Origin of the sequence: Xenorhabdus sp. PB61.4 (assembly GCF_963894935.1) — a bacterium.
GTDB classification, from domain to species: Bacteria; Pseudomonadota; Gammaproteobacteria; order Enterobacterales; family Enterobacteriaceae; genus Xenorhabdus; species Xenorhabdus stockiae.
This window is the reverse complement of sequence record NZ_CAWQJR010000148.1, coordinates 1-46140: the sequence shown is the minus strand read 5'-3', so window position 1 is coordinate 46140 and position 46140 is coordinate 1. Positions and strand designations below refer to the sequence as shown.

At 42.1% G+C, this 46140-nt stretch carries 35 protein-coding genes and 1 other annotated feature; of the genes, 14 read left to right on the top strand and 21 right to left on the bottom strand.

What is annotated here, in order from left to right; translation table 11 throughout:
• Positions 1–220 precede the first annotated feature (220 nt).
• Positions 221–2818 carry a type I DNA topoisomerase gene (topA, locus tag AACX68_RS08505; protein WP_228858856.1) on the bottom strand — a complete coding sequence of 866 codons (2598 nt, stop codon included), beginning with the start codon at positions 2816–2818 and terminating at the stop codon, positions 221–223.
• Positions 2819–3382: 564 nt separating this feature from the next.
• On the bottom strand, positions 3383–4429 hold the full coding sequence (gene sohB / locus AACX68_RS08500) for a protease SohB (protein WP_228858855.1): 1047 nt from the start codon (positions 4427–4429) through the stop codon (positions 3383–3385).
• A gap of 267 nt (positions 4430–4696) precedes the next feature.
• Between sohB and AACX68_RS08495 the strand changes: the two genes are divergently transcribed.
• Together AACX68_RS08495 and cobO are read left to right on the top strand one after the other, a co-directional pair.
• Positions 4697–5461, top strand: coding sequence for a YciK family oxidoreductase (locus AACX68_RS08495; protein ID WP_228858854.1), 765 nt, complete (start codon positions 4697–4699; stop codon positions 5459–5461).
• Positions 5461–6057 (top strand): cob(I)yrinic acid a,c-diamide adenosyltransferase, encoded by a 597-nt coding sequence (gene cobO / locus AACX68_RS08490; protein WP_228858853.1) that lies wholly within the window; start codon positions 5461–5463, stop codon positions 6055–6057. The genes AACX68_RS08495 and cobO overlap by 1 nt, the downstream gene beginning before the upstream one ends.
• Positions 6058–6138: 81 nt before the next feature.
• Here cobO and rluB read toward each other — a convergent pair whose 3' ends face one another.
• The 5 genes from rluB to AACX68_RS08465 all read right to left on the bottom strand — a co-directional run bounded on the left by rluB (position 6139) and on the right by AACX68_RS08465 (position 16310).
• A complete protein-coding gene (gene rluB / locus AACX68_RS08485; RefSeq protein WP_099111897.1) occupies positions 6139–7062 on the bottom strand; it encodes a 23S rRNA pseudouridine(2605) synthase RluB in 924 nt (307 codons plus the stop codon).
• A 63-nt stretch (positions 7063–7125) separates the two neighbouring features.
• Entirely contained in the window at positions 7126–7746 is a 621-nt protein-coding gene (locus AACX68_RS08480) for an L-threonylcarbamoyladenylate synthase (RefSeq protein WP_228858852.1), read from the bottom strand.
• Between the two features lie 17 nt (positions 7747–7763).
• On the bottom strand, positions 7764–8636 hold the full coding sequence (gene rnm, locus AACX68_RS08475) for an RNase RNM (protein WP_228858851.1): 873 nt from the start codon (positions 8634–8636) through the stop codon (positions 7764–7766).
• Positions 8637–8892: 256 nt separating this feature from the next.
• The gene (locus AACX68_RS08470; protein ID WP_228858850.1) at positions 8893–13893 is read right to left on the bottom strand and encodes a S1 family peptidase; all 5001 of its coding nucleotides are present in this window, start codon (positions 13891–13893) and stop codon (positions 8893–8895) included.
• A gap of 29 nt (positions 13894–13922) precedes the next feature.
• Complete coding sequence (locus AACX68_RS08465) at positions 13923–16310, bottom strand: hypothetical protein (RefSeq protein ID WP_228858849.1); 2388 nt, start codon at positions 16308–16310, stop codon at positions 13923–13925.
• Between the two features lie 309 nt (positions 16311–16619).
• Positions 16620–16720: a sequence feature (Trp leader region), on the top strand.
• Positions 16721–16759: 39 nt separating this feature from the next.
• Here AACX68_RS08465 and AACX68_RS08460 point away from each other — a divergent pair.
• From AACX68_RS08460 to AACX68_RS08430, 7 genes are all read left to right on the top strand, one after another.
• Entirely contained in the window at positions 16760–18319 is a 1560-nt protein-coding gene (locus AACX68_RS08460) for an anthranilate synthase component 1 (RefSeq protein WP_228858848.1), read from the top strand.
• A complete protein-coding gene (locus AACX68_RS08455) occupies positions 18319–18915 on the top strand; it encodes a glutamine amidotransferase-related protein (protein WP_228858847.1) in 597 nt (198 codons plus the stop codon). The genes AACX68_RS08460 and AACX68_RS08455 overlap by 1 nt, the downstream gene beginning before the upstream one ends.
• A 16-nt stretch (positions 18916–18931) precedes the next feature.
• Entirely contained in the window at positions 18932–19930 is a 999-nt protein-coding gene (trpD, locus tag AACX68_RS08450; RefSeq protein ID WP_228858846.1) for an anthranilate phosphoribosyltransferase, read from the top strand.
• Between the two features lie 2 nt (positions 19931–19932).
• Entirely contained in the window at positions 19933–21297 is a 1365-nt protein-coding gene (trpCF, locus tag AACX68_RS08445) for a bifunctional indole-3-glycerol-phosphate synthase TrpC/phosphoribosylanthranilate isomerase TrpF (protein WP_228858845.1), read from the top strand.
• Positions 21298–21343: 46 nt separating this feature from the next.
• Positions 21344–22534 carry a tryptophan synthase subunit beta gene (gene trpB, locus AACX68_RS08440; protein ID WP_228858844.1) on the top strand — a complete coding sequence of 397 codons (1191 nt, stop codon included), beginning with the start codon at positions 21344–21346 and terminating at the stop codon, positions 22532–22534.
• Positions 22534–23340 carry a tryptophan synthase subunit alpha gene (trpA, locus tag AACX68_RS08435; protein ID WP_228858843.1) on the top strand — a complete coding sequence of 269 codons (807 nt, stop codon included), beginning with the start codon at positions 22534–22536 and terminating at the stop codon, positions 23338–23340. Before trpB ends, trpA begins: the two co-directional genes overlap by 1 nt.
• Positions 23341–23558: 218 nt before the next feature.
• A complete protein-coding gene (locus tag AACX68_RS08430; RefSeq protein WP_099123119.1) occupies positions 23559–23873 on the top strand; it encodes a BON domain-containing protein in 315 nt (104 codons plus the stop codon).
• A 107-nt stretch (positions 23874–23980) separates the two neighbouring features.
• Here AACX68_RS08430 and ompW read toward each other — a convergent pair whose 3' ends face one another.
• Positions 23981–24622 carry an outer membrane protein OmpW gene (gene ompW / locus AACX68_RS08425; protein ID WP_228858842.1) on the bottom strand — a complete coding sequence of 214 codons (642 nt, stop codon included), beginning with the start codon at positions 24620–24622 and terminating at the stop codon, positions 23981–23983.
• Between the two features lie 306 nt (positions 24623–24928).
• Here ompW and AACX68_RS08420 point away from each other — a divergent pair, with 306 nt between their 5' ends.
• Positions 24929–25666, top strand: a complete 738-nt coding sequence (locus tag AACX68_RS08420) for a YciC family protein (protein WP_228858841.1) — start codon at positions 24929–24931, stop codon at positions 25664–25666.
• A gap of 25 nt (positions 25667–25691) precedes the next feature.
• Here the strand turns inward: AACX68_RS08420 and AACX68_RS08415 are convergent, their stop codons facing one another.
• Positions 25692–27398 carry a SulP family inorganic anion transporter gene (locus AACX68_RS08415; protein ID WP_228858840.1) on the bottom strand — a complete coding sequence of 569 codons (1707 nt, stop codon included), beginning with the start codon at positions 27396–27398 and terminating at the stop codon, positions 25692–25694.
• Between the two features lie 263 nt (positions 27399–27661).
• Between AACX68_RS08415 and AACX68_RS08410 the strand changes: the two genes are divergently transcribed.
• Both AACX68_RS08410 and yciA read left to right on the top strand, forming a co-directional pair.
• Positions 27662–28198 (top strand): septation protein A, encoded by a 537-nt coding sequence (locus AACX68_RS08410; protein ID WP_228858839.1) that lies wholly within the window; start codon positions 27662–27664, stop codon positions 28196–28198.
• Between the two features lie 79 nt (positions 28199–28277).
• Positions 28278–28706 (top strand): acyl-CoA thioester hydrolase YciA, encoded by a 429-nt coding sequence (yciA, locus tag AACX68_RS08405; RefSeq protein ID WP_086953261.1) that lies wholly within the window; start codon positions 28278–28280, stop codon positions 28704–28706.
• 409 nt (positions 28707–29115) lie between these two features.
• Here the strand turns inward: yciA and tonB are convergent, their stop codons facing one another.
• The gene (gene tonB / locus AACX68_RS08400; protein WP_228858838.1) at positions 29116–29835 is read right to left on the bottom strand and encodes a TonB system transport protein TonB; all 720 of its coding nucleotides are present in this window, start codon (positions 29833–29835) and stop codon (positions 29116–29118) included.
• Positions 29836–29953: 118 nt separating this feature from the next.
• Positions 29954–30133 (bottom strand): YciY family protein, encoded by a 180-nt coding sequence (locus AACX68_RS08395; protein WP_099111766.1) that lies wholly within the window; start codon positions 30131–30133, stop codon positions 29954–29956.
• 322 nt (positions 30134–30455) lie between these two features.
• Here AACX68_RS08395 and cls point away from each other — a divergent pair, with 322 nt between their 5' ends.
• The gene (gene cls, locus AACX68_RS08390; RefSeq protein ID WP_228858837.1) at positions 30456–31916 is read left to right on the top strand and encodes a cardiolipin synthase; all 1461 of its coding nucleotides are present in this window, start codon (positions 30456–30458) and stop codon (positions 31914–31916) included.
• Positions 31917–32105: 189 nt separating this feature from the next.
• Positions 32106–32429, top strand: coding sequence for an HI1450 family dsDNA-mimic protein (locus AACX68_RS08385; protein ID WP_228858858.1), 324 nt, complete (start codon positions 32106–32108; stop codon positions 32427–32429).
• 409 nt (positions 32430–32838) lie between these two features.
• On the opposite strand, the gene AACX68_RS08380 is transcribed toward AACX68_RS08385, so the two are convergent.
• From AACX68_RS08380 to AACX68_RS08335, 10 genes are all read right to left on the bottom strand, one after another.
• On the bottom strand, positions 32839–34221 hold the full coding sequence (locus AACX68_RS08380; protein ID WP_228858836.1) for a VasL domain-containing protein: 1383 nt from the start codon (positions 34219–34221) through the stop codon (positions 32839–32841).
• 28 nt (positions 34222–34249) lie between these two features.
• Positions 34250–34693 (bottom strand): type VI secretion system baseplate subunit TssE, encoded by a 444-nt coding sequence (gene tssE / locus AACX68_RS08375; RefSeq protein ID WP_228858835.1) that lies wholly within the window; start codon positions 34691–34693, stop codon positions 34250–34252.
• Between the two features lie 4 nt (positions 34694–34697).
• Complete coding sequence (gene tssJ / locus AACX68_RS08370) at positions 34698–35285, bottom strand: type VI secretion system lipoprotein TssJ (RefSeq protein WP_255705420.1); 588 nt, start codon at positions 35283–35285, stop codon at positions 34698–34700.
• Positions 35266–36483, bottom strand: coding sequence for a type VI secretion system baseplate subunit TssG (gene tssG / locus AACX68_RS08365; protein WP_228858834.1), 1218 nt, complete (start codon positions 36481–36483; stop codon positions 35266–35268). The genes tssJ and tssG overlap by 20 nt, the downstream gene beginning before the upstream one ends.
• A complete protein-coding gene (gene tssF / locus AACX68_RS08360; protein ID WP_228858833.1) occupies positions 36447–38210 on the bottom strand; it encodes a type VI secretion system baseplate subunit TssF in 1764 nt (587 codons plus the stop codon). The genes tssG and tssF overlap by 37 nt, the downstream gene beginning before the upstream one ends.
• Before the next feature lie 32 nt (positions 38211–38242).
• Positions 38243–39862, bottom strand: a complete 1620-nt coding sequence (tssA, locus tag AACX68_RS08355) for a type VI secretion system protein TssA (protein ID WP_228858832.1) — start codon at positions 39860–39862, stop codon at positions 38243–38245.
• 716 nt (positions 39863–40578) lie between these two features.
• Positions 40579–43932 carry an ImcF-related family protein gene (locus AACX68_RS08350; protein WP_228858831.1) on the bottom strand — a complete coding sequence of 1118 codons (3354 nt, stop codon included), beginning with the start codon at positions 43930–43932 and terminating at the stop codon, positions 40579–40581.
• An 84-nt stretch (positions 43933–44016) separates the two neighbouring features.
• Positions 44017–45216 (bottom strand): hypothetical protein, encoded by a 1200-nt coding sequence (locus AACX68_RS08345; RefSeq protein ID WP_228858830.1) that lies wholly within the window; start codon positions 45214–45216, stop codon positions 44017–44019.
• A 2-nt stretch (positions 45217–45218) separates the two neighbouring features.
• Positions 45219–45482, bottom strand: a complete 264-nt coding sequence (locus tag AACX68_RS08340) for a PAAR domain-containing protein (protein WP_228858829.1) — start codon at positions 45480–45482, stop codon at positions 45219–45221.
• Positions 45483–45701: 219 nt separating this feature from the next.
• Positions 45702–46140, bottom strand: a 439-nt coding sequence (locus tag AACX68_RS08335) for a hypothetical protein (RefSeq protein WP_228858828.1), incomplete at its 5' end; no start/stop codon positions are given.

Here is a 46140-nt window from a genome sequence, read left to right as displayed (position 1 = left end):
CTATAACACTTGCTGTATATATATATAACAAATAATTAGAGTCAATAACGATTATTAATTACGTATTATAAAAATATTATGTTTAAATTCTTCATAAAAACAAAAAAAGCCAGTCCTGAGAACTGGCTTTACAGAAAAAAAAGTCATATTTTAATTCAAAAATAAAATATCTGTCTGATTATATTTCAATGGATTGGCTAGCAACCCATTATAATAACCATCACTTTTCTTTGACCGTCCATGTACCATCAACAAAAAATGCGGTCCAGCCCGTCGCTTTACCATTTTTCTCTGAAGAGACATATTGTTGTTTTGTCTTACGGCTAAAACGCACAATCGTTTTATTCCCTTCAGGGTCTTCAGTCGGTGCTTCCGCCAGATAACGCAATTTCTCAGGTAAACGGTCTTTAAACTGAGCGAGCTCTTCAACTAAAGGTGCACGTGTTTCCCGTGATTTCGGGAATGTGCTGGCAGCCAAAAATACACCGGCAGCCCCATCACGCAGAACGAAATAAGCATCTGACTTTTCACACGGCAACTCAGGTAATGGCACCGGATCTTCCTTCGGTGGTGCAACTTCTCCACTACGCAAGATCTTGCGGGTATTTTTGCACCCTTCGTTTGTACATCCCATATATTTGCCGAAACGCCCCATTTTCAGGTGCATTTCCGAGCCACATTTATCACATTCAACGATAGGACCGTCATAGCCTTTGATACGGAATTCGCCGTTCTCTACTTCGTAGCCATCACAAGCAGGATTATTACCGCAGACATGCAATTTACGCTGGGTATCAATCAAATAGCTGTCCATTGCTGTGCCACATTTAGTGCAGCGACGGCGAGCACGTAGCGCATTCGTTTCCGCATCATCGCCTTCAAGAATGTTCAGTATTTCATTTTCCGGGATCAGGTTAATGGTTTGCTTGCAACGCTCTTTTGGAGACAGTGCATAACCTGAACAACCTAAAAATACACCTGTCGTTGCGGTACGGATCCCCATCGGGCGACTACAGGTCGGGCATTCAATAGAAGTAATAACCATCGGATTCGGACGCATTCCGCCTTCTTCCGGATCTTTGCTGGCGATGTCCAGTTGCTCACTGAAATTGACGAAAAACTCATCCAGCACGCCTTTCCAGTTTGCTTCATTGTTTGCAACGTGATCGAGCTGATCTTCCATTCTTGCCGTAAAATCATAGCTCATCAGCTCGTTAAAGTTTTCTTCTAAACGATCGTTGACAATTTCACCCATTTTTTCCGCGTAGAAGCGGCGATTCTCAACCCGCACATAACCACGATCCTGAATGGTGGAAATGATTGAAGCATAAGTAGATGGGCGGCCAATACCCCGTTTTTCCAGCTCCTTAACCAGTGACGCCTCACTAAAGCGCGCCGGTGGCTTAGTAAAATGCTGGCTTGGGAGCAGTTTTTGTAAATCAAGGCCCGTCCCTACTTCCACGATAGGCAAAGTACGGTCATCATCTCCTTTACGCAAGGCAGGCATAACTTTTGTCCAGCCATCAAAACGTAAGGTACGGCCTTTTGCCCGCAATTCGAAATCGCCGGCCTGAACAGTCAGTGTGGTTGAATCGTATTTTGCCGGAGTCATCTGACAGGCAATAAACTGGCGCCAGATAAGCTGATACAATTTCTGGGCATCAGCTTCCATATCTTTCAGTGCTTCAGCCATAATCTCAACATTAGACGGCCGGATAGCTTCATGGGCTTCCTGCGAATTCTCTTTGCTGCTGTAAATATTGGCTTCTTTAGGCAGATATTTATCACCAAAGTTATCACTGATGTAACCGCGCACCATGCTCAAAGCATCCTGACTCAGATTGGTAGAATCAGTACGCATATAAGTAATGTGGCCTGCTTCATATAATTTCTGAGCCATCATCATGGTTTTCTTTACGCCAAAGCCTAACCGGGTACTAGCAGCCTGTTGCAGTGTAGAAGTAATAAACGGCGCACTTGGCTTACTTGACGTTGGACGATCTTCACGGTCGGTGATCTTATAACTGGCTTTTTCAAGTAAAGAGACGGCGGCCTGAGTCTGTTGAGCGTTAACTGGCTTAAATGGTTTACCCTCTTTATGGGTAACTTCCATATGGAGCTCAACGCCCCCTTTAGCCATGAGATCCGCATATATCTGCCAGTATTCTTCCGGAACGAAGGCTTTAATTTCCCGTTCACGATCAACAATAAGACGGACAGCTACGGATTGAACACGGCCAGCAGACAGCCCTCTGGCAACCTTTTTCCACAATAACGGTGAAACCATGTAACCAACCACGCGATCCATAAAACGGCGCGCCTGTTGTGCATTAACACGGTCAAGATTCAACTCACCCGGCTTATCAAAAGCCTGAGTAATCGCGTTTTTGGTAATTTCATTAAAAACAACACGGCTGAAACGTGTATCGTCTCCGCCAATGACTTCCCGCAAATGCCAGGCAATGGCTTCACCTTCGCGATCAAGGTCCGTTGCCAGATAAATATGCTGTGCTTTTTCAGCCAGTGTTTTCAGCTCTGCTACCACTTTTTCTTTGCCGGGCAAGATCTGATAATTCGCTTCCCAGCCATGGTAAGGGTCAACTCCCATTCGGTTAACCAGCGCTGTTTTCTCATCTTTTTTAGTTTTCTTTTTATTCTTATCGGTAGATGAGCTCGAACTCTTTTGACTCGTTGTACCACTGGTCGGCAAATCACGGATATGACCAACGCTGGATTTCACAACGTAGTCATTACCCAGATATTTATTGATTGTTTTGGCTTTTGCCGGGGACTCCACTATAACAAGAGCTTTACCCATAGTTACCTTTACCTAATTATCTTCTTTTCAGATGGCGAAAATTACGAAGTTATGTTGCGGTATATAAAATAGATCTCTTTTTATATTGCGATAGATTCGCAAGATATCAACTAATTTTTATCCCAGACTTTCGCTCAAACACCAAACCCTTTGAAATATATGAGATATTTTATACATAAACGCATACCATGCAATGACATGGCCTAACAGTTGTAAACAAAATCTTCCATCTGCATGACGAAAAGCCCACACTGTACCTGATAAAAAACGATGCGCAACAACTTATTTTTCTGGAAAGCAGAATAGGTGCAAACTAGAACACTTCCTGTCAAGCGGCAATTGCTGCTATAAAAACCAAATGAAATGATTAGGAAAATTATGATTTTTGTGCAAGGTAAACTATCTCTCAAGATAGTTCAGACAATATAAAGCAGGAAGAACTTTCTTAATTTATGGAGCGGATAATATGACAGTCATTCTGACCATGTCATACTATCCGCCATTAATGCAGATATATGTTATTGTTTAATCTATAGTTTACTGCATGTATCGCCAGATTTACTGTCAGAGCAGTGGCTTCTGGCCTCTTTGCCACCAGCGCATCAGCAATTTATCAGCACTTTCCATTGCGCTTCCCATAAAACGTTCCACTACACGCTTACGGCGGGAATAGCCGACTCCAATCACTTCACGGTGTTCAATTTGTGAAATCAGGAAATCATCACTGACACCAATTTCATCAATCAACCCAAGCTCTTTTGCCTGTGTGCCATACCAATACTCACCTGTCGCGACTTTATCGACTTCCAGTGCAGGACGATGATCATGAATGAACGATTTGAATAAGTTATGTGTTTCATTCAATTCTTCCCGGAATTTCTGCCGTCCCTGTTCGGTATTTTCTCCCAACATGGTCAGAGTACGTTTATATTCGCCTGCTGTATGCAATTCGATATCAACATCATTTTTCTTCAGTAACCGATGGATGTTTGGTAATTGCGCGACTACACCAATTGAGCCAATGATGGCAAAAGGCGCAGCAATAATACGATCAGCCACACATGCCATCATATAACCACCACTTGCTGCCACTTTATCTACCGCGATTGTCAGTCTGATACCTTTGTTTTTCAGACGAGCCAACTGAGATGCAGCAAGCCCGTAACCATGCACCACACCACCTGGGCTTTCCAGACGTACCAGAACTTCGTCATTTTTATCAGCGACAGCCAGAACCGCGCTGATCTCTTCACGCAGAGAATCGACTTCATGGGCATCCATACTGCCCTTGAAGTCAAGCACATAAAGGCTGCTTTTCGGTTCGCTCTTCAGGCCGCTTTTTGCCTCAGCCTTTTTCTGCTTGGCTTCACTTTTTTGCTGTTTTTTCTGCTCCTTCTGCCAGATTTTCAGCTCTGCCTCACTCATTCGAGCCTGCTGCATCTGACGTTGTTTTTCCTTATAAGTTTCACCAAGATTGGTCAGGCGCAATTCGCCTTTGTGCATTGTCTTACGCACACCAACTCCAATACAAAATACTACCAGAACGACGACTGCCAGGACGATAGTCACTACTTTTGCCAAGAACAGTCCGTATAGAGAAACATACTCCACAGATCCACCTTTCTTCATTAATGATGAACAATATATATTTCATTTTAACCAAAAACCTGAAACAGTGCTCTAACAGTTTATCTTGCTTCTGTTCCGTCAAATCTACTTCAGAAAAAATAATTAATGTAATTTATCTATTTTCACAAAAAAGAAAACAGATAAACTTTTGTCAATTTGACGAAAACACGAAGTTTTGTTCTGATAAGACGTAATGTGCTACACCTATCTACCCGCCAGATTTAAAAACTGTTTATAGAAGAGAATCAGATGTTAGATTACCAACCAAAGAATGACCTGCTGCAACAAAAAATCATTTTAGTCACTGGTGCCAGTGATGGTATTGGCCGTGAAGCTGCACTAACTTATGCCCGACATGGTGCACAGGTTATTTTGCTTGGACGCACAACGGCAAAACTGGAAGCGGTTAAACAGCAAATCGAAAATGAAGGCGGCTTACCTGCGGCTATTTATACGATGGATCTTTTAACTGTGACGGCTAATGAATGCCAGACTTTTGCTGACGAACTGGCACGGCATTATCCCCATCTGGATGGCGTATTACATAACGCAGGTTTATTGGGGGTTGTCGCGCCCATCACAGAACAGCCCGTCCAACTTTGGCATGATGTGATGCAGGTGAATGTCAATGCCACATTTATGCTGACTCAGGTACTGATCCCACTACTATTGAAATCCCCCCGGGGTTCTTTGGTATTTACCAGTTCCAGTGTGGGACGTGAAGGCAGAAGTGGCTGGGGAGTTTACTCTGTTTCCAAATTCGCTACAGAAGGTCTGATGCAGGTTTTAGCACAGGAATATCAGGGAACATCCCTGCGGGTTAATTGCATTAATCCGGGTGGAACCCGTACCAGTATGCGTGCCAGTGCATTCCCTGATGAAAATTCCGCCAAATTAAAAACACCTGCCGATATTATGCCCGTTTATCTTTACTTGATGGGAGATGACAGCCAGCATGATTCAGGTATCAGTTTTGATGCACAACCGGGCCGCAAAGCGGGACCAGCCGAATAATGACAAGAGATAACAGCCAGTACCAAAAAAGGCAGCAACGCCTGAAAGAAAAAGTCGATGCCCGCATCGCTGCCGCACAACAAGAGCGCGGTATCGTTATGGTTTTCACTGGCAATGGAAAAGGGAAAACCACGGCTGCATTCGGGACTGTCACCCGTACCGTTGGTCATGGCCAACGTGTTTGCGTTATCCAGTTCATCAAAGGGACATGGGAAAACGGAGAAAAAAATCTGCTGGAAAAAAACGGGGTCGAGTTTCATGTTATGGGAACTGGATTCACCTGGGAAACCCAAAATCGGGAAACAGATATTCACGCCTGTCATTCAGTATGGCAACATGCTTTAAGATTGTTATCCGATCCTTCAATCCAGCTTATTGTGCTTGATGAACTCACGTATATGGTCAGTTATGGGTATCTGGAACTTAGCGAAGTTCTGACAGCACTGAAACAGCGTCCTGCCAGCCAGTCAGTTATTATTACCGGACGAGGTTGTCACCGTGAGTTGCTTGAATTTGCCGATACCGTGACAGAAATGCGGCCGGTCAAACATGCTTTTGATGCGGGAATCAAAGCCCAGAGAGGCATCGATTGGTAAATAATATGGCTGGTAGAAATCATTGAGTGATAAGAGCCGCTGTTTGAAAGCGCAATAAGCGCTAACAGCGGCCTGCAAAGATTAACGGCCTTTAGGTGTCGTTTTTCTTCCTGTGTTCTGGCGGGAACTACTTGCAGGACGTTTTCCTGCCGGGCGAGAAGCTACCTGAGCATGTCGCCTTACTGCACGACGGATCTGATTGGCTTTGAGACGGCGCTGGTCGCGTTCAACCGCAACTTTGGATACAGTCTCTTCATTCAGCTCAACCAGCTGACGCAAATAGTTAGTCTGTTCCAGACCTAATTCAGTCCAGCCACCACGAGGTAAACCTTTCGGCAGATCAATATCACCATAACGAACGCGGATCAAACGGCTGACCTGCACGCCAACGGCTTCCCATAAACGTCTGACTTCGCGGTTACGCCCTTCCGTCAGAGTAACGTTATACCATTGGTTGATACCTTCCCCACCTTTAAACGAAATCGTCTTAAATGAAGCCGGGCCATCTTCCAACTGGACACCTTGTGTCAGTTGGCGCAGTTTTGCATTATCGACTTCACCAAAAACACGAACCGCATATTCACGTTCAACTTCACGGCTTGGGTGCATCAGACGGTTTGCCAGCTCGCCATCTGTTGTAAACAGCAACAGGCCACAAGTATTGATATCCAGACGCCCAACGGCAATCCAGCGCGCATCCTGCATTTTCGGCAAACGGTCAAAGACTGTCGGACGACCTTCCGGATCATGGCGGGTACACAACTCACCTTCAGGTTTATAGTAGGCCAGAACACGGCAAACTGTTTTTTGTGACTCTTTGATATTTAAGATCCGACCGTCAAAGCGAATTTTTGTGCCGGGCTTAACTTCAATACGATCACCCAACGTTGCGATCTTGCCATCAATGCTAATGCGACCCTGTTGAATATATCCTTCAATCTCACGGCGGGAGCCATGACCAGAACGCGCAAGAATTTTTTGTAACTTTTCTGTTTTATCGCTCATTGAGCAACCTCTGCTGTCGCCTTCACAGGCGTCGTATAATAAAAAAATAATAAAGTGGTTATCTTATAAAAAGGGCGTTACATCACCTTCGCCTTCGCGAAGAACCACTGGTGAATCCTCGGTTAAATCCACTACCGTTGTCGGTTGCTGCCCAAGATAGCCACCGTGAATGATTAAATCAACCTGTTTACCCAGCGCATCTTTAATCTCTTCCGGATCAGATTCCGCAAAATCATTTCCGGGTAAAATCAGACTACATGACATAAGAGGCTCACGCATTGCCTCTAACAGAGCTAATGCGATAGGGTTGGATGGAACACGCAGCCCTATCGTCTTACGTTTTTCATTCATTAAACGGCGCGGCACTTCTTTTGTCGCCTGCAGAATAAATGTGTAATTACCGGGTGTATTATTCTTAATTAGCCGGAATGCCTGATTACTCACATGGGCGTAAGTCGCAATTTCTGATAAATCACGACATACCAGCGTAAAATTGTGCCGTCCATCCAGTTGACGAATTCGGCATATACGGTTCATTGCGTCCTTGTTTTCGAGGCAGCAGCCAATAGCATAACCTGAATCAGTAGGATAAATGACAACTCCGCCCTTTTTTAGTACTTCCACACTCTGGTCAATAAGACGCGCCTGTGGATTATCAGGGTGGATATAAAAAAACTGGCTCATAACAATAACCTCTACTTCTATGCAGCTCCGCTCTGTGACCAATCGTGCCATATCGGTACAACATCACCGGGTAACCACAAATTACGACCAAGTTCTATCCATGAACAAGGCTGGTGAAAATCCGACCCTAATGATACTTTCAGCCCATATTCTCTTGCCAGTTGACCAAGTTGTTGCCTTTCATTAGGTGCTTGTTGGCATTGTGCAACTTCCATTGCATCACCACCATGTTGTTTAAACCAGATAATCAAGCGTTTCAGCCATTTCATTGACAAACCATATCTACCGGGATGAGCAATCACTGCCTGTCCTCCGGCCTGATGAATGGTTTCAACTGCCTGCTCGATTGTACACCATTGAGGCGGAACATAACCGATTTTTCCTTTCGCCAGATATTTTTTGAAAACCCGCTGAATTGTCGGCTCGATTCCCGCCTCAATCAGGTAACGGGCGAAATGACCACGAGTGACCTGCCCGCCATTGGCTAGCCGGGATGCACCTTCCCAAGCACCGGGAATACCTGCTTTAGCTAACCGATGCCCAATTTCAATGCCACGCTCTTTTCTTAAATTAACCTGATTAGACAGGAATGATTTTAAGGCAACGGAGTTAATATCAACATTTAACCCAACAATATGAATTTCCATATTTTGCCATAACGTTGAAATTTCAACGCCGGAGATTAACGTCATAGGCAACTGATTCTGCCTAATATGGTTTAAAGCCGCCGGAATACCTGCCGTTGTATCGTGATCCGTAATTGCCAGTACATGAATGCCCATGGAAATCGCTCTGTCCACGAGCTGCTCAGGTGATAAAACGCCGTCTGAAGCAGTCGTATGACTATGTAGATCATAGCGTTTTGTCATTTCACTGATGGCTTCAGTCATTGTTCTTTACCTGTGTGTTGGATGAAAAGCAGGCGCACTGTCTATCAGCTATCAGGCGATATGACGTACAAAGCGGGAATGATACCACAGTGATGGCAATTACAGGGGCTAAATACCGAATAGACTTCGTTATTTAGATGAAAAAGAGAAACCCTATCGAACTATGATAGTCGTATCAGATTCGATAGGGTCGAAATAACATGGCTATTCACTGTACCTATTTTTATCAAATCGTAGCAATAAAAAGATAAGGCATTTATCTCATATATCGACGATAACAAAACTTGCTTTCAGCCTGAATGGGTTTCCCACAAAATGTTCCAGAACTAGAAACTGTTAATTTGTACCAACCGAAATGTTCAAGGTTTACATCAAAACTCCAGTACCCCTTATCATCAGCACTTGTGCTACCTGAACTAACATTTCCTGATATCATTGTTTCGCTAGCTCTATGACACATATAACTCCTTCCATAATCAAGGATATCATATGACACTTCCATTTTCGGTTGTGAATACCCCCCTATAGGCACATCTATTGGAGAACGATATGCAGAAAAAATCCCCCCATCTACTGGTTGGGAGATACTCAAAATAGCCGCATTCACATTACCTACTTTCTTATTTTCATAGGTATGACCATTTACAGTAATAGTCTGCTTCGCTTTTACCTGATACATTCCCGGCGCTACATTCTCCAGAGTGCAGCTCCATGAACCATCCGTTGTTGAAACTTGTACAGGGCCGCATTTATAGGCATTGCCACCTACTGATAAAGAAATATCAGCACTCTTTGTTGCTGTTCCTGCAATTGGAATAGAAATAGTTTCATCCGGGGCTGTACATATAGGAGCTGCCGTAGGATTAATCGTAATATCGCGCATATAAATCACATCAAAATTGCGTATTACCGGCTTCCCTGATGCCACATTATCTACCCATTGCTGGGCCTTGAGCTTATATGAGCCCGGAATCGATTCCATTACCGGACAAGACCAACTCTGATATTCATCAACATAAACACTACAACTCAGCGTGTCTGCAACCAGTGTGTCTGAAATATGTACGGTGATAAGAGCACCGGCCTGTCCTTTACCGGTGATGGTATAGGTTGGCGTTGTGATTTGCTCCCCTTCTTCAGGTGTCAGTATGCGCATTTGCAAATTATCCCCATAGCGCACCTTAAAACTCCGATTCACATGGGAGCCGGCATCATCCACCACTGTCGCATGATAATCTCCCGGCACAGAACTATAAGGCCCGCATGTCCATGTATAGTTATGTTTATTGAGCTTCGCGGAGCACTCATCATGACCAGCGAATGCTTTGACTGTCACTGAGTTAACATTCTCCTGCATCGTGCCACTAAAAGTATATGAAGGGGCTTTTATAACTTCGTCTTCTTTAGGAGACTGTACTGTTAGTGCATCTTCTCCTACATAAAATGCCACTTTTGCTGTAGATTGCTTCACCTTATCCAAAAAGGCTGTTGCTACCAATTTTTTTTCTCCTTTGACGGAGGTATCTAACCCGCTAATTCCTTGCCAATGCCCCTTATCATCTACAGTGATGCCATGCTGACAAACCTGCGACAACTCTTTTGTATCCAGACATACTACTGTTCCCGGTACTCCGGTACCCGTTGGCAGGATATTTGCGAGGTACTTATATAAACCACCGTTATGTGGTCGCGTGATAGCGACTGATTTAGTCGTTTTAGTCTGGACTTCAAAAGAAACAGATGAATGTGAATTTTGTGTATCATCAATAAACTGCTGTGCGGATACAGTATATTTCCCCTCTTCCGGGTGATAAGGCCCACAAGACCATTTACCTGATTCATCAACAGTGGTAATACAATCTTTAGCATTACCAAACCCTTTGATGTATATATTCGCATTCTCTTCCCCCGTTCCTTCAATCATAAAAGGGAGAGTTGTTATTTTTGCGCCATGAGTAGGGTGAGTAATATCTATCTTTGTTTTAGCGACGACATATCTACGAGTAACCTCAGAAGTCCTTTCATAATTGCCCCCAAACTCCGTCGATTCTGTTTCTTTATACTGAGCCGCATATATATAAAACGTCCCTTCACTTGATGCTAATAATGCAGGTTTATTAGGACAAGCCCATTTCCCTTTTGAATCCACAGTAGCAGAACAGATCATTCCCTCATTAGACCTCGGGAGTGTCATGTTTTTGGGTGGTAGAAAATCTTTTGCCCCAGTAACGATAATTAATTGATTAGGGCTTCCCTGACCTTCGATGGATATCCCGTCATCTAGCCTATATTGAGCTCCCTTGGCAGGCGAGGTAATACGTATAGGGACAGTAAAATGCCAGGTAATAGGATCTCCGACATGTGCCTTATTGTGAGTTTCCTGCAATTTAATCGTATAAGTATCTCCACCTGAAATAGCATCAGGCTGAATAACCAAATTCCAAAAGAAGCCAAGACCAGTACTGAATGGAGAGTTAGCTAATGAAGACACACCGCCAAAAATTGCTCCGAATATATCACCGAGAAAACCACCAAAACCACCACCTCCTCCACCTCCTCCGGAACCACTTAATGAGCCAGAAAGGCGAATTGGATTATCCGGATCAACAGTTGAGTTATCTTTAGGATTCTCTACTTCAAATTTTTTCTTGTCCGGATCATCCGGGTCATCCGGATCATCATCTTCAATAATCAAGCGTGTAGTATCTTTAGCGACAACTTTACCTTCGTTCATTAGTTCAGCAATTATTTCATAAGTTCCTACAGGAAAAATGATTGGATCTCTACACTCCCAATTACCATTGTCACTTACAACAGCACCGGTACAAATAGTCGTCTCTGTAGCCAGTTTTTGGTTATTCCCCTCCGATTCAGATAAAGAAGGATCTATTTTACGCCTTTTAACATCAACCTCATCGCCGGGAACATTAGAACTCCCTGACACATAACTTGGCGTTCCTTCTGTAATCGTCTCTCCTTTGGAGGGTGTTTCAGTCTTAATGTCAGGTGTTTTTATTACAAAATAAGTTTTGTCAACAGATGAAATATTCCAATATTTCCTAAATTCCTTCAGCCCGACAGGATGATATTTATCTGCCACTTCGATATAGTAAGTCCCATCTTTTAATTGATAATCTGGTAATTTAATAACCCAAGTAGGTGGACTACCTTCTAGTGGAATAGGCAAAAATTTATGAGTTCCATCTAATGTTATCGGAGAGTATGTTTCTTTACCCTTATCTTTCATGTAGATAGAATATTCGGATGGTAAAAGAATATCACCATTTGGCCAGGTATATTCACTTCTATCACCTCCATCGCCTTTAAATTCCCGACTACTTTGATTTGAAGGATCTATCGGTACTGGGTTTTCATCCGTAAATTTATATCCTTCCCTAAACGCCGGGGATAAATAGCCTCCTTGTAATTGTTCTCTATTCCAGAAAACTTGATCAAGTGGATCAATATGGTCAATTTTCTGTGTTATATAAATATTAAAACGTCTCAGTTCATTACTTGGTTCATCTATTTTGTGGTTAAGCATATACTTTTTACCGGCATAATCATTACCACAATCAAAATATAAGTAATCAAAAAAACAAAAAGATTTAGCTAAATTATTCAATTCCAACTGAAAAGGAATCATTTTTCCATACTGTTTTCCCTGGCTAACTTTAATACTTGGTCTTTTTATTTCTTTAGGCTGAAATAATATATTAACTTGATCATAAAGATGCACTCCATCTGTTTCTTGCCTTGCTGTGATTTTATAATTCCATTTTATTTCCCCAACGGGATTTTCAATTTCTTCAAGATCCTTTCTTATAGTGCATGACCAAATCCCATAATCTGTCGTTTTTATTAGCTTATTTTTGGAAATACCATAACATAAATCATCTTGAGTATATTTAATATTATTTATATTAGATTGCAGTATAAGCCGCACTTCTGACTCAGGATCAGCATACCCACGTATTGTAAAACCCTTTGTAAATACAGTTGACTTATCTACTGGGTAAACAATACCAAATTCCTTTGAAATAGAAGATATTTTTGCTTGCACGTTATCTTCTCTCCATGGTGTAGTTTTAGACAAACTATCTGCTGATTCCTTAGCTATAATCGTTACATTTTTCTCTTCTTCTTTATTAATTCCCTCAGTGAAAAACTCACTATTCGGGATACTACATGTCCAATTACCTTCACGACTAGTAACATCGTTACATTTAAATGTTTTGCTGGGAGCGTTATTAATAGAATAAATAAGTTCTATTGAGCTTTTTGGCCTTCCCCATCCCTTAACAATAATATCTTTCCCTCTCTTTTTCAAATGACCATTCCAGTCTGGATTTTCAATCCAGATCTGTTTCATATTCTGAGAAAACCATTTTCCAGGAGAAAAGCCATCGATAAAACTTATCTTATTATGTTTTCCTGTCGCATCTGAAACTACAAAAAATGGATAATAACTATTATGAGCACCCTCCTCTTTTACACTAGCCACATCAAGCCCAAAGGAAGTAACACCAATAATAGAGTCATTCCAAATAATCGGACCGCCAGAATCACCAGTTTGTGCAACTCCAGAATTTAACCCTTCTTTTTCATTTGCCTTTGCAATTAATCCATTACCATTAAAATAATCAAAAGCAGGAGAGACAATGATAATATCAGCACGATATTGCTTGTTACCCTTATTTTCCTGTTGTTGCCCTGATGTTTTATCAATTCCCCTATTTCCATATCCATAGACATCAGCATAATAATATTTACTATTTATTTTTTCATAAGCTTCATCATAACTGAAAAAACGACGAACTCGACCATATTTCCCATCCAATGCTAATGGCTTATCCAGCTTTAAAATTGCCAAATCATGTTGAACAGTCCCAAATTGCCCAGTAATATCCATCGGTATAAAACCAGAGATAGATGCCGTCATTTTTTTACCATTTGGACTAACTACATAATAGCCTCTAGCTTTCTCTTCTTTACAATGTGCCGCAGTCAAAACATACTCTGGTGCAATCAATGAACCTGAACATATACTAGTTCCTTCATGATTTTTAATATTTTTATTAATATAGTAGATATCAACCACCCAAGGTTTACATTTGTCGCTGCTAATATCCTTACAACTTTCCTCTCCTCCTGCAATAGTTTTCAAGGGGGGAGATTTAAATTCACTTTCAGCAAGTGAATGATTAAAATGTAATAAAAACAATAATAATATAAATATAGTTCTGACACTAATCATTCCAATCTCCTTAAATATTAAGGCGATGATTAATTCTGAGCAATGCAATCCATCCCTCGATCGCTACCGGTGCATTTGAGCATTTTTTCTCCCCTACTTTTATAAACACGATCATCAGATATTTCTTCAAAGGTAAAAATATACTCTCCTCTATTTGCATAATTATTATATCCATATTTCCAGTCACCATTTTCATCAGATTCAACTGTTTTTAAATAGCCAAACACATCAAGTGATATTTCAACCTCCACATTTAAATATATTTCTTCATGATCAATAGTTGGCATCGCTGTTCCACTAAACTCCGTAAAAACACCGTCATATTTAGGTACTACAGAAAAAATTTTAGAGCTAAGTATGACCACTTCATCATTCTCATTGGTAAGAAGATTACCGGATGGATCTTTGCCAACAGCTTTAATGGTGATGAAGCCCATTGGTACATCCTGAGCTTCATAGCTCCAATTACCATTAGCAAAGCTGGCAGGCGACTGTGAAGACTCAGAAGCACCAGTACCATATGATACATAGACGGAGATCCCGTCATTTACCGTACCTGTAATTGGAATATTTTGTGTATTTTCAGTACCTGATGAAACTCGTTCCTCTTTTTCAGGCTTCGTTATTTTCACAGAACACGCTTGCGTAGAATAACTCACTTCTTTTTTACCCGGCATTCCTCCGGGTAAGAGAGATTGATGAGTAGCCTGCAATTCTGATGAAGGATCAGAGACCCGTACTTTATAATTAATAGAACAAACAGCCTCTAAACCTTCCAGACTCCATTCACCTGTATCTGTATCAACATTGGGCGTATAACTTTTTGCTGGTGAATAAATAGACCCATCACGGTTATACCCCGTAATTTGAACCTGCATATGTTTTTCATCATCAGCTGTATCGCTATTTATCCGACCCGATAAGCTGTATTTTCCGGGAGGAATAATTTGCCCATCCTGCATTGAGGTAATCGTTTCTCCACATATGGGACCATTAAACGTTACCCCTGAGTTTCCCATACCAGAAATACTCACAGTGCCGGTAATACCGCACGGCATCCAGAGATGTGCTGTCCAATTATCACCATCACCTGTAGGCTGGGTTGAATAACTGTTGCTATCGAAACTGGTAACAAGCTCAGGCCAGCTTCCATCTTCAGTACGGCCTGTTCCTGAAACAGTAATATAGTTATTGCCAACGGTGGAATTAGGTTTCGGGCTGGTTATCTTTGCCGGGCAACTTTGTACAGAATAATTGACTTCTGGTAGACCCGGCATTCCCGATGTATCAATATAGCCTGAAGACACAGATGAAGAAGCTTTATACTTAATGGAACAAACAGCCTCTATATCTTCCAGACTCCATCGACCTGTATTCGTATCAACAGTCGGCGTATAATTCTTTGTTGGTAAATAAATCGACCCATCACGGTTATAACCCGTAATTTTAACCTGCATACGTTTTGATTCATCAATCGTATCGCTATTCACCAGACCAGATAAACTGTATTTTCCAGCAGGAATAGTTTGCCCATCCTGCATTGAAGTAATTGTTGCACCACACCAAGGACCATATAACATTATAGTAGTATAAACTACGTCTTTAATTTGAATGTCACTCTTGATATAACAAGGCCACCAGATTTGCGCCATCCAATTATCACCATCACCTGTAGACCGAGTTGGATAAGTTTCACTCCAAACAAAGGCGTAAATCTCAGGTAAGCTTCCATCTTTATTGAGCCCTTTCCCTAAAATTGTAGTATAGTTGTTGCTTAACTGTGTTCCCGATTTAGGAGATGTAATTCTTGACGACTCCCAGTTTTTATCATCTTTTATAGTAATAGTGATGTTATAATCGTTTGTAATAGGTGTTCCATCGTTATTTAAACAATCATTCCCACCACAATCGACAGATACCTCTAACCCACATCCTCTTTTCGTATCAACATGGTAAAACCAACCCATCCCTGGGCCGAGGAGCGCGAACGGATTATAAGAAAAAGTCAAATCAACATAGCAACTTTTATATTCTTTATTATTAAAATAAGTTGTTGCTGTCCAACTAATGCTTTTTGCTACTTGAGAACATACAGGAAAAGAAAAAACGCTGTTTCTAATTTCAATTTGTTCTGTTTTTTCGTCCCCTGCCTGCAAATCAATACTTTTTTCTCCTGAGTTATACATACAATGATCGTCGTTTCGATAAAGATTTAATTTATCATATTTACTCGCGTTCTTAATTGTTAAATTGTAATAAGAAGAAGGAGGTACTAAAAATGGCTTTCCTTTCGGTTTATCTTGGTTATTTATCTTATAGGGAACAATAACATTTTTATCTAAATCAATTGCACTAGAGTTATGAAAAAAAGTTGTAATAATAAAAAACAACATGGCATATAAGTTTATTTTTTTCATAAGATAATAGCTCATTAAAAAATAATGCCGTTGATGAAAAACAACAGAAGTAATTCACAATAAATTCATAAAGAGCAAAATTCAATCAATTGTGTTTATAAAAAATGAGCCATCTGTTATAGATTTAAGCTACTGATCGATATAACCCATTCAATATACACCGAAGAAAAATACATCAAAAAAACGGTTGACAAGCAAACAAGGAACCAGTTTACTAGTACGCAAGATTTACTTGTTGAACACATATAACTAACACTCTACTTTAACAAGGCACTTACGATGATCACACTTATGAAAGCAGCTCAAAATATGCGTTGGTGGCCCAGCTTCCCATTCAGGGCGGTTGAGTAGCACACATAAGTCGAGATCCAAAGTGCCAATAACCCGCCCTGAAAAGCGGGTTTTTTTATACCAATTTTCTGTAGAAAATGATAACAAAAGAGGTGGGTATGATGGGTAAAGAATTTAATATTTCAGTAAATCAACGAGAGACAGTCTACCAGTCTGATCCAACGTTGCTTTTCAATGAGTTATGTAATAACCGGCCAGCAACATTATTGTTAGAATCAGCAGAAGTTAACAGTAAGAACGCTATCAAAAGCATGCTGATTATTGATAGCGCTATGCGTATTACCGCTAATGGCCGACAGGTTGATTTTGCAGCGTTAACTGAAAATGGCAAAAATCTGCTGCCCATCTTAGCCGGCCTACTATCAGACAAAGCTCAGATCACTCTCGAAGCACACATTCTTCAGGCTCAATTTCCTGCTATTAAGGAAAATTTAGATGAAGACAGCCGTTTAAAAGCCGATTCTGTTTTTGATGCATTACGTGCTCTGACTCAATTATCCACCCTAACTGAAGATTCTGATGCCATTTTTTCAGGCGGATTATTTTCCTATGATTTAGTAGCAGAATTTGAACAGCTTCCCATACTCAAAACCTCTCAGCGCTGCCCAGATTTCTGTTTTTATCTGGCAGAAACCATGATGGTGATCGACCATCCGCGCCAGCACGCCATGTTGCAAACAACACGATTTGGTGAATCAAAAGCAGAAGAACAGCGCCTTAACGAGCGTTTATCTGCACTGGAAAACATCATTGCTAAGCCTCGTCAACCCTTAACGCCCGTAACATTACCGGTTATACAAATTTCCTGTAACCGCAGTGATGAACAGTATGCCGATATCGTTCAGCAATTACAGGGTTTTATCCGGCGGGGTGATATATTTCAGGTCGTTCCATCCCGGCGTTTCACGTTGCCCTGCCCAGCACCACTGAATGCGTATCACACCCTGAAAAGACTCAATCCAAGCCCGTATATGTTTTTCATGCAGGATCAGGATTTTTGCCTGTTTGGTGCTTCCCCTGAAAGTGCCCTTAAATATGATGCCGACAGCCAGCAAATTGAAATTTATCCAATCGCGGGCACACGCCCCCGTGGACGCAATGCCAGTAGTGAACTAAATGCAGATCTGGATAGCCGGCTTGAACTAGAAATGCGTACCGATGCTAAGGAATTATCCGAACATATCATGCTGGTTGATTTAGCCCGTAATGACATAGCGCGTATTTGTGAACCAGGTAGCCGCTACGTTGCTGATTTAATGAACGTTGATCGCTATTCATTTGTTATGCATCTTGTTTCCCGGGTGGTCGGTACACTGCGCCACGATCTGGATATTTTCCATGCCTATCAGGCCTGTATGAATATGGGAACACTGACAGGTGCGCCGAAAGTCCGGGCAATGCAACTTATTGCGCAATATGAGAATGAACGTCGGGGCAGCTATGCCGGGGCAGTGGGTTATTTCACCGGTAAAGGGGATTTTGACACATGCATTGTGATTCGTTCTGCCTATGTAGAAAACGGAGAAGCAACGGTTCAGGTCGGAGCCGGTATCGTTCTGGATTCCGTTCCACAATCCGAAGTTCAGGAAACCCAGAGCAAATCCAGAGCTGTCATTCACGCTATCGCTCAGGCTCATAACACAGAGGTAACATTCTGATGGCAAATATTCTTCTGATCGATAATGTTGACTCTTTTACCTACAATCTTGTGGATCAACTACGCTGTGGGGGTCATCAGGTTGTTATCTACCGTAATACGGTATCCGTCGAGATAATCATGGCTCAACTGGAAAACATAGCATCACCATTACTGATGCTATCTCCGGGCCCCGGAAAACCTTCAGAAGCCGGGTGTATGCCACAATTACTTCAGCAGGTTATCGGTAAAATCCCCGTGATCGGTATCTGCCTCGGGCATCAGGCCATTATCGAAGCCTATGGTGGCAATATCTCAGCCGCCAGTGAAATTCTGCACGGTAAATCAACATTAGCGGCTCATGATGGGCTGGCTATGTTTTCCGGTTTACCTAACCCGCTTCCCGTTGCCCGTTATCACTCTCTGGTGGGTGTAAATATTCCGGCAACACTGATTGTTTCCGCTTATTGTCACGATACAGTAATGGCAGTTCGTCACGACGAGAACAGAGTTTGTGGATTCCAGTTTCACCCTGAATCCATCCTGACAACACAGGGAACCCGCTTACTTGAGCAAACACTGGCATGGGCACTGAATTCACAGGAATCGGGGCAATAAAAGGGAGGGTGGGAAAATGCAATTAATTTTAGAAAAACTATTTAGTGCCCAGGCACTGACCCAGCAAGAAAGCCAAAAACTTTTTACTGCTATTATTTGTGGCGAGCTGAGTGAGCCTCAACTCGCGGCCGTATTAATCAGTATGAAACTGCGCGGTGAACAGCCTCAGGAAATTGCCGGGGCTGCACAGGCACTATTAGCCAATGCATCTCCATTTCCACGCCCTGACTACCCTTTCTGCGACATCGTCGGAACAGGTGGTGACGGAACAAACAGCATCAATATCTCCACAACCAGCGCTTTTGTTGCCGCATCCTGCGGCCTTAAAGTGGCAAAGCATGGCAATCGCAGCATTTCCAGCCGTTCAGGGTCATCTGATTTACTGGCTGAGTTTGGTATCGCACTCAATGCCAGTGCTGAAGAATCCCGTCGGGCTCTGGATGAAATCAGTATCTGCTTTCTGTTTGCTCCGCAGTACCACAGCGGATTTCGCCATGCAGTTAATGTTCGCCAGCAACTGAAAACCCGTACTTTGTTCAATGTACTTGGTCCGTTAATCAATCCTGCTCGCCCTCCTCTTGCCCTGATTGGTGTTTACAGCCCGGAATTGGTGAACCCTATTGCTCAGACATTACAGGTATTGGGGTTTCAGCGTGCTGCGGTCGTACATAGCGGCGGCATGGATGAAGTCGCTTTACACGCTCCGATTCAGGTTGCTGAACTTAACTGTGGTGAAATTATCCAATATCAGTTAACAGCAGAAGATTTTGGGCTGCCAAATCACCCGATATCATCACTCAGCGGAGGAACACCGCAAGAAAATCGCCATATGACGAGCTTATTATTACAAGGGCAAGGTAAAAAAGCGCATGTCGATGCGGTGGCTGCCAATGTTGCTCTTTTAATGAAAATACATGGTCAGGAAGATTTACGGCAAAATACACAACAGGCATTGGACACGATTTACAGTGGCCGGGCCTATGAAAAAGTGATCGCACTAGCAGCAGGGATTTAATCATGAAAAGTAATGTATTACAGAAAATCGTTGAAGATAAGGCGTTATCTCTCATCACCCGCAAGGCTGAACAGCCGCTGGAGAGTTTTCTGGATGCTGTTGTACCGAGCCATCGCCGGTTTTATCAGGCACTGACTCACAAACAGACTGTTTTTATTTTGGAGTGTAAAAAGGCGTCTCCTTCAAAAGGTTTAATTCGGTCTGATTTTGACCCGGTACGCATTGCTAAAACTTACCAGCCTTATGCGGCTGCGATCTCAGTACTGACCGACGAAAAATATTTTCAGGGCAGTTATGATTTTCTCCGTATGGTTAGTGCAGCCGTACACCAACCTGTTCTGTGTAAAGACTTCATCATTGATCCCTATCAGGTTTATCTGGCCCGCTATTATCAGGCGGATGCTATCCTGTTGATGCTTTCCGTACTTGATGATGATACCTATCGCGAACTTTCCGCTCTGGCACATAGCCTTAATATGGGAGTATTAACGGAAGTCAGTAATGAAGCTGAACGCCACCGGGCAATTGCTCTGGGAGCAAAAGTCATTGGCATCAATAACCGTGACCTGCGCGATCTGTCCATCGATTTACAACGTACCCAAAAACTGGCCGCCGGTTTACCAAAAGAGACTATCGTTATTAGCGAATCAGGTATTCACAGCCACCAGCAGGTACGTGATTTAAGCCAGTTCGCTCACGGTTTTCTGATTGGCAGTGCTTTAATGGCTCAGTCCGATTTGGATCTGGCGTTACGACGATTGATTCTGGGTGACAACAAAATTTGTGGTTTGACCCGTCCACAGGATGCCAAAGCTGCATTGCAGGCGGGAGCTGTTTATGGTGGCCTGATTTTTGCTGAAAAATCGCCACGCAGAATTAGCCAGCAACAAGCGCAACAAATTATTAATGAAGTTCCTTTATTATATGTTGGCGTATTCCAGAATCAGCCCGTTGATTTTGTCTGCCAGACTGCCCGGGCGCTTTCACTGACAGCCGTTCAATTACATGGTAATGAAGATCAGCCCTATATTGATGAACTTCGTTCTTTATTGCCGGAAAATTGTGAAATCTGGAAATCTGTTGATATGTCGAAAACTGAGGTATTTTCCGGTCTCTCCAATATTGATCACTTATTACTGGATAATGGTTTCGGCGGTACAGGAAAAACGTTTGACTGGAAATTAATTAATAAAGACTTTCAACATAACAGTGTTCTCGCGGGTGGTTTAAATGCTGAGAACTGTCGGCAGGCCGCCGCATTGGGTTGTTATGGACTGGATTTTAATTCCGGTGTCGAAATCCAGCCTGGGATTAAAAGCAGCCAGAAAATAAAACAAGTCTTCCAACAATTACGCTGCTACCCGTAATCTTTCAGATAACTAATATTCAGACAGAAAGTGGAAAATGAAAATAATGAGTAAATTAAATCCGTATTTTGGTGATTTTGGCGGGCAGTTCGTCCCCCAAATTCTCGTCCCTGCCCTTGATCAATTAGAAGAAGCATTTATCGAGGCAAAAGATGATCCTGAATTTCAGCAAGAATTTCATAACTTACTGAAAAACTATGCTGGTCGCCCAACGGCTCTAACGTTATGCCAGAATTTAACCAAAGGCACAAAAACCCGTTTATATCTGAAACGTGAAGATTTACTTCATGGCGGTGCACACAAAACCAATCAGGTATTAGGGCAGGCATTGCTGGCAAAGCGAATGGGAAAAGAAGAAATCATTGCCGAAACCGGTGCAGGTCAGCATGGGGTTGCAACCGCACTGGCGTGCGCCCTTCTGGGCTTAAAATGCCGTGTCTATATGGGTGCAAAAGATATTGAACGTCAGTCCCCCAACGTATTCCGTATGCGTCTTATGGGAGCAGAAGTCATTCCCGTTCACAGCGGGTCTTCAACACTGAAAGATGCCTGTAACGAAGCCATGCGTGACTGGTCCGGCAGCTATGATAAAGCGCATTATTTGCTTGGCACTGCTGCGGGCCCCCATCCTTATCCAACAATGGTACGTGAATTCCAGCGCATGATTGGTGAAGAAGCCAAAGCTCAGATTCTGGAAAAAGAAGGACGCCTGCCCGATGCAGTTATTGCCTGCATTGGTGGTGGTTCAAATGCTATCGGCTTATTTGCAGAATTTATTCCGGAAACTCATGTGCGCCTGATAGGTGTTGAACCCGCAGGGCATGGCATCGAAACCGGAGAGCATGGCGCACCATTAAAACACGGGAAACTGGGCATCTACTTTGGTATGAAATCGCCGATTATGCAGACAGAAGATGGGCAAATAGAAGAGTCATACTCCATTTCTGCCGGGTTAGATTTTCCTTCCGTCGGTCCCCAGCATGCCTACCTGAACAGCATCGGGAGAGCAGATTATGTTTCCATCACAGATGATGAAGCGCTGGATGCATTCAAGGCACTGTCACTAAACGAGGGAATTATCCCGGCTTTAGAGTCTTCACATGCCCTCGCTTATGCCTTGAAAATGATCCAGCAGGAGCCGGATAAAGAACAATTACTCATCGTTAATTTATCCGGTCGCGGCGACAAAGATATTTTTACTGTTCACGATATTTTGAAATCCAGGGGGGAAATCTGATGGAACGTTATGAATTGCTTTTCAAGAAATTAGAAAAACAAAATCAGGGTGCTTTTGTTCCTTTTGTGACTCTCGGCGACCCTAATCCTGAATTATCCTTAGATATCATTGATGCTCTTATTTCTGGCGGCGCTGACGCACTGGAGATTGGTATTCCATTTTCCGACCCTCTGGCAGACGGCCCGACGATCCAGAATGCTAACCTGCGTGCTCTGTCTGCTCATGTTACGCCAACACGCTGTTTTGAATTACTGGCACAGATCCGGGCAAAGTATCCAGATATCCCCATCGGATTATTAATGTATGCAAATCTGGTATTTCACAGTGGAATCGATGAATTTTATGCTCGCTGTAAACATGCCGGGGTTGATTCCGTGTTAATTGCAGATGTGCCAGTATCTGAATCACGTCCTTTTTACTCGGCAGCCATAAAACATGATGTTGCCCCTATTTTTATCTGCCCACCCAATGCAGATGATAATTTATTGCGTGAAATTGCTTCATTCGGTCGCGGTTACACTTATCTGTTATCCAGAGCAGGAACAACTGGAGTACAGAATAGAATGAAAAACCCACTGACGGATCTGGTCAACAAACTCAAAGAATACCGGGCTGCCCCGGCCATACAGGGGTTTGGCATTTCCGAGCCAGCCCAGGTTACATCTGTCATTAATAGTGGAGCGGCAGGAGCTATTTCGGGATCTGCAGTGGTTAATATCATTGAGAATAATTTACACCAACCTCAGGTTATGTTAGAAAACCTCAGAGCATTTGTTCATTCAATGAAATCAGCTACCCTGCGATAATACCGTTTTCCCCCATAAGCCAATTCGTGGGGGAAATGACTCAAAACATAAATCCAGCTTATTTGTAAGTTCCCTTATATTCAACAATACTGTTTAATCACTGCTATTACATTATTCCCTGGTAAAAAGTCCTTGTCACATTAATGTGTTAAAAATCAACGCCAGAAAACAGGAAACATATTTCGCAAAATTATTCCTGACATCAACGGAGAACCATTATGAAAAAATTACAGTCCATTTCCACACTCCTTATCGCAGCGGTTATCACCGCCATGCTGTCAGCATGTGCTCCAACTGCAACGACCGAAAGCACAGGAAACTATATTGATGACACGGTAATCAGCACGAAAATAAAAACAGCTCTGTTTGAAGAAAAGAACCTTAAATCCAATGATATTAATGTAGAAACGTATAAAGGACGTGTTCAATTGAGTGGCTTTGCACGTTCACCTGAAGAAGTCAGGCAAGCCATTCAGATTGCAAGAAGTATTCCGGGGGTTAAAACTGTTATTAATTCGATAAAACTGCGCTGATCAAGCAGATATATTGTAAAAATGTAGAAAGTACATTGTAAAAAAAGGGGGCAAATAATGCCCCACTGGTTCTCATATCAAACACACAGGTTAACTGTATCAAATAATCAAAATTTATAACCAATACCAAACATAAATACCCAGGGATCAAGACGAGTTTTATATTTGTGTTCTTCATCACCTACTTTAAATTTCACATCGGTTTCGATATTAATCCACCAGAGCGAAGTATTTAACATCCAGTTTTTATCAAGTTGATAATCCAGACCAACCTGCCCTGCAACACCCCACGAGTCTTTCAAATCCAGACTATTTAAATTTGCGGATTTTACAGTCGTATTATTATTAAATTTCTCATCAAAAAATGTAGTGTAATTTATCCCTATACCAACATAAGGGCGTAAAGCGTTTTCTGTCTCACCAAAATAATATTGAGCCATTAATGTTGGCGGCAATTGTTTAACTCTCGCGATCTCACCTGCACCCGGCAAACTGACATTATGCTGAAATGGCGTTGCTGCCAGTAATTCAGCACCAATATTATCAGTGATCATATAACCGAAAGTTAAACCCAATTGGGTATTATTGTTTACATCAAACGAACCTAAAGTTAATACATTCTCAGAGCCGGTATGCGGTCTTACCGTTGCAGTACCCGCACGGAACAGAAAATCACCAGCTTCATGGGCAAAAGTCAATGATGGGGCCAACGTTGCCGCAGCCAGGACAAGCGCAGAAATCTTTTTCATTATCGATCCCATTTATATAGTTTTAGTGGTTACAAATTTATTATTTCACCTATGGGATATTTTGAATTGATCCAAGTCAAAGTTAACTGAATATATCTCTGTCAAAGCCTGGCCGGCTAATACGGGTTAATACGCCCCTCACATAAATGGAGAAGCTTTCGAACGTGCCCCATTTTTGATAACAAGCCAATTCTGATAAACAAAATTGTACAATAGTTATCAGCTTTATCTTTTCGCTATCCAATAATCCGTTGAACAAGGTACAATTGGATATCATTATTGTTTCATCTGATAGGAGCCATTTACATGCCCATCACGGCAAATACCCTGTATCGTGACAGCCTCAACTTTTTTAAACACCAATTGTTGAACATTGTCATACTCTCTGTTTTAGCCGCGTTGGTGACTACACTGCTCAATCACCTCCTCATTCCTGATGGTGAGCAACTTAAGTTATTGACTGATATGCAAGATACTCTAAGGGAGTCAGGAAATTCAGGGATTAAAAACGTTATTGAACAATTAACCCCAGAAGCACAACTGATGCTTATGCGCACCGCTGGCGGGATCTTATTTTCCAATATCTTTGGTGATACTCTGCTGACCGCCAGTGTCTTAATACTTATCAGTGCTATTTCAAACGGCCATCAGGCTAATGCGCTACAGGCCTGTCAACTATCGTTAACTCGGCTCCCTAAGATGTTTTTGCTGGTACTCATTTGTACCCTGTTAGTTCAGGTGGGTTACGCTTTGATGTTCGTCCCGGGGGTTCTGTTTTCAATCGGGTTTGCATTTGCTCCGATTCTGCTACTTGAGAAAAGCAAAGGCGTATTTGCATCCATGCAGGCGAGCTGGAGATTAGCATTCGATAATTTCCGCCTGTTAATTCCCGCGGTCTTGCTATTTCTTGCAATGAAACTGATTGTTGTATTCGGCTTATCCAAAATGCCGGAAATCGCCTTATTAACCGTGAATAATCTGCTGTCTGCCATATTGCTGATTTATCTATTCCGCTTGTATATGCTGGCTAAACCACAAAACTAATAAATATTAAACTGACAGCCTCGCACTATTCAGCGAGGCTTTCTTCCGCTTGCTTTTTACTCTGAATCAAACGAATAGCAAAATAAAGATCCGGGACAATAATTAAATCCTCATCACTACTCCTGAGTTTGTTCTGTTTTATCCAGTTCTTCAATTCAGTGCTGCGACCTGCAAGAACTAAAGTTATTCGTTTCCTTTTCAGTTCAGTAATCAGTTCATCCAACACAGCAAACACACTGACATCATCGTAAGTAAAACTGACTGTTGCATCCACCACCAGCCACTCAGGGCGTATGACAGCACTGTTTACATGTTGTAAAACCCGTTTTTTGAAATAGCCAGCATTGAAGTAAGTTAGAGGTGAGTTAAAGCGATACATAACGATGCCATCGACAGGCCCAATATCGTTACCCTGATTGATGGAACGGATCATTCCCTGTTCATTTACCCCCAACAACTGATCAGAAGGCCGAAAGATAATACGCAAAAATTGCAATAAGCCCAATAACACCGCAAAACCAATCCCATCAATCACACCAACCAACAAAACAGCAACAAGGGTAAAAATGGATAATATGAAAGCCTGACGATTACGTTTCCGGTATGCCCAGATATTCCTCAACCCGAGTAGTGACCATGTAGAAAATATCAGGACAATGCCCAATGACGATAATGGGATATATGACAGAAATTCCGTCATAAAAAACAATACCAGCAATATCGCGATTGCAGAAATTATCGATACCATCTGCGTTTTGCCACCGACCGCATCATTGACTGCGGTGCGACTGCTCGCCGCGCTGACGGCAAACCCCTGTGATAATGACGAGGCAATATTGGCAATACCCAATGCCCGTAATTCTGAATCTGCATCTACCTGATAGCCGTTTTTGCTGGCAAAACTACGCGCTGTTATCATAAAACTAACAAAGCTGATAACTGCAAGGTTAATAGAAGGTACGACTAAATCACGGATACTACCGAACTCGAATTCAGGCATTGGCACAATCGGCAGTCCATCTTTCATGTGGCCCACAATCTGAATGTCATACTGATTTAACTGAAATTGCCAGCTTACATAGGTGGATATTATCATCGCTAACAGTGGCGCCGGCCAGCCCGGACGCAGGAAACGAACACTTAGCAGAACAAATAAGGTCATCGCTGACATGCCCATTGTCGGCCAGTGAGACTCCAGTAATTTATGCGGTAATGCAATCAACTGTTCAATCAGTTCCGAAGGCAAACCAGAAATCCCGAATACTTTAGTAATCTGCCCCGCCATGATGGTGATGGCAACTCCATTGATAAAACCTTTTAAAATGGGGCGCGACAGAAAATCTGCAAATGCTCCCAGCCGAAAATGGCTTGCCAGTATGCACCAGATTCCTGTCATTAATGTCATGATAATGGCAAGCTGCCAGCGAACATCTGCATTTCCAAATGCCAGAGGAGTGACTGCCGCAGCAATAACGGCACACGTTGCCGCATCGGGACCGATGATCAACTGGCGTGATGTCCCGAACAAAGCATAAATAAACATAGGTAAAATACAGGCATACAGACCAATAATTGCACTTATGCCCATTAATTCCGCATAAGCAATGGCAACAGGTAAAGCGACTGCGGTAACCGATAATCCTGCTCGTATATCATGACTAAAATACTCTTTCCGATAATTACAAAGACTCTCCAAGCCCGGCATCCAGCGATATAACCTTTTCCCCAGCATAGTTTTCCTCAACATGGCCTTACGCAACGGTTTTCACGATTCATCACCTAGCAATCAATGAGTTATATAATCAATGTTCTTATACAATGTAGAAATACAGACCTGTCATAAAAGAGATACATTATAATGCTAGGTCAAATCAAAGCCCACAATCCTCCCCCTTCCCTGACAATCTTTTTCTTTAAACCATTTTATTAAGATCTGATACACTCTGGCATTAATTCAGAAACCTGCCATCATAGGTATTACAGTGAGCTAATTTTATGAAACAACTTCTAGATTTTTTACCATTAGTCGTTTTTTTTGTCGTCTACAAGATGTATGACATTTTCTATGCTTCTGGCGCATTGATCGCTGCTACGGGATTAGCTGTTGTTGTCACCTATGCGGTGTATCGCAAAGTTGAAAAATCATCTTTAATTACATTTGCAATAACAGCTGTCTTCGGCACACTGACTTTAACCTTCCATAGCGATTTATTCATTAAATGGAAAGTAACCGTCATTTATGCCATTTTTGCACTGGCTCTGCTTATCAGTCAGTGGGTGATGAAAAAACCATTAATCCAAAAAATGTTAGGTAAAGAACTAGAGTTACCTGATGCAATCTGGAACAAACTGAATACAGCCTGGGCAATTTTCTTTATCGTCTGCGCATTAGCAAATATTTATATCGCTTTCTGGCTCTCGATGGATGTCTGGATGAACTTTAAAGTATTCGGGCTAACGGCATTAACACTGGTCTTTACCGTATTGAGTGTGATATATATCTACCGCCATCTGCCCCGCAAACAAGAATAATAACAATGATTTTCATATGGATACCTGCCGGATTATTGGCAGGTATTGTTGTCTTCACCAAATAAAGCAAGTTTTTCTAATGACACAACAACAATGCTTACCAAACGGAGAATTGGTTCTCCGTACACTGGCTATGCCAGCTGACACTAACGCCAACGGGGATATCTTCGGCGGCTGGCTAATGTCCCAAATGGATATTGGCGGCGCCATTCTGGCAAAAGAAATTGCAATGGGACGCGTAGTCACTGTCAGCGTTAATGGCATCAGTTTTCTAAAACCGGTCGCGGTAGGTGACGTCGTTTGCTGTTATGCCCGTTGTCTGAAAACGGGGAATTCATCCATTACCATTCATATTGAAGTCTGGGTGAAAAAAGTAGCGTCTGAACCCGTCGGGCAACGTTATCGAGCCACTGATGCTGTTTTCACCTACGTTGCCGTTAATGAAAATAATACTTCCCGCCCGTTACCGGAAGGGAAAAGAAATTTCAAACTGGAAAGCAGTAATTAAAAATAGCTACTCTCTGGGAAAATAACCCATAATAAATTAAAGGAGTGCATTGAATGCGCTCCTTTTTGTTATTTAGATTTAAATATAGTTGAATCACTAATTATAAACAATGAACTTATCATTCGAGATTTAACCGGTCGTATTTTTAAAAATCTTTTTATTATCTTTATAAGAAAAAAACTATTTATTTTTTAAATTTAACTATTCCAAATCATGACCAGCTGTTTTATTTACTAAACGATACATCAGTTTTTCATCCTAAAATTATCATCCAATTTCGACTCAAAATGATGTACCAACAAAATGTAGTAATAAACCTTAATAAAAAAACCTTGATAAAAATGGTATTATTATAAATGTGTTAATACGTAACAGGAGACGCTTTAGCGCCTCCTGTTATGATAAGAAACTACGATACTGAAACTCCAGTCAGCTTAAACTCTATGGTAGTCACGTATCCTGTGGCCGGTTTTTTTTCATACCGCCACTTTCTCATCGCGTTTCTCACTTCACGGTCAAAAAGGTTTTTAGGCTCAGCCGAAAGAATTTCAATATTTTTAACCCGACCATTTTCATCAATATCGTATTTTACCTGTACACTCCCTTCTATACCTAATTGCCTTGCCCTATCTGAATATACAGGATCTATTCTGCTCAGTGCTTTTGGCCCGCTCTGAACTTCAGATTTTTCACTGGTAACAGGATCAGTGGATTTTTTCCCATCCATATTATTTGTCAGCAAAGATTCCTGATCAGTAATAGGTTTCACTGCCTCTTCTGACATTTTCTCTGTCCTGATTTCTTTAGGCTTAGACTCCTTTTTAGCAATTTTCTTCTCTTCCCGTTTCTTTTCTACCGGTTTTTTTTCAGGCTTCGGCTCAGGCAGAGCTATTTTCGCAATAGATTCAGGTTCTGGCTCTGGGGCGGGCGGTTCAGGTTCAGGCTCGGAAATAGATGCAGGCATAGCGGGTTCAGAAACCGGAGCCTGCTCCGCTGCCAACTGGATCATCGCAACAGACATCGGGGGCGATTCTGGCGGATTACCGGATTTCAGCGTATGAAATAGCGCCGCAGCAATGGAAATATGTAAACAAACAGAAAGTAGTACTGGCCAATGTATCCAACGCATAAGAGAATTCTTGAGTAGCAGCATGATTGTCAATTTTAGGATAGACATTAGTTTAAATGCAAATGACTATCATATTCAATAAAGATTCAAAAACATCTGTATCATGCCACACATCATGTTAAAGCGATTCTGCGTTTTGAATGAACAAAATCGACCGGCGATGTTTGTAAGTCCCCATCTTACGTAGTGCATAAATACGTGAATAACGGCGAGACTGACTTTCCAGCCAACGACGACGACGTTGGATACTTTGGCGAAGGAGACGCCACCTTCCTACTTCATTTCTGCTTCTTTTCATAAAATACCCTGATAAATGTTTTCAAAACAAAATTTTTCTCACTATAAGTGAGTAATGTTATTCTTAATCGTCACTGCCGGAGATGTCAACCAATTACAGGTTTACCTTAATATTCATATTCAGCATGTTTCAGCAGTCGTAAATAATCTCAATAAATAACATTAGCCTGAACTCAATCTACTCATCATATTTAGTTGAGCATGGGTAATATTTGAATTATTTTCTGCCTAATGGAAGGTATTTCCTTGATAATTTCTTAAAATTTACAGAAACTTGCACTCACTACGGTATCAAAATACTTAAACAGGATTGATTGCCACTTATGACAACCATTTATTCTGTACTTTACTGGCTGGCTATTTTCTTATACTGGCTGATTATCGCTGGTATTACTATCCGGGTCCTGATGAAGCGCCGACCAGTGACATCAGCAATGACCTGGTTGCTTATTATTTATATTTTCCCTTTGGTCGGCATTGTTGCTTATCTGTCATTCGGTGAGTTACATCTGGGTAAGCGCAGAGTTGAACAGGCAAAACAAATGCGCTCTTCTGTGGCTGACTGGCTTTCCGATCTAAAAAAATCACAACATATTTTTGCCAATAAAAACAGCGAAGTCGCTGAGCCTTTGTTCCAGCTATGCGAGCGTCGGCAGAAAATCAAAGGTGTCAGAGGCAATCAGATGCAGTTGATAACATCTTATGAGCAGTCCCTAAAGTCTCTTATCAATGATATAGAAACTGCCGAACATAGTATTGAAATGGTGTTTTATATATGGCAGGCGGGTGGATTGGTTGATCAGGTGACTGATGCTTTAATGAGGGCAGCAAAACGTGGTGTCAGGTGTCGTATCATGGTGGATTCAGCAGGAAGCTGGCAATTTTTCCGTAGTCCCTACCCTGATATGATGCGCAAAACCGGTATTGAGTTTGTAGAATCGCTGAAAGTGAATATCTTTCGTCTTTTTTTGCGTCGCATGGACTTACGCCAGCATAGAAAAATTATTCTTATTGATAACTATATTTCATACACCGGCAGTATGAATATGGTCGATCCTCGTTTTTTCAAACAAAATGCCGGTGTAGGCCAATGGATTGACATCATGGTCAGAATGGAAGGCCCGGTCACAACGACACTGGGCATTATCTATGCCTTCGACTGGGAAATGGAAACGGGCCAGCGCCAGCTTCCCCCTCCTCCTGACACTAATATCATGCCCTTTGAGCAGGCATCCGGGCACACGGCGCAGGTTATTGCCTCTGGTCCCGGCTTTCCTGATGAGCTTATCCAACAATCACTGATGACAGCCATTTTCGCCGCCAGAGAACAACTCATTCTTACCACTCCCTATTTTGTTCCCAGTGATGATTTAATGCATGCAATCTGTACCGCTGCCATGCGAGGTGTTGATGTCAGCATTGTTGTACCGAGCCAGAACAACTCATTCCTTGTTCGCTGGGCAAGCCGGGCATTTTTTACCGAATTACTGGAAGCGGGTGTAAAAATCTATCAATTTGAAGGCGGGCTATTGCATACAAAAAGTGTTCTGGTGGATGGGCAGCTCAGTATGGTTGGCTCTGTTAATCTGGATATGCGTAGCTTATGGCTCAATTTTGAAATTACCGTTGTGATCGATGATGAACTCTTTGGCAGTGATTTAATGCTTGTCCAACAGGATTATATTACCCGTTCAGTGTTACTTGACAGTGACGAGTGGCAAAAGCGCCCTGTCCGGCAACGAGTGCTTGAGCGCCTGTGTTATTTTTTCAGTCCACTTTTGTGATTTTCGGCACAAAAAAAGAGCAAAACATAAATATCTGACTATTTTTCATAGCCTCGCCACCACTAACGGGGCTATGATTGCACTTTGATAGTATTCAATCACTACCATCCATGTTTTAATTCCCTTCTGTTATCAGTTTCGGACACTACCATTATGGAAAATCAACCAACATATCCACATTCTCTTCACTTGGATCTCAATAACCGAATGACCGAAGACGAAGCGCTGGAAAAAGCCTACGATATTTTTCTGGAACAAGCGGTTGAGAATCTCGATCCTGCGGATAGCTTACTATTCAGCCTACAGTTCGAAGAGCGCGGTGGCGCAGAGTTATCAGAACCCTCAGATATATGGCTTAAACATGTTGATTTTGAAATAGATCCTAATTTCTTTTCAGAAGTGATTATTGGATTAGCGGAATCTGATGAAGCCGAAATTGATGATATTTTTGCCCGTATACTGATTTGCCGGGAGAAAGCGCACCCGACTTGTCGGATATTGTGGAAAGAGTGATATTAATTAAATAGAAACATACAGCGATATCTCTTCCCACAAGATAATCATGTAATTATTTCTTATTGCGGCTGCATAGTGAAGTGCAGCCAACAAAGATGATAAAATTTATTAAGATTAAGAAAGGAGTTTTATCAGTGGGGAATTGTAACAGATTAACAAACACCATACGTATACAGCCAATGAAAACAAAGCGTAGCAGACAGCTCTGGCAATTAATATCCAACCAATGCCGATCATTACTATTTTTATAATTCCAATATACCATTTCCCTTTGATTGCTTTAAAAGAGCGTGCCCCACAGATAACCAAGCCCACTCCTATACTGAAAAATACAAAATGGAAAAGTGCAGTTTCATATGTTAATTCATACATTTATTCATATCACCCAAATATAGCCTTACAAAGATTAATGATTTTTTGCTGAAGAGTTTCTACTTTGCTTAATTAATGCATACCGATTGAGTAACTGGATAAAATGCATATCCGTTTGTTGGATCAGTGCTGGCGATAATTCTTCTTTTATTGCTGTTTCTTCAAGCTGTCTTAGTTTTTCTTCCAATGGAGGATTTTTATTGAACGTTTGAGTCAAAGAAAACACAACGGATTTCAATTCAGAGCCTGTTATATAACGTCCGCGTTTTTCATCCAACCAATTTAATCGGCGAGTGAGTTCTGCTAATTGATCCATACCGGAGTGCCAATGCCCTAAACTATCAATCGAAGCGGCATTCATGGTGACCTGTTTATTCCATTGCGCTGATAACTCAGCACTCAGTGGAGACTGTGGCCACAATACCTTAGACTGATGAACCAAAGAAAAACCATAATCCTGCTGCCAGACAGGCGATAAAGACTCCAACATTTTTAACTGTCGTTTTGTCTTATTCAAGATCACACTATTTTCTCCATGTTCTTTATCCGACTGAGCCCCCAAAGAAAAAAGAACATCCTCTGTTAATATTTCTGGTAATGAAGCCACTGTAGACTGTAGCCGAGGATCAACTTTATCCTGCGTCGCATACTGCCATATACCCATCCCGCCTCCGCTAAACACCAACGCGATTAGGACCCCTAACGCGAATCCCTTCCATTGAAACCCCGGCTTTTCTGGCGGTGGCATCACAATATTAGATTGAGATTCTTCTTCCGGTTTTGCGACATATACCCATGTTTGCTGAGCAGTATTAGGTGAAGGTATCGGTGGCGGTTCAAATTCTATCGCTGCCTCAGGTGGCTGTTCTAAGGAAGTATCGATATTTGCACCTTCCAGAGTCTCCAGACGAACCGCCGCATTGTGAATAAATGTTCCTAGTCTTTCCAGCTGACTGACATGTTTCAATTCCAACAGCTGTAATGTCTGGCAAAGTTGAGAGATATATTGCTCTGCCTGATAGAGTTGAGGTAGATCAGCATAGACAAAGGTCTGGATACGTAATGAATTAATCGAACGCTGGCTCAAACCTGCCAGAATCTCTATCCGGGCATGCACTTGCTGGGGCCAGATAGCCTGCCATTGATGAGTAACCAAACCATGAATAATCGCCAGCCCTTCATTTAACCCCGCTAACCCTGCACGAGTTGTGCGTATCAGCGTATACCATGCAGCAGTCTGCAATTCGACACCATTTTGACTAAATAACGATAAACAAAGGCGCTCAGCCTGTTCCCAGTTCACATCAGGGCGGGCTGGGTGGTGCAATTTATTCAATTCATCTCGTAATGCGGTAAAATCTGGAAAAGTACGGGGATCCTCCCCTGTTTTCAGATATTTTTCTGACGTTGTATTCATGGTATTCCTTTATCACGCTTTGAAACGGTTATGATTGATATTTCGATTCCAGAAAATTTTGTTTCTTCAAGTGCCTGATCAACACTCTACCCCCGGGAATAAATTCAGTACCGTAACGAACTAAACCAACTTCATGTAGTTCCGCTTCTAACGCATAACGAAGCGTTCCAAACTCATGTTCCGGTAACAAGGTCAGCGAAAGACGTTTAATACGTGGTTCATATTTCAGGAGCGTCGAGGAAAGAATATTGATCAAACTGTGGGCTGTTCCCGGTAATCCCTGCATGATTTTGCTCATATCCGGCAATCCATAATCCGGTAAATGCGCGAGAGTTCCGGCACGCGTATTGATAATCCTCTGGATATTATCCAGTACGGAAAGGACAACCTGATTTTCCTCAGAAACCTGATGCAAATCCAATCCTCCTGAGAAATTTCCTGTCAACATTTCATAAAGTGAAGGTTGTGACATTGCCTCAGTCCTTTTTCAGGGGTAATAAGTGAATCGTCTGATTTTTCAACTCAACCTGGCGGGCTTTATCCGGATCCAATGACGTTTTAGGGATAACAATCTGCCAGTTATTCTTTGTCAGATCAGGCGAGTGAAACATCGCAACAACCGCGACATATTGGGCTCCTTTTTCTAAAGACATATCAAGGGAATAACTTTCTCCCGGACGAAGCTGTAAATCCTTTTCACTCAATACATCTGACTGGATAGTATTAATGTCATCTGTAAATATGTTTTGATATTCAATTAAATCAAAGGCCCTGCGATCTTTTAACTGATAGATACGAACCATTGTAGACAATGCGATACCATTATCATTCAGATTAGATCCATCCCGAACCTGAAAATCCAGATGAACTTCTTTGATTTTTTTATAAAAAATTGATCTGGTTACTTCGGCTGAACCATCACCGATAGTCTGGGTTAATCCACAACCAGTCACACACATTGCAGCAGACAATATGAATGCCAAAGCCCCTTTTTTTGTATTGTTGCTTTTATTGTTTCTAATGATGCATTCAGTGGAGCCATGTTTAAAATCGATAGTTGCCATATTCATGAGTCTCTTTTCGGAAAAGCTGTTCGGGGGCAGCCTGATAGCGTCCCAAACCAATAGTAATTTCATTGACCTTTTTATTTGTGCTGGTTCTATTAATCGCCGCGTTATTGCCCGCCGTCTTACCTGTATTTGTTTTATCGATTATCACATTACCCACAATTACCCTATGAGTGATTGTTTGGTTAACAACCGTATCGTTAGCTGTAACAGGTGACAGCCTTCTCATCACTGCCGTTTGCCCCAGCTTCACTCCCTGCCCGGTTGTGACACTCAGTTGAGCTTCTGGCAGCAACTCACGAGGTATACGCAGTTGTAAACGAGCATGAACTCTTGATCCCAGATAGGCATGAAGCAAAGTCATTAAATCTGCATGTAACTGACCATCAGGAGGTAACCATTGTCTGACCTCCTCTGGATCCTGAGTCTTCAAAATCAGTAGTATCTGACTGTTTACATCAATACCACTCCGACCCAGCACAGGCTTATGAGATAGGCTAACAGGTGAATGGCAACTCATTCTGACCGGATTATCTATTGCTATCCGACGCCGATCATGGCGGATAACCTCCACTTTGGTATTAGGTGCCAGCAGATTAATCAAAGAGCAGATGCCTTCTGATGTCCGGGTAGGTAAACGCATCGTGCCCAACAAAGCCAAAAAACGAGAAACCGGTGTGCCAATATGATTTGCACATCCCGGAATACCTAGCCCAATTAAACCAAGCAGGTATTGCGAAGTTTCATCACTTCCACCAGCCTTAAAGGTCGCAGGATATGAGTACTTGCGCCAGATACGATAAAACTGTGTTGTCAGGCGATGATTGAATAAATCGAGAAAATCAGTGACAGCTTCCGTTCCTTCTCGCTGCTGAGCAATATCGTCGATATAAGCAGATGGCAGCGGTGATTCAACCCCATATAATCCTAAAAAAGTGGTTCTTACACTGGGTTTATTGTCATGAGCTTCATGCCCTGTTTCTATCGTTTTCAGTTCGCTGACAGGAAATCCCATCCCCGGATGAGGACGAAAACGCACGGGGTCATCATCCGGGTTTGTTGTACTACCTAAACCCGATTTCTCAGGTTTCAGGCTCTCAATCAACTGACAAAAACGGTAAAAATTGACCAATGGCAGCTTATCTTTAAGCTGAGTAATCAGCGCGGTAAGTTCTGGTTGTGATTCTCGGTCCATCGGATACATTTCCCACTTGGTTGAATAATCAAAGTCAGTTGGTTAAACAGATGAATATCGGCATATAAAGAGAAAAACCGATTGAGCATTTCACCGAACAGATGAATATCGCCTTCTCCCGTGAAGCCGTTACTATCCAGTGTGACTTCAATATCAATGCCACGTAATAAAAAACCTTTTTCAAATCGTTGCAGATGCTCATGGCGGACGGCCACAATCGCATCCAATTTACGATTATTCATTTCATCTTCTTGCCAGTTGTATAACGCCAGCGTCCCACGTAAGACTTCTGCACTTGCCATCATATTGAGAAAACTCGAACCCAAATGACTCAGAACCCGCCAATGAAAACGATCCTCTGCCGGAGGGTAAGCAGGTAAAGTTGGCTTGCATAGATTCTGTACCCTGACAGGAAGCTGCAATGTTTGCTCACAGCGGTTCAGTAAAGTACTTTGGAGGGCTTTACGCGGTAACTGACCGTTTGTACCCGTAATTTGTAAGGAGAGTGTTTCCGATGTGATATTCCGGTTGTTTTCCCAAACCTGTCCACCCAGTATCAGCCATGTATCATGTAAACCAGTAACTCCTCGTCTGACACGAGTATGGTAATAACGCTCTGGTGCTGTGCGGCGCAACATTCCTCCTTGGTGGCGGAAACTGGTAAATGGCACATAAGCACCTTCTTCAGCATGTCGGGAGCTATTAACACCATTAACGGAATAAATTTCCGTATAGCCATCCTGCAAACGGCGTGGACGCAGTAAATATTCATTTTCCAGTCCATTAACGGTCAAAGGGTCAGCTTCCAGAGTGAATAAATTAATCACAGAAACACAGTGCAACCGAATATGTTCTGTTTTCACTAAGAAATCAGAATCCCAAAGCTCACTTAAAACAATATCCAATTCAAACCATCGGGTTTTGTCAGGAAACCGGATACCCTCCAAGCCATTCAATTCAACGAACATAAATTTCTGCCGGAAAGTGAAATACTCCAGTAAAAGCTGATAACCACTGAATGAGGTATCTCCTTTCGGCCACAATCGATCGTTATCAGTAAAACCTCCCGGAGAAAAATAACCATCAAAACGAATCCGATCCATAACTTCAGGCAAACGTAAATAAATGGCTGATTGGCGCTTAGTCAGTGCCAAATGCAAAGCCGCACTGATTTGAGCATCACCACTCAGATAAAAACGTAATCGGGACAGATCTACCTGAGACCATTCAGCCTGCTCCCCACAATTAAAACGGATCCGGAGAACAGAGCGGCCATCAGGCTCTGTCGAGATATGTACGTTGGAGACAGTAAAAGGGTGTAAATGAAGCTCTTGCGTTGTTCGATAGCGACAGACTGCCTGCTTTGGCCCAATGGGCTGGGATAAAACTTCAAATCCCTCGGGTACCACTTCTTCCATTTTCATCTGGCTGATATCAGGAGAAATTTCGACGACAGACAGAGATGGGATCGTACGCAAATAGTGTGGCCACAATAAGCTCATCAAGCCTTCCGTCAATTCAGGCAGATCATCATCTATTTTCTGGCGTAATCGCCCCATAGAGAAAGCAAAGCCTTCAAATAAACGTTCTACAAAAGGATCTGGCGTACCGGCTTTATCCAAATCCAGCAAAGCTGCGCGATCTGGGTGAGCCTGTGCAAATTCGCGAGCGGATTCTCGCAAATAACGCATTTCAGCATCAAAATAACGGAGTGTTAAATCATCCATTAAACGGAATCCTTACCATATATAAAAAATGATTATCCATAGAGCACCACAGAACGAACTGGATCTAGCCTGACCAGTTCAGCTAATAATTCATCCAATTGCTGAGCCATCACGGTTTTATCTGTACTATTACGTTGAGATTTAGCCCGCAACAATTGCAAACGACGCGCCTTGATCTCAAACGCCAGTTCAGGCTCCCACTGTACAAGGGTAAGGGTTCCGGCAGTTGTATCCAGTTCACTCAGCAGGTGTAACGCCAAATCGTTCCGACCAAACTGCTCTGCTACACGTGACATCAGTAAACGCATCATCCAGCGCTGACGGGGTGTTGTTACGGCCGGGCGAGATTGTAACCATGCCATTGCTTTTTCCAGACCATCACTATCCGCCTGTGCGATTGCCTCTGCCTCAAGAGACAAAATATCATCCTCTTCCACTACAACACCGGGGCTGATTGATGGGTCTGACCATCCTTTTCCTTCATCCAACACTTTCTGCATGATCCAACTGGCAGTAACGTCATCGGCAAACGGCGTACCATCATTCCACGCTAATTTTTCTAATCCGGGCAACCGCCGTAAAAGTAACTTCAGATCCTGTTTGATGATGTCCGCCCAGCCATCCCAGGGTGCTCCCGACTTACTTAATGCCTGATAGAGATACCATTGCACATCCAGCCAAAAATGGTTTACACCTTCAGCAAAAAGCCTGTCTGCCTGCTCCAGCAATTCTCCCCAGCTTTGCTGCATATAGAGACGCTTAAGCTGGGCACGGGCATCAGTTCTAGGCGGAGCTAACCGTGTACATCCCTGAGTATCCTGTGGTGGGCATTGATGAATGGTATCCCAGCGTACACTTTTCATTAATCGATGAGCAGAAAGCCAGCCTTGAGGCTGGTTACGCAGATAATGAGCCAGAGATTTAGCCTGATCCAACAATTCACGACCGGACTGGATCGGCTGAACGGCAATAGACGGCCCGGATTTAGCCCCAGTTGCCAACCCTATATCATGTGAAGAAGAAGCACTGATATTCTGAGGAACCACAGCATTCCATCCCCCCGATTGCATCAACCGGCTTTCCAGAGCGCTATATAACTTACCAAATAGAGGACGGTTATTTTCATCCCATGTTTCGAGCTGATTAGTCATAAACCGCAGTAAAGCGATGATGCGCTCAAATTCAGGTTTACCCACTTCTGGATATAAAGAAAGGCTATCCAGAACACGGTTGCCGGATAACCATTCCAACGCCGCCTTCCGGCTATTAGGCCGTGAAGGTAACAAACTATCCCCGAACTTCATTAATAACCCGGCTAATAGCGCTAACCCATCCGCGAACCCTTCTTCTCCTTCACGGTGTAAGCGTGCCCAAAGGTAATAAGTTGCCACACGGACATCTTTACAGACCGTCGTTAATAACTTTTCTGCTAATTGGCAAATTAACTCTGTATCAGCGCCTGAGAGTTTATTAACTTCTTCACGCATCCGTTCAAAATCATCATCGTAACCCGGATCATTGCCAACCGGCTGCTCAGCAGTAATCGGAATAAGCCATTTTTCCCAGATGGCGATCTGTTTTTGTGCCAGCTCATCGGATTTGGTGTGATCATCACCAAAACAGGAGTGACATAGGGTATCCAGCAAACTCATTACACGTAATCCCTGTTCCTAAAACCGAACCGTGAAATAGCAAAATAAAGCATAAAAATAAAAAAGTAGATTATTCATCTAACCAGAAAGATAAAAACATCATATTCGCTCATCCTGAAATGATTACAACTCTTAGATACATTTTATTTTACTTAAATTATATTCTTATTTTTCCGAATCATTTCGTGCAATTAAACAATATTTTGGCGTTTATTTATCGGGATACGATATAAATAGATATCATTTACTCTCCTAATCAAGGATTAGGAAAAAAAAGAACTGTGGAAAAACAGACAAATAAAAAAACAAAGAAAAACTCAAGATAAAATCAACTTCATAATGGATTTCGCAAAAAACCAATTAATGCTAATTATAGATGACAGTATAGAAAATGAAATAAGAAGTGCCATAACAAGTATATTAGACGAAGAAAACTATAATTTTATTAACTACTGTAGAATGCTTATCAACACCTATATAGGTCAGGAAAATTTCTTTTGGATATTAATTGCAATATGCAATAAAAATGAGTATTTCGAAAAAAATTCAAAAATAGTAACTTTGCCTATATCCCATCTCATATTAATGTCAATAATAGTAACGGAGATTGTGATAATAGTGACTCTGGTTATGGGGATTGTGGAGGCGGTGACAGTGGAGGATGTGATTGAGGGAATAAATTCCCTCAATTGTACTCAGCCATTTTTAGTCAAAAATCAGTCAAATATCTTGTCTGGCAGAACAAAATTACGCAGTTTCAGCAGCACCAACGGGCCTTCGCCAGCCTCCGTTCGCAGCGTATAGTTTAGTATCTGTCCATTCGGCGTCTTCCAGCTCACCTGATAGCTGCTAGCTGAACCTGACCACGGTGTAACTTTCGCTTTTTCTAGCAACCGGATAAAACCCCATGTTCCCGGTTGCTCTGCATAAATACGCATTCTCGATCTTGTACCCGACCAGCTTAAGATCGCTCCTTGCGCAGTGGTATCTGCAGGCCAGATAAATTTCTTCCAGTCCGGGCGCTGATTCATATAAATCAATTTCTGATTATCTATTATCAGATTGGTCTGCATTACCCCACCGGCCGTTCCCGGTCGTACTTCAAACGCGAGCCGCGCTTCGCCACTGGTAAATACGATATCTGATAGAGAATTCAGCGTATTCAACGCGGACAGAAATTCCGGATTAAACTTCAATCCCTGAGCATTAATACTATCAGGCACCCAGTGATTACCTTCACGGCGTAAAACGCCGCTCAATCGGCTTTCCAGAAAACGGCTAATCCGTCCACTATCCGCACGTAAATATTGCGCCAGCAACGGCAGGGAAACTTCACTTCCTCCCAATTTGAACGGATAACGCCCGCCAAAAGCCAGATTCCAGTCATCCACTATTGCCCGTTTCCATTGCGCATTCAGGCTTTCAGCAGTTGGCACCAACAATTGCTGCCACGACTGTTCCATTGGCAGCACAAATACGGTCTGACCAAATCCGCTCCATTCCTGGCCCAAACTGGCTGCTACCAAGTTGCCATAATCACGGGTATCAGATAAATCGACCGCTTTACCCTGAAATATCGTCTGTGCCATCGTCTGAGCCATCGCCTGCGGATCTGCTGAACTTGTCACCTGTTGCAGTTTCAACCGCACGCGGGTTACTCGTGTCAGAAAACTGTACAGACTAAGATGTTGCCCATCCTGTGCTCCGGCTTTGGGTTCAATCAGTTCCAGCAATGGGCCGAAAGTCGGTTCCAGAGGGCCGGTAAAACCAACCTTTTGGCTGATTGCTGGCTGTTTATCCTTATTAAAAATTGACTTAGCAGATTGAGCAAATGAATCTGACACTTCCTGACGCCCCGTTTTACCCTGATACGCCAAGGTATTCATCAAACCAATCAACGGTGACTGACGAACATCTGCCATCAAAGTCAATTGATCAATCGTATCGGATAACGTATCCGAACGTCTCCAGTGCAGACCATTCAGGAAATTCAGCCAAGCGCCTGAGAAATCAGCAAAGTAACGATCTGTCAGTTTTACCCTGAGCACTTCCGGAGAAAGCTCATCACTGGCATTTTGCTGACCGTCACTCAACACCCAGTCAATTTCCGTCCGTCGTTCATTCACCAACCGTTCGATCGCAGGCTCAACTGATTCCTCCCATGCCTTGCGGGTAAACATACCCGGCACAAAGCTATCTGCTGTGAAAAGAAGCTCAGCATCTGTATCGCCTGTCATATCAGAGAGAGACATATCCGCATAATGAGTAGAAACCTGTTGCAGCAACTTCTGATATAGCGAGGATTCACCATTACGGTGACCAATTTCCCGTACCAATGCCGTTCGTGATTGCCGAACTAACTCTTCATCAGGCTTCATCGTCCAGTCTGGATTGTTGGACAAGTTCTTCGCATAGAAAGAGAGTAATTCTGGTGCCTTAGCCTGCCAAGCTGCGGCTGGCATACCATCTGGCACTGTCCAATTCGCCATAACAGCTTCACGGAACACATCTTCATCAATATTTTCCGGTTGCCCCATCATCAGATAAGCCTTGAGAGGGCCATAAGCTTCCTTTGCAGCAACTGAGCGGGCGGCGCTGTTTGGCGGCAGACTCACCAGCATATTCAGATTTTTCTCCATCTGCTCAGCGACTGAATTTCTCAGCCAAGGCATAACATATTGCGTATAAACCGGCCAGAGTGCCTGTAACACCGTATTATTCTGGCTCAATCCCAAACGGGCATAAGACGGAGTTCCATGTATTTCGCGGTATTGCAGCATCGATAATATATCCTGTAATTCCAGCCACGCCTGAATACGCTCAGCCAACAGAGCCTGATCATTTTTCGCCAATTCAAGCTGCTCCGCTCCTTGCTGCACTAAATGGCGGTTACTGGCATAGGAAACCAACATGCCAGCTCCAGCCATCACCATCAGGGCAGCCAGTAATCGGTTTCCCGCTTTCCGCCATTGCCAGCCCAGTTTTGTGGCTCTCAGCTTCGGCGGCAACTGCTGAACCGAACTCAGTAGATTGTCCCAACGGCTATCCCTACCCCAGTGGTGTATATCCACACGTTTACCTGCAATAAATGACAAGCTAAACACTATTCCTGCCAGCGGTAATTGTTGGTGTGAATTGAAAAACACTGCCAATGAAGCACTAATTTTTTCACTGCCTCCCTGACGCAAAAAATTCGCCAAAGTTAGTAAAAAATCATGACGGGAATTATGGATAAGCTGTTGAGTCCCCTGCTCCGTTATCATCGGGGCAAGCTGATTCAGACTGGTATGCAGACTTTCCTGTGTACAGGAGGAAGACAGGAAACAACCCGGAGCTGAAACTTGTTCATGAGCGTTATCCCAGCTCGTTTGATGCAGAAACCAGACATAAACTGGCACACGCCAGCCTAATGACTGATAGCGCTGGGTTAAATGACGGCTCAATGTCTCGAATGCATGGCCAGAAACGAGACGCGAATGAACTGATGCTTCAAGCGAAGTTTGGTGTTGGTATTGATCTGTAACCCAGATGAGCGCATCCAGTGGTCGGGTACGGCGCAACTGACGCAGAGACTGATCGATAGTATCATCAACATTGGCGGTAATATTACCGCCCCAAATTAACAAAGTACCGTCAGATTCCAGCCATTGTTCTGCCACCAAACCAGGAATAAGTTGTTCAACATGCTCAGGAGAACCAATAATCATCAGGATTTGGGTTTTCTTTTTCCATGAAGAGCCATAGCGGAGTTTTAATGTTTGTTTTAAATCCAGATATAGTTCTGGTGATCCTTTTGTTTTTTTCTCTTTTTTTACTTTTGACTTACCGGATAATAAGGTAAAACTCACCTCAGCATGTTTACTCCACCCCAATAAAAAAAAGGGAAAAAGCAGGAATAAAGCACCGAAAACGGAACCAGCATAAATCAATAATTTCTTTATTGGCAGCTCTGGATTAATATTGAAATAATATATAACCACTCCAATAAATATAACCAGTAATATTGCTAAGGTGTAAGCCGCCGCGAGAAAAATAACTGATTTTCCTGATTTAGATTCAGACTCAGGCATAATAATCATTCACTCCGATATGCATTATTGTTAAAATTAAAAACATTCATCTGACTTGATAGATTCCAAGATGCAGAGTAATAATTATTTAACCACCATAAACCAGGGCTTATTTAAATCCTGAGATATTGCACTCATTATTAATTGTGGTTTTTTATTTTTTTGCACTGATTCCAATGCGATGGCTATTGCTAACCAAGGTGAAGCAGCACCTGCATAGCCAATTTTCCCATCAATATCAATTTGATTTTCAGGCTGTGTTAAATGGGGATATTCTTCACCCAATGGCGCAGCAGCTATCTGCGCTTTGTTGTCACATCCCATTCCTGATATCCAAAGATATTGAATATCTTCACCACAACTTTTTCCCCATAATAACGCCTGAGACAATGCATAATTAATTTCATTTTGACCTAAATTTTCAGGACGGCATAATCGAGTGCTATCAATTTCACTTATTACTTTAGAAGAGGATGAAGTTACTAGCAGAGCAACCGCAGCATCACCATGCCCATCATCATCACTCTTAGATAAATGAACAGAAATGATCAATAAAGGCTCATGAGAAGAATAAGAATCAATCCATTGATCCAGAGTTTCGACACCTTGCCCATGAAGATAACTGACTGGGAGTGTAACATGACTATTTTTACAAACTTTTTCCCATACTTTTTGATATTGTGAAGATGATAAATTTGCATCCAGTTCCAAACATACCTGAATATTGGTTTTCTTGAGAAGATCTCCTAAAGTAAAAGAAAGTTCATTATCAGCCAATAACATACATATCCTTTCATATAACAAATCTTCCGTTTGTTCTACTTTTGACCAAAATGATTTTCTACGAATAATTTTCCCGGTGGATGCATCTACGATCTTTGGCATTTCTATAATGGAGTGTACCAATTGTTCAGACAATGTACCCTGCATAAATGCATCTGGAATATGAATAACAGAGTTAAGATGATAAAGATGCTTCTGACCACGATTTATTTCGTGTTCAATAAGCTTTTCTCGTTTTCTATCCCAGTTATCTGCCCAAAGCTGATTGAGATCGAAATATAATCTCCTGATAAGAAAAATAAGTGACCAGATAGAAAAAGGATAAACAAATGAAAATAAAATAAAAGCAAGAGATTTAACCGATTTCCCTTCTGGCCAAAAAAAAACAGTGATAATGCTGGCTCCACCAATAAAAACAGAGAGTATGTATAACCATTTTTTTAGCTGTGGTGGCTTTTTCCTATTTGCTTTATCCGGAATATTTAGAAGATCAATAGCCATAATCAACTCGATGTTGCATTACCCAATGAGGAAATTAATGTACAGCCACACCCACATTTATGGCCATGAAAGGCAACAGATATACCATTATCTTTGAAAGTAGGGTGACCTTCTATAATTTGAGTTATACCATGCCCTATAATAGGACAGGATACTTTATCACCAAGGCGGGCAACACCAATTCCTGAAAATTTCATTACAGCAGATCCTTCCTGCACCGCTCCACCGTGAGTGGTTTTATCCCCAATCCTAATTATGCCTTTCATGTTAATTCCATATGAAAATTATTCCATTCCTACATCGATTATATTCTGATTTGTTTTTTTCATTAGTAGTAAAAAACCATGATTTTATGCTTTATTTGTAGAAATAAAGTATTAATCCAAAGCTAGAATTCACACCTATAAAGTTATAGGAAAAATAGAGGGTAACTTATCAAGAGAAAAAATAACAACCTCACGTCACTGAACGATATTGACTATCTTTTATTTTACAGAGGGTTTATAACCATAGTTGATTTTCATATCTATGCATTTTCCTCTTTTATTAATCCAAGCAGAAACAGCATATCTACCAGATTTCCACATAACGACATGCTTTTTTCGATTGTTTGGTTTGCCAATTTCATTAATAATGCAATCTAATTTTTTACCTATAAAATATTCTCTACTCCTATATACACAACAAAGAAAACGTTCACCTTCAGTTTCTTCTACTGATAAATCAGCCGACAGATATAATTCTCTAGTAATTGAAAACACAACAATGACCATTTCTATGACAGCACTGAAAAGATAAAATATAAGTACTAATCTATGTCTTACCATTGAAATCATCAGGAAAAGAATATATGACATAAATAATATTGAAACGATAGCATTCGATATTATATAATTCCATTTTAAAAAATGGTCTTCACCATTT

What these genes read in the sequence shown, in the direction of transcription:
- cls (WP_228858837.1), top strand. Translation starts at nt 30,456, where the DNA reads ATGACAACCATTTATTCTGTACTTTACTGGCTGGCTATTTTCTTATAC.
- trpD (WP_228858846.1), top strand. Translation starts at nt 18,932, where the DNA reads ATGCAATTAATTTTAGAAAAACTATTTAGTGCCCAGGCACTGACCCAG.
- rluB (WP_099111897.1), bottom strand. Translation starts at nt 7,062, where the DNA reads ATGAGCGATAAAACAGAAAAGTTACAAAAAATTCTTGCGCGTTCTGGT.
- AACX68_RS08495 (WP_228858854.1), top strand. Translation starts at nt 4,697, where the DNA reads ATGTTAGATTACCAACCAAAGAATGACCTGCTGCAACAAAAAATCATT.
- AACX68_RS08340 (WP_228858829.1), bottom strand. Translation starts at nt 45,482, where the DNA reads ATGAAAGGCATAATTAGGATTGGGGATAAAACCACTCACGGTGGAGCG.
- tssG (WP_228858834.1), bottom strand. Translation starts at nt 36,483, where the DNA reads ATGGACCGAGAATCACAACCAGAACTTACCGCGCTGATTACTCAGCTT.
- AACX68_RS08460 (WP_228858848.1), top strand. Translation starts at nt 16,760, where the DNA reads ATGATGGGTAAAGAATTTAATATTTCAGTAAATCAACGAGAGACAGTC.
- yciA (WP_086953261.1), top strand. Translation starts at nt 28,278, where the DNA reads ATGACACAACAACAATGCTTACCAAACGGAGAATTGGTTCTCCGTACA.
- tssJ (WP_255705420.1), bottom strand. Translation starts at nt 35,285, where the DNA reads ATGGCAACTATCGATTTTAAACATGGCTCCACTGAATGCATCATTAGA.
- tssA (WP_228858832.1), bottom strand. Translation starts at nt 39,862, where the DNA reads ATGAGTTTGCTGGATACCCTATGTCACTCCTGTTTTGGTGATGATCAC.
- AACX68_RS08465 (WP_228858849.1), bottom strand. Translation starts at nt 16,310, where the DNA reads ATGAAAAAAATAAACTTATATGCCATGTTGTTTTTTATTATTACAACT.
- tssE (WP_228858835.1), bottom strand. Translation starts at nt 34,693, where the DNA reads ATGTCACAACCTTCACTTTATGAAATGTTGACAGGAAATTTCTCAGGA.
- AACX68_RS08395 (WP_099111766.1), bottom strand. Translation starts at nt 30,133, where the DNA reads ATGAAAAGAAGCAGAAATGAAGTAGGAAGGTGGCGTCTCCTTCGCCAA.
- AACX68_RS08480 (WP_228858852.1), bottom strand. Translation starts at nt 7,746, where the DNA reads ATGAGCCAGTTTTTTTATATCCACCCTGATAATCCACAGGCGCGTCTT.
- AACX68_RS08455 (WP_228858847.1), top strand. Translation starts at nt 18,319, where the DNA reads ATGGCAAATATTCTTCTGATCGATAATGTTGACTCTTTTACCTACAAT.
- AACX68_RS08420 (WP_228858841.1), top strand. Translation starts at nt 24,929, where the DNA reads ATGCCCATCACGGCAAATACCCTGTATCGTGACAGCCTCAACTTTTTT.
- AACX68_RS08380 (WP_228858836.1), bottom strand. Translation starts at nt 34,221, where the DNA reads ATGAATACAACGTCAGAAAAATATCTGAAAACAGGGGAGGATCCCCGT.
- tssF (WP_228858833.1), bottom strand. Translation starts at nt 38,210, where the DNA reads ATGGATGATTTAACACTCCGTTATTTTGATGCTGAAATGCGTTATTTG.
- AACX68_RS08410 (WP_228858839.1), top strand. Translation starts at nt 27,662, where the DNA reads ATGAAACAACTTCTAGATTTTTTACCATTAGTCGTTTTTTTTGTCGTC.
- AACX68_RS08415 (WP_228858840.1), bottom strand. Translation starts at nt 27,398, where the DNA reads ATGCTGGGGAAAAGGTTATATCGCTGGATGCCGGGCTTGGAGAGTCTT.
- trpB (WP_228858844.1), top strand. Translation starts at nt 21,344, where the DNA reads ATGAGTAAATTAAATCCGTATTTTGGTGATTTTGGCGGGCAGTTCGTC.
- cobO (WP_228858853.1), top strand. Translation starts at nt 5,461, where the DNA reads ATGACAAGAGATAACAGCCAGTACCAAAAAAGGCAGCAACGCCTGAAA.
- topA (WP_228858856.1), bottom strand. Translation starts at nt 2,818, where the DNA reads ATGGGTAAAGCTCTTGTTATAGTGGAGTCCCCGGCAAAAGCCAAAACA.
- AACX68_RS08345 (WP_228858830.1), bottom strand. Translation starts at nt 45,216, where the DNA reads ATGGCTATTGATCTTCTAAATATTCCGGATAAAGCAAATAGGAAAAAG.
- tonB (WP_228858838.1), bottom strand. Translation starts at nt 29,835, where the DNA reads ATGCGTTGGATACATTGGCCAGTACTACTTTCTGTTTGTTTACATATT.
- trpA (WP_228858843.1), top strand. Translation starts at nt 22,534, where the DNA reads ATGGAACGTTATGAATTGCTTTTCAAGAAATTAGAAAAACAAAATCAG.
- AACX68_RS08470 (WP_228858850.1), bottom strand. Translation starts at nt 13,893, where the DNA reads ATGATTAGTGTCAGAACTATATTTATATTATTATTGTTTTTATTACAT.
- rnm (WP_228858851.1), bottom strand. Translation starts at nt 8,636, where the DNA reads ATGACTGAAGCCATCAGTGAAATGACAAAACGCTATGATCTACATAGT.
- AACX68_RS08350 (WP_228858831.1), bottom strand. Translation starts at nt 43,932, where the DNA reads ATGCCTGAGTCTGAATCTAAATCAGGAAAATCAGTTATTTTTCTCGCG.
- ompW (WP_228858842.1), bottom strand. Translation starts at nt 24,622, where the DNA reads ATGAAAAAGATTTCTGCGCTTGTCCTGGCTGCGGCAACGTTGGCCCCA.
- AACX68_RS08430 (WP_099123119.1), top strand. Translation starts at nt 23,559, where the DNA reads ATGAAAAAATTACAGTCCATTTCCACACTCCTTATCGCAGCGGTTATC.
- trpCF (WP_228858845.1), top strand. Translation starts at nt 19,933, where the DNA reads ATGAAAAGTAATGTATTACAGAAAATCGTTGAAGATAAGGCGTTATCT.